Source organism: Nocardia sp. NPDC057272 (assembly GCF_042668615.1).
GTDB lineage: Bacteria > Actinomycetota > Actinomycetes > Mycobacteriales > Mycobacteriaceae > Nocardia.
On record NZ_JBHUYK010000003.1, the window covers coordinates 1 to 57,296 of the forward strand.

Below are 57,296 nucleotides of genomic sequence, written 5' to 3' on the forward strand. Positions count from 1 at the left end.
GTCTCGGAGATGTGTATAAGAGACAGGTCGTCGCCCTGCGCGGGCCGCAGTCCTACGTCATCGACGACGCCGGGCTCGATCTGCCCGGCGCGGTGCTGCAGGCGCTCGGGCCGGTCGAAGCGCTCGAGCTGTACGGGATGAACGCTCCCACCGAACAATTGGCGCCGATCTTCGGCGACACCGGCGACGCGGCCGCCACGACGAAACGCCTGGCCGAGGTGGGCAATCCGGCTACCGACGCACAGGTACTGGCCTCGGCACTGGTGGAGATCCACTCCTACGCCGAGATCGTCGGCGTGGCCTACGGCGACGGCACCCGCGATATCCAGGACAACCACATCGCCGTCTTCAACACGCGCGCAGGCAGATTCATCATCACCGCCAGCGTCGCCGACGACGGCGTGAAGTGGTCGTCCATCGCCAGCGGCACCAACGCCCGCCTCCGCACCGCGGTAGCCGACCTCATCGAGTCCCTCCCGGTCCGCACCGAATTCCCTACCGCGGCAGCCGCTAACCCGGCGTAAGCCCACCCCACCGCAACCGCCCCACCAAACGCCCCCACAACTCAGCCGTAAACCGTAGGCGCAGCCGGAGCGTTCAACCCATGGGGTCGTCGGCGGAGGAGTCGGCTTTGATGGTGAACGGTGGGGTGAATTTGCCCCAGCGTAGGCATTCCCAGCCGCCGTCTTCGGTGGGGAGCAGTTCGATGGTCTCGGTGTTGTCGAGATGGTTGTTCGTTGTGAACGGCGGCGCCACCCCGGCCAGCGCCTTGCCGACCAGGCGCATGGCGGCGCCGTGGTTCACCACCACCACGTCAGCGTCGGCGTCGGGGGTCAGGAATTCCTCGCGCAGGCCGTCGAGGACGGGCAGGATGCGGGCCAGCACTTCGTGGCCGGATTCGCCGCCGGGGGCTCTCACGTCGAGTTCGCCGAGGTGCCAGCCGCGATAGATCTGCTGGAAGAGTTCGTGCGCTTCCCGGTCGGAGCGGCCGTGCAGATCGCCCACCTGCACCTCGTACAGGCCGTCGAGGACGTAAGCCGGTGTGCCGGTGGCTTCTTCGATGTGGCTCGCGGTCTGTCGGGCGCGCAACGCGTCCGACGACACCAGTACCTGGGGCGCGCGCTCCAGGCCCGCGCCGAACGCTTTCGCTTGCGCCACACCACGTTCGGTCAGCGGCAGGCCGGGCACGGCGGTGTCGAGGATCTTCGCGACATTGCCCTCGGTCTCGCCGTGGCGCACCAGAATCAGTTTCGCGCGGGTAGTCATAGGTCCGCGACCCCCTTTCGCAATTGCGTCAACCATTCTGCCGCCGGTTCGTCCGACGGCGGAGGCGTGCCGACTGCCGCTGTCGCGGGCCATGATCCGAGGAAGCGGACATGGGTCGTGCGGTGCAGGGCCTTCAGAGTTTCCGCTACCGCCGGGTCGTCGATGTGTCCGACACAGTCGAGATAGAACCGGTAGGTGCCCATGCCGGTGCGGGTCGGGCGCGATTCGATGCGCGTGAGATCGACCCCGCGCGTGGCGAATTCGGCGAACGCGCGCATCAGCGAACCGGGCTCGTTGGGCAGTTCGAGAACGACGGAGGTTCGGTCGGCACCGGTGGCGGCGGGGGCGATGCCCGGCTGGGTGACCAGCACGAAGCGGGTGATGGCCTGGTCGTGGTCGGCCACGCCCGCGGCCAGGGTCTGCAGGCCGAGTCGTTCGCCCGCCAGCGCGGTCGAGATCGCGGCGTCCGCGGTGCCCGCGGCCACGTCTTCGGCGGCGGCCGCGTTGGACGCCGAGGTGAACGGGCGCGCCTGCGGCATGTTCCGGGCCACCCACTCCCTGACCTGCGCCGCCGCCACGGGATAAGCGGCGAGTGTACGCACATCCGCCAGCGAGGTGCCGGGTCGCGCCAGGATCGTGAAGGTGACCTCGAGCTCGGTTTCGGCCATGATCTGCAAGCGCGGCCCGATGGCGAGGGAATCCAGGGTCGCCGGGATCGAGCCCTCGACCGAACTCTCGATCGGCACCACCGCCCCGTCGACCTCGCCGGTCCGGATCAGGTCGAGCGCCGCCCCTTGACTGGGCGCGGCAATCCGCTCGACCGGCCCGTCGAAGGCCCCCGAGTTCTCGAACTTGACCAAAGCCATCTCGGTGAAGGTCCCGGACGGCCCGAAATACGCTATAGACGGCACACAGAAAGATTAGCTGGACTGCCGCCGTGGGCGGCCCGCCTCAGGAATCCAGGACGCGCAGGGCTTCGGCGACGGCCTGTTCGTCGGGGGTTTCGATGGCCAGCAGGACGGTGCGGGTGGCCTCGATGGCGGCGGGTTTCAGCGATTTGAGGAAGGGGAGGTCGGGGGTGATGAGGGCGGTGGGGATGTCTTCGCCGCAGAGGGCGGCCACGGTGCCCGCGACGATCGCCAGGGCCCGGGGGCCGCTGGTGGTGCGGGCGACGAAGCCGTGGTCGGCGTGGGCGATGCCGGCCAGGAAGGCGGTGAGGTCGGGGTCGGGGATGTCGACGTCGACGGGGGTGGGGGAACTGCCGTCGGGCCGGATCAGGTCGGCCACGAGGCTGCGGCGGGCGGGGGCCGACAGGTTCAGCAGGACGGGTTCGGCGGGGGCGGAATGGTCGTCGCCGTGGTCGTCGTGCGTCATCCGTCCACCGTATCGGCTCGATTCATCGGGGTGTCCTCTTGCGTGTCGGGCGTTTGTAACTTAGCTTAGGTTTACCTAATCAAACGTTCGCGGAGGTTGTCATGTCGAGCCCCACCACGATCCTCGCGCCGACCACCGCCGAGCGGGTGCGAAGTGCGTGCGCTCATGCCGAGACTGCGGTGCTCGCGCTCCCCGGTATCGACCCGGTTCCCACCACGCTGCATCACCTGCGCCGTTGCGGCGACGCGGTGATCGCGGTGCCCGGGTCCTCACTCGCGGCCGCGCTGGCCGCCACGGCCAACGAGACCTCGGCGGTCCTCGAACTCACCGATCACGCGCCCCTGCCGCTGCGCGAGCCGGTCAGGGCGCTGGTGTGGTTGCGCGGTTGGGTGCGCCAGGTACCGGAGCAGGCGCAGCGCGCGCTCGCCATCGAAATCGCCAAGGAGTACCCGCATCCAGGTCTGCTCGATGTCGGGCACGGCGTCACGCTGCTGCGGATCGTGGTGAACTCGGCGGTACTGGCCGACACCGCCGGCGCCGAATCCGTCGACCACGCCGACCTGCGCGCCGCCACGGCCGACCCGTTCTGCGAACTGGAAAGCGCCTGGCTGCAACACATGTCCGAGGATCACGCCGACGTGGTCGCCCAGCTGGCCCGCCACCTGCCGACTCGGCTCCGGGGCGGGCTGGTGCATCCACTGGCCATCGACCGCTACGGGCTCACGCTCCGGGTCGAGAGCAACGACGGCGACCACGATGTCCGGCTGCCCTTCCCCACCCCGGCCGACGACATCGAGTCGCTGAGCCGCGCGGTGCGCGTGCTGGCCGGCTGCCCGTTCTTGAATGGTCTGCGCCGCATCTGAGCTGTGATTTTGGAGCGCTGGCGCGCTCGAGCGGGGCCCTGGAGGCCCCTTTGGTAGAGACACATCAGGATCACCCGGCCCAGGCTGTGTGGGGTTCTGCGTTCGGGCTCGGGGTGGGGGTGCGTCTCACTTCGGGTTGCCGGGCTCGGCGGGAACCTGCTGCGACGCGTTCGCTGCTTACACTGCGCGCATGCGTGTCGATCCTCCCCAGGCCCCGCTGAGCGAACGGGACAGGTTCGGGCTGCGAGTCGAGATCGCGATCGTTCTGCTCGTGACCTTCGGGTTGAGTGGGATCAGTGCCGGTCTGTCCCTGCTCGATTCGGCGTTGTCGCCGGGTGGGGTCGGCGGGCGCACGGTCGCGTTGAACGCCTCGCGGTCGAACAACTCGTTCCTCGATCTGCTGTTCCAGCTCGTCGGGGTGACCCGGCTGTTGGCATGGGCCGCGCTGGGACTGTATCTGTTGTGGCGCAGCGGGATCGGGCCGAAAATGATCGGGCTGGCGCGGATCCGGCGCGGCGATGTCGTGGCGGGTCTGGCGCTGGCCGCGGTGATCGGGGTGCCGGGGCTCGCGCTGTATCTGATCGCGCACGCGATGGGGGTGAGCGTCACCATCGTGCCGAGTTCGCTGTCGGAGCACTGGTGGCGGCTGCCGGTGCTGGTCCTGTCGGCCTGTGCGAATTCCGTGGCCGAGGAAGTGCTGGTAGTGGGTTATCTGATCACCCGGCTGCGCAGGCTCGGCTGGTCGGAGAACTCGTCGCTGGCCGCCTCGGCGCTGTTGCGCGGCAGCTATCACCTGTACCAGGGGATCGGCGGCGGCCTCGGCAATATCGTGATGGGCCTGATCTTCGGCCGCTACTGGCAGCGGACCAACCGCCTGTGGCCGCTGATCCTGGCCCACGCGACGATCGACGCTGTCGCCTACCTCGGCTACAACGTGCTGCGCGGACGCGTCGGCTGGCTGCCGTGAGACGCACCGGCAACGTGCCCGTTCACTGATGCGGACGGCGTGTCGCGGCGAGTTTCACCACATCACCGCGTTTCGCGCTAACAGTGGCCCGCCGACGGGGTATCCCAGTAGTAACCGAGCGCGCAGAACCGACTCGCGCTCTCCACGATCAGTAGAGTTTGACGGTGATGAACGGCGACGATCCCCGCGAGGACCCCCGTAGACGCCGGGTGCCGCCGGCGTCCGGCCGCCCCGCGGTGCCCCCACCAGGTCGTCCTGTGCCGCCGCCCGGCCGCGCGATGCCGCCCGATCCGCGCTATAGCCGTCCGCCCGGCAACGATCGCCGCCCGAATCCCGAGGACGGGCCGACGGTGCGCTACAACCCGGCGCCCCGCCGCGGCGCATCGCACGTGGAACCCACCCAGGTGCTGCACCGCGGCAACTCCGGCGACCAGCCGCTGGCCTACTCGCAGATGCCGTACGAGCGCGAGAAGCCGGGTCAGCCACCACCACCGCCGCCACCACGTCGTGAGCAGGTCAGACACGCGCCGACCCAGCGGCCGGTCCCCCATCACGACGCGCTGCCACCCCGCCGCACTCCCCCGCCGATCGACGCGGGCAGGCAGCCGCGGCCGCCGCGGCGCAGGCGCAAACGTCATCCGTTCCGGTGGTTCACGCTGATCGTCGTGCTGCTGATCGCCGGCCTCATCGCCGCGGTCGTGCACCTGGACAACTCGCTGACCCGCATCACCGCGCTGCCCTCCTACAGCGACCGCGTCAGCAATACCCCGGGCACCAACTGGCTGCTCGTCGGCTCCGACGGCCGCGGTGACCTCTCGACCGAGCAGGAACAGGAACTCGCGACCGGCGGCGACACCGGGCCCGAACGCACCGACACGATCATGATGGTGCACATCCCCTCCTCCGGCCCGACCACGATGGTGAGCCTTCCGCGCGACTCCTACGTGAACATTCCCGGCCACGGCAAGGACAAGCTGAACGCGTCATTCGCGCTCGGCGGCGCTCCGCTGCTGGTCCAGACGGTGGAGGAAGCCACGGGAGTGCGAATCGACCACTACGCGCAGATCGGTTTCGGTGGTTTCGCGAGCGTGGTCGACGCGATCGGCGGGATCGAGATGTGCCTGGACGAGCCGATCGTCGACCCGCTGGCCGGGCTCGACCTGGCCGCGGGTTGTCAGAAACTGTCCGGCCCGCAGGCCCTCGGATTCGTGCGCACCCGCGCGACCCCGACCGCCGATGTCGACCGGATGAACCGCCAGCGGATGTTCATGGCGGCGCTGCTGAAGAAGGCGACGGGCATGGGCACCCTCGCCAATCCGTTCGCCTTGTGGCCGATGGCAACCGGGGTCGCGGGTTCGCTGAAGGTCGACGACGGTGACCACATCTGGAACCTGGCCGCACTCGGCTGGGCGATGCGCGGCGACACCGTCACCACCAGCGTCCCGATCGGCGGATTCGACGACACCGACGTGGGCAACGTGTTGCTCTGGGACAAGTCGAAGGCCTCCGGGTTCTTCGAGGCGCTCGCCACCGATCAGCAGATCCCGGAGGAGCTGCTGACGCGGTAACGTCGAGGTATGCCCGAGAACCTGTCGTTCACCGAACTCTTGCGCGACCAGGTCAGAGCCGGTCTGACCACGGCTCATCAGTATCTGGCCGCCGCCGTCTATTTCGACGCGCAGGATTTACCCGAGCTGGCCGGGCAGACCTACGCGCGTTCGACGGCCAACCACGGGCACGCGATGCGCATGGTGCAGTACCTCCTCGACCGGGACGTGCCGATCAGCATCGGCGGGCTCGACGAAGTGCGTTCGGAATTCGATTCCCCGCGCACCGCGATCGCCTTTCTGCTCGACCGTGAACGGGTCACCACCGCGCAGATCAGCGCGCTCGCAGCGTCCGCGCGTGACACCAATGATTTTCTCGGCGAGCAATTCATGCAGTGGTTCCTGGGCGAGCAAGTCGACGATGTCGCCGGAATGACCACGCTGCTCACTGTGCTCGACCGGCAGGACAACCTGTTCGACGTCGAGGAATTCATCCGCCGTGAACTGCGCGGCTCGGTCCGCGTCGACACCACGGCCCCCCGAATGGCAGGCGCGAGTAAGGCATAGCCTCGCCTACGCGGCCGGCCGTGCGCTGCCCAGAAATGGCTGCGCATCGGCGTTTATTAGGAAATACTTGGTTAGGGAATACTGCCCTCAATAAGGCTGCACTTGGATGACAACCCCCTATGACCAGCATTAATGTTGCCGCCATGTCGATTCATCCGGAAGCCCCGCGAAGCAAGTTCCATACTCTGCTCCAAGACCAGATCCGGCATGAGTTCAATGCCGAGCACCAGTACATCGCGATCGCGGTGTGGTTCGACAACAACGACCTGCCGCAGCTGGCCAAGCGTTTCTACGCACAGTCGGTGGAAGAACGAAATCACGCGATGATGATCGTGCAGTATTTCGTCGACCGCGACATCTCCGTGGAGATCTCGGGCATCGACGCGGCGAAGTCGAAGTTCGAGTCCGCGCGTGAGCCGATCGAACTGGCACTGGCCCAGGAGAAGACGGTCACCGACCAGATCGTGCAGCTGGCGAGCACCGCCCGTGAAGAGGGCGATTACCTCGGCGAGCAGTTCATGCAGTGGTTCCTGAAGGAACAGGTCGAGGAAGTGGCGCACATGACCACGCTGCTCAACATCGCCGATCGCGCCGGGTCGAACCTGTTCGATCTGGAGGCGTTCATGTGGCGGGAGCTGAGCACCCCGAAGGACGCGTCCGGCGCACCGTCGGTGGCCGGCGGCAGCGTCTAGCTCGAACGCGGAAGGATTCGGCTCGCGGGCAGCGAGCCGAATCCTTCGCGTGCGTTTACCAGCCGGAGCCGGAGCCGCCCGAGCCGGTGTTGGCCAGCACGGTGCCGATCAAGATCTGGGCGAGACCGGCGATAGATCCGAGAAATTCCACGATGCCTCTTACTTTCCTTGTCACCGATTGTCCGGTTCAGTCGTGAACCTAGCCGACCGGATCTGTGAAAGAGGCATGTTTCATTAAGTTCAGCGCAGGGTGACCTGACGCGACCGCAAACCGTCGCGCGAACGACGCTCTTCGCTGGTCATCGGCGCGTCGGAGGCCAGCGCCTCGGCCAGGCGAGCACCGAATTCACGTGCCGGGGCCTCCCATTCGGCCGGGTGCCGCTCGGGATCGAGGTCGAACACCGGCACCAGCAGACCGTGCGTGCGGAACGAACCGGCGAAGCGCGAACCCTCACCCAGGTGCAGACCACCGGTGGCGTGCACGCGAGCCAGCGCCAGCATCAGCGCGTCCTCGTCCTCGGGACGCACCCAGCGCACATGCGCCTTCTCGCCCGCGTCGACCCACCAGGCCGCGCCGACGGAATCCGGGCCGAGGTCCAGCCGCGCCGACGGCATGATGGCCTGCTTGGCCTGCTCGATCGTCGCCGCCACCTGCGGATCCGGGGTGACGCCCTCAGGCACCCACCAGTCGAAGTCCTGGTGCACGGTGAGCTCGAGATCGGCGCCGGGATCGATGACATCGGCCAGGCGCGGACCACCGTCGGCAGCCTCGGCGGAGTTCAGCGACTCACCGGGCTCGGCCGACTGGGTCCACAGGATCGCCGCCGCGATATCGGCCGACGGGTCCTCGCCACGGAACTGCATCTGCGTGCCGACGAAGCCGACCGGCTCGTCGCCCGCCCGCACGAGCGCGGCCACCGCGCCGGGCAGCACCGTCGCCAGGGTGACCTCACGCTGCGCGGCCACACCGGGCGCGAGCTTCAAGGTCGCGGTCGCCGACGGCACGAACTCCCGCAGCGCCACCAGATCACATTCGGCGGCAAGACCCTCGAACGGCCGTGTCACGGCCGCGGATGCCTGCTCCTGCGCCGCACGCCGCTGCGCGAGACGCTGAGCCCGATTACTGTCGGGCTTCGGACTGTTCCGCTTGCTTTTACCCACGCGTGGAGTTTATGGCCGAGCGGCAAGTTCGCTTACCGCGCCCCCTGCCCAGGCCGCGTCCGGTCAGACTCCGGCGAGTAGCGCCTTGGTACGACCGGGGTGGTTGGTCGCGACCCAGCTGACGCCCAGGTCGGCGCACAACGTCACGTCCTCGGGATCGTCGACGGTCCAGCAGTAGGTGGCCCGCCCCGCCGCGGCGGCCTTGTCGACGAGTTCGGGATGCTCACGCAGGGTTTTCACCGACGGCCCCACCGCGGTAGCGCCGACCGTCGTGGCCGCGCCACCGCCGAGGAACCGCGACGATTCGCCGAGCAGCACCGTCGGCAGAAGCGGCGCGGCGCGGCGGATCCGCCAGACCGCGGTCGCCGCGAACGACATCACCACCGCGCGGGAATGATCGGCCGAGGCGGGCGTGGCGATGCCGAAGCGCTGCAGTTCGGCGAGCACCTTGTTCTCCACCAGGGCGCCGTAGCGCACCGGGTGTTTGGTCTCGATGAACAGTTTCGTCGGGCGGGTGCGCCAGTCGAGGACGAGTCCGATCAGATCGCTGAGCGCGAGCACGCCCTGCGGTGCTTCGTCGGTGCCGAAGTTCATGTCGCGCAGCTCGTCCAGCGTCAGTTCGCTGACCAGGCCGGTGGCATCGGCGGTGCGGTCGACGGTGCGGTCGTGCACGCAGACCAGGTGGCCGTCGCGGGTGAGCCGGACATCGCATTCCACACCGTCGGCCCCCTCCTGCAGGGCTAGCTCGTACGCGGCGAGGGTGTGCTCGGGTCGTGCCGCCGACGCGCCACGATGCGCCACCACGAAGGGTGGGCGATTGTTCTGGCTCACTTGGCCACGACCTCCTCCTGCGTATTCTCGCCTGCCCGGACAGCATCCGCGCGTTCGACCTCATCGTGCCCGGCGTCGTCGCGCGCCGCGACAGCGCCCGGCTCGACGGGCGCGATGACGACCTGCGCGGGGTCGGCCGCCATCACCCAGCGGTGCGCGGACCTGATGTCGCCGCGCAGGTCGCGACCTTCCAGCGTGCGCACCATCCACAACGTGAGCATCGCGAACCCGGCAGCGCACAGGTTGGTGAAACCGGTGAACGAGACACCGTCGGCCTCGGCCTGCAGCGTCGACGCGTCGCGCCACAGCGTCGCCGCGATCAGCAGCAGCCCGCTGAACACCCAAGCGGCCCACCAGATCCGCACGGCCCGCCACGAGCGCGGATCGGGGTCGGCGCCGAGGAGTTCGGTGAGGAACACGCCCGGCCAGATCAGATTGACGCCCGGCACAAGGCATCCCGCGATCAGCGACCAGCGCTTGCGTGGGTCACGCTTGCCGTAGGCGGTGAACACGATCGTGCGCGCCTCGATCAGCCAGGCGACCAGCGCCACCGCGGTCACCAGCGCGTAGATCGGCGCGATGACGCCGAACACCAGCACTGTCGCGTCGGAGATCGACAGCAGCCAGCCGGGAATGAGCCGGGCGCGGTTCTGCAACAGGATCAGGTAGCGGCCGTACTCGGCCAGCCCGGCGAGCAGGAAGACGATCGTGGTACCGAGCAGCAGCCGGTCGCGGTGGGCGGCGATGCCGCGCAGCGGGCGTTCGGGCGTGCGAGCCGGGGACGGCGGCGGGTCGAGCAGGCCCCAGCGCGGGGTCTGGGTGTAGCGCGGGGTCGGCCCGAGCGGGGCCGAGGTGGTGGCGCCCGCCTTACGGGTGCGGTGGTCGGGTCGGCGCGCGACCCAGCGGTAGTTGCGCTGGGTGGCGGGCGCGTCGACCTTGCCGGGCGAGAGCAGCACCCCGCGGCAGCGCGGGCACCAGTGCATCGGCGCGCCCTGCACGGCCCACCGCGCACCACAGCGTGCACATGGTTGCACCACCGAACTCACCCGCGCACCCCGCTTCCGGACTAGTAGATCTTGGCTTCGTGGTCGCCGTCGGCGACCACCGGGCGGCCGGTCCGCTGCCAGGCCACCATGCCCCCCGCGACGTTGACCGCTTCGTACCCGATGTGGGCGAGATACCGGACGACCTCGATGGACCGGCCGCCCTGTCGGCACACGACGTAGAGCTCGGCGTCGATGTCGAGCTCGTCGAGGCGGGCGGGCACGTCGACCATCGGGATGTGGATCGCGCCCGGCGCGTGCCCGAGGTTCCATTCGTCGGGTTCGCGCACGTCGAGCAGCTGCGCACCCGGCGCGGGGTCCGCGTGGTCGAACGCGGCGGGTACCGCACCCACCGGCACGGCGGGGACATCGGAGCTCGTCACGCCTCGATCCTGCCATGCCGCGCGCGTTGCCGGGCGAGCCTGTGCGAGGACGAGGCGCCGCGCGGGCCTCAGCTATCGGTCAGCACACGGCCAACGGGAACCGGCTGCCGACAACGCCGACAGCCGGGTGGAACCAGCCGGGAACGACCGATCCGGGACTCCCCTCCATGTCATCCCGGAGCGGTCGTTCGCCGCTGACGTCGGGATTCGTGGAGTGTGTTCTGTCCCGACATCTACTTGGACGCAAGCGGGGCCGATTCGGTTCCATAAAAACGAGAACACTAGAGAAAATCTTAAATCCTGGGATCTGGGCGGCCAGATCGGTAGCCTGGGCGCATGAACGTGAGCAGGGGGCTACTCGACAGTTTCGACATCAACGGCTTGAATACCGCTTTGTCCGAATCCACGTGTCTAGGGGTAGAAGTGGATGCCGCGGCGGGCCGGCTGCAACTCGCTCTGGAGGTGCTGACGCTACCCACGGATGGACCCGCGCCGATCGACACGAAAGTTCTGCTCACCTTCACCGGAGTCACCCGGGTCGCGGCCTCCCTGCGCATCCAGCGCTGGGACGATGTCGACGCCCGTGTGCTTCCCCTGAGCCTCGACCAGCTCGACGAGGCCATCGAGAGCTTCGGCGGCGGCGGGTTGCACGGCTGGGAATTCATCGACCTCGACGACAGCGGCTGGACGCTGTGGAGCGAGTTGCTCAGCTTCGACACGGTCCTCGATCAGCGGATCGCCGCGCACGTCATCGAGTTCTCCCAGGAAGAAGGCATCGACCCGCGCGAACTCGACGTCCGCGTGTGGTTCGACAAGATCTCCGTCACCGACACCGCGGGGCGCGAGATTCCGATGAACGAGTTCATCGACGGTGGGCGGCGCTGGTGGGACGCGCACGCCACCGGCGACGCCAGGACCACCAAAGCCGACATCGCACCGCCGCTGTAATTTTGAGCGCTGGCGCGCTCGAGCGGGGCCCTTCGGGCCCCTGATCTTCCCTCCCTCCGGGTACTCCTTCGTCGCACCCTCCACTCAGTCCAGATCAGGGCGGGCCCCTTCAGAGACATCCGGGCCTCAGGGAATCGGGGGCACGGTTCGCGGGTTGCACGGGGCGGGTGTACGAATGATGGTTGGTGTTGTCGTCCGAACTGGGCGCACACAGCCCGACACACGGAAAGGGACATCGTGGCCGTCTACACGCTGCCGGAACTGGATTACGACTTCGGCGCACTGGAGCCTCACATCTCCGGTGAGATCAACGAGATCCACTACACCAAGCACCACGCCGCCTACGTCGCAGGCGCGAACAAGGCACTCGAGCAGCTCGAGGAAGCCCGTGAGTCCGGCGACCTGGCTGCCATCCTGCTGCTGGAGAAGAACCTGGCCTTCCACCTCGGTGGCCACTACAACCACTCCGTCTGGTGGAAGAACCTCTCCCCCAACGGCGGCGACCAGCCGGACGGCGACCTGGCCGCGGCCATCGCCGACCAGTTCGGTTCGTTCGACAAGTTCCGCGCGCAGTTCACCGCTGCCGCCAACGGGCTGCAGGGCTCCGGCTGGGCCGTCCTGGGTTACGACACCCTGGGCCAGAAGCTGCTGACCTTCCAGCTGTACGACCAGCAGGCCAACGTGCCCACCGGCATCATCCCGCTGCTGCAGGTGGACATGTGGGAGCACGCGTTCTACCTGCAGTACAAGAACGTCAAGGCCGATTACGTGACCGCGTTCTGGAACGTCGTCAACTGGGCCGACGTGCAGGACCGCTTCGCCCGGGCCGTCGGCCAGGGCAAGGGCCTCATCTTCGGCTAGTCCGCCTCAGGTGTAGCGCGAAAGACCTCCCAGTCATTGGCTGGGAGGTCTTTTGCGTAGATTGCCCGTTCTGGCACTCACTGGTACTTGTGTGCCAGACGGGTTTGGGGTTATTCCTGTCATACGGGCACAGTCGCCCCCGTTAGTCGGGAGGCCATCATGAATACACAGGGTCCGATCGGGATCACGCCGTTTCAGGCGCGGGGACGATTGAGCGGGTTCGTGGTGTCGGGGCGGTGGCCGGATACCACCAAGGAATGGGCACAGGTGCTGGTGCTGGCCGTGCGGGTGGCGTCGATGCCAGGCTTGCTGGTGACCAGCACGGTATTCGGGGTGCGCGAGGAGCTACCCGACGACCCGGAACCGGGCACGGTGGGCCTGGTGATGGCCGAGGGGCCGGTACTGGGCGATCAAGCGATCGAACCCGGCCGGTTCGCCGCGCACACCCCGCCGGCGCTGCTGATGCTGCACCCACCGTCGGAGACCCGTCCGTCGCTGCCCGAATGCGCGGGCGCGGCCTCGGGCTGCGTGTTGCTGCCCGGCGTGCCGCACCTCGGTTTGGAGCATCGCGCGGCATGGGCCGAGGCCGAACTCGACGGCACGATCACCTCGCTGGTGAGCCGGGTCGGGATGGATCTGATCAGCGATCCCGATACCGCCGTGCTCGCAATGCTGCTGGCGGCCTGAGTCTTTCGCCCGCGACGGGCGGGCGAATGTCTGGCAACGGGTCTGCGTGCCACTGAAATCAGGGAAACCGAACTATCACCGCCGCACACCCAAACTTATTGTGCCCATTGAGATTTGGATTACCAGGACTTGGCATACCGGGAGCAACCGGACTAGAGTGGTGGACAGCGAAGGGGAGTAGCCCGCAATCGCCCAGTCGACATACTGATCGCCGCCGAATTCGGCGCGGTCCGGCTGCGTGAACCGGTGACCACCGGTGGGCGAGACCTTCGGCCACGAACCGATCCGTCGACCGGTGTGGCTGAAGGCGCACCCGTCTTTCAGCCGCAGGCCGGAGTATTTTCCTGGGAGCTGACTTCATGATCGCCACGATCCTGCTGAGCTTCGGCGTGCTCTTCCTCGCCGAACTCGGCGACAAATCCCAACTCATGGCGCTGACCTTCTCGCTGCGCTACCGCTGGTGGGTGGTGCTGGCAGGCATCAGCGTCGCCAGCGTCGCCGTGAACCTCATCGCCGCGGGCGTCGGGCACTTCCTCGGCACCGCCCTGCCCGCGAACGCCATCGCCGTCGTCACCGCGCTCACCCTGCTGGTGGTCGGCCTCTGGACCCTGCGCGACGCGCTGAGCAGCGATAACGACTCCGAAGAAGCCCCGGAGCCGCCGAGCGCCCGCAACGCCTTCCTGGTGGTCATCTCGGCCTTCACCCTCGCCGAACTCGGCGACCGCACCATGTTCGCCGCCGCCGCCCTCGCCTCCAGCAACAACTGGCTGGCCGTCTGGATCGGCTCGGTCGCCGGCATGGTCGCCGCGGGCGGACTGGCGATCCTGGTCGGCAAGTTCGCGGGCAAGCACCTCCCCGAACGCGGCATCGCCACCGCCTCGGGCCTGCTGTTCCTGTTCTTCGCGGGCAAAACCGTCCTCGACGCGTTCGTGCCCGCGCTCAGCGGTTGGGGTTCGGCGGGCCTCGCCCTGATCGTGCCCGCGGTACTCGGCCTCGGCGTCCTGGTGTGGCGCAAGCGCGGGCTGTCCGCGGCGCGGGCGAGCGAGCCGGCCGGCGTCCGGAGCCGAGTTCTCGAAAAGGGCGTCCTCGAAAAGGGCTAGGCGAAGGCGTTGCCGTAGAGGGTGCCGGAGCGGCGGGCCAGGGCGATCAGCTGGTCCTTGATGCCACGCAGGCTTTCCGGGTCGTCGGCGGCGATGCGGCCGGTGACCATGGCGCCGATGGCGGCGGCCAGGGTCGCGCAGGCGAATCGCTGGTCCTCGGATTCGGCGCCGAGCATGGTGGAGACCACCTCGACGAATCGATGCTGCAGGGCCATCCGCGCCTCGATGGCCGATGGGCCGACCGCGTAGACCTCCACGAGGAACAGCCGGGCCGAGGCCGGGTCGTCGATCATGTGGTCGAAGTAGGCGGTGAGGATGCGGTCCATTCTGGTGAGCGCGTCGGTGTCGGCGCAGTCGGCGATCACCGTCTGGAGCTTCTCGGCCAGTGCGCTCGACACCCGGTCGAAGGCCGCGTTGAAGCAGTCCTCCTTCGACCGGAACAGCTCGTAGAACGTTTCCCGTGAAACCCCGGCGCGCTTGAGCACGGCCGCCACCGGCGTGCCGACATAGCCGCCCACGGTCATCGCCTCCCCCATCGCGACGAGAATGCGCTCACGCTGAGAGGCGATCACTTCTTCGCGCGACAGATGGTGGCGTCCACGCGGAAGTTGTTGCCGCAGGGTCGAATCGCTCATGACTGCCGTTCCATTCTGCGGGGCCGGGCCGGCTGTTCGGTGGTGAAGGGGACGTCCTCGGTGCGGGCGATGTCGATGGCGCGGGCCAGGCGGTCGCCCTGCACGCGCTGCACGACCAGTTGGGCCAGCAGCCGGAACGGCCGGACCAACGCTACCCACCAGGGAGAGACCACGGTCTTGCGTCGTCGGGCGATGGCGCGTTCCAGCGCTTCGACAGCGGGTCCGACGGGTGAGCTCCCGGTGAGGCTGGTCTCCCCCAGCACGGTGTGCGCGGCGGCCGTACCGAATCCACGCGCCGTCATGTCGGTGTCGATCCCGGCGAAATAGCTGACCCCCACCTTGGCCCCGGTCGACCGGAGTTCCGCGCGCAGCGTGGCGCCGAGCGAGGCGACCGCCGCGGCCGAGGCGCTGTAGGCCCCGCCGAGCGGCAACTGTACGGCGGTGGAGATCGACGACATCATCAGCACATACCCGCCCGAATGCGAAAGATGCGCGCCCGCCGCCGACACCGTGTAGGCGACCCCGAGCACGTTCACCGCGAGGGTTTCCTCCAGCACCGACGGATCTCCGCCGATCATCGCCATCTGCTTGGCGACTCCCGCGTTGGCCACCAGCACATCGAGTCCGCCGAGTTCGGCGACCAGCACCTCGACCACCCGCTCGACCTGCCCCCGGTCGGCCACATCGCAATACCGCCACGGCACATCGCCGCATTCCGCGGCCACTTCGGCCAGCAGTTCCGGCTCCAGCCCGAGCAAGGCGACGTGGGCCCCGCGCGCGGCCAGCCTGCGGGCGAGCGCGGCACCGATCCCACGAGCGGCCCCGGTGATCAGGACCCTGCGTCCGGCTACCGACGGACCGGCGAACGATCTCATGACGGCACGCTACCACCGGTAAACACCGGTGTTCACGACGATTTCCCCAGCACTCCGGATGCGTGTTCCAGACCACACCTGGTTCACGCTAGGGTGCCACTATTGGCAAGCGGCACAATAAGCCGCCATTCAATACAGGAGGATTTGTCGTGGAGATTTCGGGTTCCGCTGCCATCGTTACGGGAGGCGCGTCCGGTCTCGGTGCCGCCACCGCCAAGCGCCTCGCCGACGCGGGCGCCACTGTGTTCGGGCTTGACGTTCCCGCGTCCATCGAGCGCGCGGGCGACAACGTGCCCGCCGGCGTCACCTTGATCGCGGCCGACGTGACCAGCGGTGACGAGGTCGCCGCCGCGATCGCCCAGATCACCGAGGGCCCGGCGCCGCTGCGCATCGTGGTGAACTGTGCCGGTGTCGGCTGGGCGGGTCGCATCCTGTCCAAGAACGGCCCGCACGACCTGGAGCTGTTCCGCACCGTCATCACCGTGAACCTGCTCGGCACGTTCAACGTGATGCGCCTGGCCGCCGACGCCATCGCCAAGACCGAACCGGTCGACGAGTACGGCCAGCGCGGCGTGGTGATCAACACCGCCTCGGTCGCGGCGTTCGAGGGCCAGGTCGGCCAGATCGCCTACTCCGCGTCCAAGGGTGGCGTGCACGGCATGACCGTCCCCGCCGCGCGCGACCTCGCCCAGTTCGGCATCCGCGTCAACACCATCGCCCCCGGCATCATCGACACCCCGATGCTCGCCGGCGTCACTCCCGAATACCGCGCGGGCCTCGAAGCCGGCGTCCCGTTCCCGTCGCGTCTCGGCCGTCCCGACGAGTACGCCCAGCTGGTGGAGTACATCGCGGCCCACGACTACCTCAACGGCGAGACCATCCGCATGGATGGTGCGCTGCGTATGGCCCCGCGCTAGTTCCTGCTGACAACCCGGCGTGATCGTGCAATCGGGGCTCCGATTGCACGATCACGCCGGTCTTTGATAGTTCAGGCGCCGTTCGCGCTTCGTAGGGCAGCACCGACGCAGCGTTGGCCCGCGCTCACCGTATCCGGGCGCTGAACTGCGTCGCGGGGTTGAATTGATTGCGTGACTGCATCTTCGGGGGACCCGCAGCGTTCCAGCGTTGGCGGCGAGGCGGATTCGGGCAGCCCGCGACTACGTCTTCGACCATTGGGTAAGCCGCTCGTCGGGCACGCCGATGTTCTGTGGCGGGGCACGTGGGGCACAGTCGACGGAAAGTCACTGCTCGCCGTCGGACGCCAGGACAACTCCGTCCAGCTCTGGGACGCCGCCACAGGCGAACCGCACGGCACGCCACTCGGACACGCCGACTCAGTGACCTGGGGCGTCTGGGGCTATCTCGACGATCAACCACTCTTCGCGACCGGCAGCACCGACGGTGCCGTGCGGCTCTGGGACGCGCGGACCTGCCAACCACACGGACGACCGATGACCGGCCATGTCGGCCCGGTGGAATGGGGCGAGTGGGGTCGTGTCGCGGATCTGATGCTGCTGGCCACCGGCGGCCGCGACGGCACCGTCCGGCTCTGGGATCCGGTGACGGGTCGGCAGCACGGCGAGGCGTTGACCGGGCACACCGGGACGGTGGTCTGGGGCGCGTGGGGTGTCTTCGACGGACAACCGACGCTCGCGACCGGCGGCACGGATCACCTTGTCCAGCTCTGGGATCCGGCCACGGGCACACCACGCATCGACTTCGTCGGCCATTCCGGAACTGTGCAGTGGGGCGCGTGGGGCAGCATCGACGGCCGATCCGTACTCGCGACCGGTGATCATGTCGGGACGACCGGCCGCACCAAGCCGGAGGACCGAAGCGTTTGGCTGTGGGGTTCCACCTCGGGGCCCTTCGGGATGTGGTTGGAGGATCAGAGCGGGTTCGCCCGAGCGACCAGCTGGGGGGCATGGAGCACGGTCGACGGACAGTCTGTCCTCGCCACCGGCCACTTCGACGGCATCGTTCGGATATGGGGGATCGCGGGTGATCGAGTACGGCGGATACGGGAGCTCGACGCCTCAATTGCCCGGTGGGGTGCGTGGTGCGATGCGGCGGGACGGGCACTGCTCGCCACCGGCGGTGACGATGGCACCATCCGGCTGTTCGATCCCGCCACCGGGGAGTGGATCGAGCACATCACCGACCACACCGGCGGACTGCGTTGGGGTGCATGGGGAGTCGTGAACGGGCGCCCGGTGCTGGCGACCGGCAGCTCCGACAACACCATCTGTCTGTCGGAGCTCTTCACCGAACAGGTGGTCCAGCTCCTCCCCCCGAAGCCCGACAGCGCCGACACCCCGGACCACCTCGCCCGCGCCGATGACGCGACCGCACTCGCCGACATCATCACCTCGAGATCGACCTCCCTACCCATGGCCATCGGCGTCTTCGGCGAGTGGGGCGAGGGCAAGAGCCATTTCCTCGGCTTGGTCCGAGATCGAGTCGCCGGGGCGACACCCGATCCGTCCGTCCATGTGAACATCCGCCAGATCCGTTTCAACGCCTGGCATTACGCCGAGACCGACCTGTGGGCCAGCTTGGTCGCCGAACTGTTCGCCCAGCTCACCCAGGCCGACAGCCCCGCCGATACCGCGACCGCGCAACGTGGGATGTCCCGGCTCGAAGCCGAGCTCGTGGCCAGGCGCGGGCTGAACGAGCGGATCGCCGCCGAACGTGGCCGGCTGCGGGAGCTGGAAAAGACCAGGGCCCGCATATATTCGCCGATGACTTCGCTCGGTCTCTGGATCAAAGCCTTCGCCGAGAACAATGTCGCTGACACGCAGACCGAGAAGGACATCGATCGGATCGCTGGATGGCGAGAAGAGGGCGGCCGTGCCGGTTGGCTGACCTTCTTCGGTCTACTCGTCCTCGTCGGAGCCGGGGTCGCGGTGACGATCTGGCTGTCGGCATGGCTGCGGACCGCCGCACAGATCCTCACCGGCGGGGTCGGTGTGCTGCTGCTCGGTAGCAATTGGGGACGGATCAGCGCATTTCTCGACCGGTTCGATACCGAACTACGCGCGCTGACCGACGCAAGAAGGGCCGAGGAGGACAAGCTCGACACCGCGATCGCGGTGAGCAAGGCCAATATCGCCGAGCTGAGGCAAGACAGACAGAACCTCACTGCCGCGGGGCAGTTGGCGGGGTTCGTCGCCGATCGGGCGGGGTCGGGCGACTATCGAAGCAATCTCGGGATCATGACCCGCATCCGCGAGGACTTCGAGCACATGGCAGAACTGTTGCGGCGCAATGCCGAACGCGGCGCACCGCTCGAGGCGGAGTCTCCGCAGACCGAGGTCGACGAGCTGCCGCAGATCGATCGGATCGTCCTCTACATCGACGATCTGGATCGCTGCCCGCCCGACCGAGTCGTGCAACTGCTCGAGGCGATCCACCTGCTGCTCGCCGTGCGTCTGTTCGTCGTTGTCGTCGCGGTGGACCCACGCTGGTTGCTGCGGTCGATCTCGGTGCACTACCGCGAGATGCTGACCGCCGACCACGGCAACCAGACCCTGTTCACCGCAACAGAAGTCGATCCCGACGACGGCCACGCGTCGACCCCAGCGCAGTACCTGGAGAAGATCTTTCAGCTGGTGTACACGCTGCCGCCGCTGGACCGGGTCGGCTACACCTCGCTGATCGACGAAGTGGTTGGAGCACGGGCCGACTCAGTGCCCGGCGAGCGAACGACCACCCTCAGCGATACCACCGCGCCCTCCTCACAGCCGAACACCATCGCGCCGCGGACATACACACCCACCCCCGCTCTGGCACCCCCCTCGAACTCCGCAACGCGGGCCCCAGTGTTCAATCCAGCGCCCGTCGCTCTCCCCCGCCCCGAACTACACCGCCGGATCGCGCCGTTCGCCCTCACACAGGACGAACTCCACCTCATCCGCCTACTCGGCCCCCCGCTGATCACTACCGCTCGCTCGGTAAAACGCCTGGCCAACAGCTACAGCCTGCTCTCTGCCATCGAACGCCAGAAGGGAAACGCGAGCACCGAACAGGATCGGCTACCCGCAATGGTCTTGCTCGCCGCGCTCGTCGGCCTTCCCGAGCTCGGCCCGGTCCTGCTCACCCACTTGTATCGGACCGCACCCGAAACCATGTGGGCCGACTTCCTCACCGGCCTGCGCCCCGAACAGAATGGACCCGAACTGGACGACGGCTGGCGAAACAAGGCAGACGCACGCCTCACTGTCCACGAAGTGGAATCGTGGCACATTCTCGCCGACGCCCTGCAACAAATCACGACAGCCGCCGCCGCGCTGGGCATCGTTCTACCAGCGGCTATTTCGGAGTGGCAGCACTGGATCCAACCCGTTGGACGCCTCTCCTTCCCTGCGGGCCGGGTCGTCGCGGAACTCGGCAGGACGCGGAAATCCAGGCGAGAAAGTTCTCTCCCAATAGATGAAAGCCCCCTGTCGAACACTGCGTAATGGGTTGCGCATTGCTCCGGGCTGGTCACGGCACACCCACACGGCGCTCTGCCCACCCCGGGCAGGGCGCCGTCGGCGTCTCAGGGTGCGGTGCCGATGCCGAAGAGGGCGGTGGTGCGCAGCGGGGTGTTCGGGCGGTAGGTGACGGTGAGGTGGGCGATGGCCGCTTCGCTGCGGCGCTGCCATTCCTGCTCGCCCACTTCGTCTCTCACGACAGCCAGCGGCGCGCTGCTGCGGGACACCGATTCCCACAAGGCGGCGGCGTCCGGGTAGCGGAGTTCGGCGGTGTGCTGCTGGATCTGCACGTCGAGCAGGCCCGCCGCGCGCATCTCCGCGTCGAACACTCTGGGATTCTGGAGGCTGCGCGAATCCGGCTGCGGGAGTGTGGCCGTCGGGTCCGCCGCGGTCAGCGCGCCGAACAACGCTCGCATCAGGGAGGATTCGGCCGCGGGCGCCCAGGCGGCGACCACCGCGGTGCCGCCGGGACGCAGGACCCGGCACAGCTCGGCGAAGCCCGCGGGCCGGTCGGGGAAGAACATCAGCCCGAACAGGGAGAAGCCCGCGTCGAATCGGTTGTCTTCGTAGGGCAGGGCCTGTCCGTCGCCGACCTGCGCGGTGATCGTGGGGTGGTCGGCGGCCGCCGCGACCAGCTGGTCGATCATCGACGGCGAGAGATCGATGGCCTGCACCCGGGCGCCGAGCTCGGCCGCGGCGATGCTCAGCAACCCGGTACCCGCCGCGACGTCGACGATCTCCGATTCCGAGCTGAGAGTGACGTATTCGAGTGCGTGCGCGGCGAAGGGCGCGAGCACGGTCGCACCGGTCTCTGCGTATCCCTCGGCGACGAGGTCCCACGGACGAACATCGGAGGACAACTGTTCTGACATAACAACATTCATACCGGGCGGGAGAAGGTGATCAAGGCACGGCCGGGGCCGTTGTAGTCCGGGACGGGACCGGCGACCGCGAAACCGAGGCTGCGGTGGAAGTCGATCGAGGTGTAATTGGCGGGCGAGGTTATCGCGGTGACGGTGGTGCGGTTGTCGGAGCGGGCGATGGTGAAGAACGCTTCGTAGAGGGTTCTGCCCAGGCCTGCCTTGCGGGCGTCCGGGCGGACGGCGACGAAGTGGATGTAGGCGGTGTAGGGGTCGGAGGGTGAGCCGAAACCCACCAGGAAACCGGAGATTCCGTTGTCGTCGGAGGCGATCAGGCTGGTGCGATGGAAGTGGTCGAGGAACATGCGGGGAAGGTTGTGAACTGCCGCTCTCCCCCACCAGTTGTCGACCACGCCGATGATGCTGTCGTAGTCGTCGGGTCTTGCGCGACGAATCTCGTGCCCCACCATCACTCCATGGTGACCCTGATGTGCCCGCTCAGCACCAGAATTGCCGGTGAACAAAACTGCCCGCCACCGAAACGGCAGCGGGCAGTTCAGGATTTTCGCAGATCAGACGGTGCGGGTCAGGCGTTCGGTCAGCAGCTGGGCGAAGCGGGCGGGGTCTTTGAGTTCGCCGCCCTCGGCGAGAACCGCCGTGCCGTAGAGGAGCTCGGCGGTTTCGGCGAGTTCGGGGACCTTGCCCTCGTCCGCGTCGGACTTGCGGGCGTCGTAGGCATCGCGCAGGCCCGTCACCAGGGGGTGGGTCGGGTTGAGCTCGAGGATGCGCTTGGACTCCGGCAGGGCCTGGCCCGAGGCGCGGTACATGCGCTCGAGCATGGGGGTGAAGTCGTAGACGTCACCGACCAGGCAGGCGGGCGAGGTGGTGAGACGGTTGGTGAGGCGGACTTCCTTGGCGACGTCGGTCAGCGTGCTGCCGAGCCAGGTGAGCAGGTCACCGAAGTCCTTGTCCTGCTGTTCGCGCAGGGCTTCGGTTTCCTTCTTCTCGTCCTCGGTTTCCAGGTCGACTTCGCCCTTGGCGATGGACTGGAACGTCTTGCCCTGGAATTCCGGTACCGAACCGACCCACATCTCGTCGACCGGATCGGTGAGGATCAGCACCTCGCGGCCCTTGGCCGTGAAGGCTTCCAGGTGCGGCGAATTCTCCACCTGCGCACGGCTTTCACCGGTCATGTAGTAGATCGAGTCCTGCCCGTCCTTCATCCGCTCCACGTACTGCGCGAGCGTGGTGAGCTCGGACTCGGAGGCGGTGGAGGCGAAAGACGAGACGGTGAGCAGGGTTTCGCGGTTGTCGGTATCGGAGAGCAAACCCTCCTTGAGGACTCGGCCGAACTGCGCCCAGAACGTCTGGTACTTGGTCTGATCCTCGGCGCCCTGCATGTCCTTGACCGTGGACAGAACCTTCTTCACCAGGCGCTTGCGGATCATCTGGATCTGGCGGTCCTGCTGCAGGATCTCGCGGGAGACATTGAGCGAGAGGTCCTGGGCGTCGACGACGCCCTTGACGAAACGCAGGTACTCCGGCATCAGTTCTTCGCAGTTGTCCATGATGAACACGCGACGCACGTAGAGCTGCACACCGCGCTTGTGCTCACGGGTGAACAGGTCGAACGGCGCGATCGACGGAATGAACAGCAGCGCTTGGTATTCGAAGGTGCCTTCGGCCTTCATCGGGATGATCTCGAGCGGCTCATCCCAGGCGTGGCTGACGTGGTGGTAGAACTCCTTGTACTCCTCGTCGCTCACCTCGCTGCGCGGCCGCGTCCACAACGCCTTCTGCGAGTTGAGGATCTGGTCCTCGACGATGGTCTTCTCGACCTTGTCCTCGCCTTCGCCCTCGGTCACCGTGCGCTCGACCTGCATGCGGATCGGCCAGGCGATGAAGTCGGAGTACTTGCGGACGATCTCGCGCAGCTTCCATTCCTGCGTGTAATCGAACAGGTGATCGTCTTCGTCTGCGGGTTTGAGCTCGAGGGTCACCGAGGTGCCCTGCGGTGCGTCGGCGACGGTGTCGATGGAGTAGGTGGAGCTGCCCGCGGCGGCTTCCCAGCGGGTGCCTTCGGTCTCGCCTGCCTTGCGGGTGGTGAGGACGACCTTGTCGGCGACCATGAAGGTGGAGTAGAAGCCGATACCGAACTGGCCGATCAGCTCCTCGGCGGCGGCGTCGGACTTGGCCTCGGTGAGCTTGCGGCGCAGGTCGGCGGTGCCGGATTTGGCGAGGGTACCGATCAGGTCGATCACTTCGGCGCGGGACATGCCGATGCCGTTGTCGCGGACGGTCAGGACTCGCTTGTCCTGGTCGACCTCCAGCTCGATGTGCAGGTCGGAGGTGTCTGCGCCCAGGTCTTTGTCCTGGTAAGCGGCAAGTTTGAGCTTGTCCAGCGCATCGGAAGCGTTCGAGATCAGCTCCCGCAGGAAGGTGTCTTTGTTGGAGTAGACCGAGTGGATCATCAGCTCGAGGAGCTGGTGGGTCTCGGCCTGGAACTCGAGGGTTTCGACGTGCTGCTCAGTCACACCCCCGATGGTATTACCGTCCGAAATCGGCCAGTGAGGGAACCTCGTCTACGGCCCGCGTCGACATCCAATCGCGCAGCACCTGGGTGGCGCGGACATCGTCTTCGTTGTAGACGAACAGCCGGGTGCGCTGCGACATGTCGATGGCGTCGTCGTAGCCGACGGCACGGCGGTACCAGCCCATCGATGCCTCGCCGCCCGCTTCCGGATCACGCCAGCCGAACCCGGCGACCGGCGCGATCTTCTTGAGCCCCTTGCCGTTCGGGCAGATGAACTGCTCGGTGACGGCCTGGAACATGTCGACCCATTCCTTGGAGTCGACGAACGCGCGCACTTCCTCGTGGGTCGGCACGCCGGGGCGGCCGGCGAACCGGCGGGCCGATTCGTAGAGCCACTTGTCCTCGGCGGTTCGCGAATAGCAGTAGGCCGCAAATGTTTTGCCCTGGGCGTGGGCGTCGGCGCGCCGCTCCATCAGCCAGGTCCAGAACTCACCGAACGAGCGGCCCTCGTCCTCGGTGGGCAGCGGATCCCAGGTGACGAACGGGCGGTAGACGCCGTCGAGCAGAGTGCCCCAGAGGTAGGCGCCGTCTTCCTGGTAACTCTCCAGGTCGACGTCGATCTCCACATCGGCCCGACGCACGCTGACCTGCTCGAACCGGCGCACCAGCGGGGCGCCGTCGATCCAGGCGCGGGCAGTGACGACGGTTTCGGCGAACGGTCCGTGCTGCCAGTCGTCGGGATCGTCGCCCTCCCAGGCGGCCAGTTCGTCGACCGTTTCGATCCCGTGCAGGCGTAGCACATCGGCCCGCGAACCCGGCGCGACCAGGCTCACATCCCGCATCTGCGCCAGCGTGGCCTCACAACTGGGTTCAGCTGTGCCTGACTGCTGCGGGTCGGGCCCGCGCAACCACCACGGGCACTGCCTGCACTCGGGCACCTTCGACGGTTGGGTCGGCAGTTCGCCGCGCACCACCGCGATCCGGTCGGCGTAGCGCTGGTCGTAATCGGCCAGCACGTTCGTCAGATCGTGCACCAGGATGCGGTCACTGACCAGGCCGATCGCGCCGCCGATCAGGGCGGGGCTGGCCATTCCGTAGCGCTGCAACATGCGGTACAGGTGGGCGAGGCGCTGCTGGTCGCGCGGCTGCGGGCGCAGTTTCACGTGTTTGTCGCGGCGGGGCTGCCAGCGGAACAGGTCCGAGGTCAGCGGGTGGAAATCGGCCGGGTCGGGCCTGCGCGGGTCGGTGACCTTGTGGTTGACCACGATGATCGGGATATAGCCGCCACGGTCGTCGTCGCGCAGCAGGATCTCGACACCGCCGCGTCGCCCGGTATCGGCTTCCTGGGGCAGCAGCCCGCCCCAGATGCGCGGGGCGCCCGCCTCGATCGCGGCCATCGTCGCCGCGGCCTTGGCGGCGCCACGCAGGTCCGGGTCGATCACCACCCAGTCGGCGGGGGCGGCCGCGACCAGTTCGTCGCGGACCTTGATGCGATGGGCGGTGGCGGCGTCGCGCCGCTGCTGCACGCCCGGATCCTCGCGGACCTCGGCGAGCACGCCCGGATTCTCGGCATCGAGGCGCAGGCGATGCCTGCATCCGATCAGTGAACGCGCGTCCAGGAAGGCGGTGCGGAAATCCGCAGCGGAAGCGGGGACCGGGCTACGCACCGGCCCGCCGTCGAAGTCGTCCTCGGCTGCACGCACGCAAGCAGTATGGGCCTTACCCCCGACACAATGCCCAATCGCTACCCTGATCCCACTACGCTACGAAGAACGGCAGGCCGCTCGCAGGCGGTCCTGCCTCATGACTTGGCGAGCATGACGGAGGGCCTGATCCCATGGGGTTGTTCAGCAAGCGGAAGCGGCGGCCGAGCCGACGCGCTGAGGCGAAAGCACTCAAGCACAAAGCCGCGGTGGAGGCGAAGCTGAGCGCCAAGAACGAGCGCAAGGCGGCCAAGGCGGGCGAGCGCGTCACCCGGCGCGCGGCCAAGGCTCAGGCACGCACGGCCGACAAGGTGGCCAAGGCACAGATCGCGACCCTGCAGGCCGAGGAGAAGGCCGCGCAGAAGGCGGCCGCGAAGGCCGATCGCGAACTGTTCAGCGCGAGCCAGATCCGCAAGTACATCGGCGTGGCCCGGGTGCTGATCCCCGTACTCGCCCCGCTGGCCTATCGCGGCGCGACGATGGTGCGCGGGCAGCTCGACGCGCGCAAGGCCCAGCAGCTCGGTATCGGCATGGACCAGCTGAGCGAGTTCAGCGGCCACGGTGCGCGCCTGCAGGCCCGCATCACCAATACCGAGGAAGCCCTCGACAAGATCGCCGCCGACAAGGCAGGCGATGCCGACACCACGAAGTTCGTCGAAGCGGCCCGCTCGCGCATGGCCGATCTGAACGTGGCCGTGCGCACGGCCGAGCAGATGCCGGCCGCGCGTCGCAAGGCCGTGCACGCGTCGATCTCGGCCGAGCTGTCCGTGCTGGAGAACGACGTGCTCGCCCGCCTCGGCGTCCGCTGATTCTGTCGTGACAACGCCGCAGCTCACCTCCCGCTTGCGCGGTGGTGGCTGCGGCGTACTCGTGGGCGGGCTGGCGGTGGCCGCCCACGGGACAGGCGGCGGCGGGGTGCCACGGTCGTCGGAAATCGCACTGCTGCTGCTGGTTTCGCTGGCGGCCGGGATGTTCGCCCATGGCACCGGGCCACGCGGGCACTCGTCCCGATTCGCGCAGGCCGCGACGATGCGCACGGCCGCCGCGTTGATCGGTGGTCAGTGGGCCGGGCACTTCGCGCTGTCGGCGACACTCGACCATCACGGGCTACTGCATCTGCCGAGCCTGTCGATGATCGCCGCGCACCTGGTGGCAGCGTGTGCCTGTGCCGCCCTGATTCTCGTCGCCGAGCGGCTGTATCTGGTTGCGTCGAGCGTGATTCGGGCGGTACTCGGCAGTCCCTTCGCTGTTGTCCACCCGGCCGTTCGCTGGTTCGGCCCGCTCGCCGTCGCGCGCGGGGCTCGTCCGAGGGGTGCGCGATGTCCGCGCGCACCGCCGTTGTTCGCCTGATTCGCGACCACCTCAGAATTCTTCGGACGACAAGGCATTCCATGCACAACTTCATCACCCGCGGCACCGGCACCGTCGCTCTCGCGGCGGGCCTGGTCCTCGCTGCCTGCGGTTCGGCGGCCGCGCACGTCACCGTCGACGCTCCGGGCGCCGCCCAGGGCAAGTACACCGTCGCCACCTTCAAGGTGCCGACCGAATCCGATACCGCGTCCACCACCGCGCTGCGCGTCACCGTGCCGAACCTGAAAAGTGTTCGGACCGAGCCGATGCCGGGCTGGACGTCGAAGGTCGAGCGCAACGACAAGGGCGAGACGGTCGCCGTGGCGTGGTCCGCCGATCCGGGTAATCCCGGTATCGGACCCGGCCAGTTCCAGCGGTTCGTGCTCTCGCTCGGCCCGCTGCCGACGCAGGACACTGTGAACTTCCCGACCCAGCAGACCTACAGCGACGGCAAGGTCGTGGCCTGGGACCAGCCGAGCACCGGCGGCGCCGAGCCCGAGCACCCCGCGCCGACGATCACGCTGACCGCGAAGGGCGGCGCCGAGGGCGGCGATCACCAGGTCGCCTCCGGCGAATCGACCCAGTCGGAGACCGACGATGTCGCCCGCTGGATGGGTGGCATCGGCCTGGCTCTCGGCCTGTTCGCCGCCGCGCTCGGCCTCGGCCTCGTCTTTCGCTCCCGGCGGTCGTCGTGATGCGCAAGATGCTCGTAGGCCTGCTCGCAGTGCTGTTCGCCTGCGCTTTCGCGGCGGCAGGCACGGCGAGTGCACATTCCGGCGCGGTGAGCAGCGTGCCCGAGAACGGTTCGACGGTCGAGGTCGGACCGGCACGGGCCAGCGTCACCTTCAACGAGGAACTGCAGCAGAACTTTCCGTCGCTGACCGTGGTCGGGCCGGATGGCAGGCTGTGGTCGAAGGGCAAGGCGCTGGTCGAAGGACGCAGTGTGAGTGTGGAACTGGGTGACCTGGGGCCGGTCGGCGAGTACACGATCGCGTTCCGGGTCACCTCGGCCGACGGTCATCCCGTGAGCGGCACGAGGACTTTCACGCTGAGCAAGGCCGGCGCCGGCACGCCGGGCGCCCGTCCGGGTGAGGACACGGCCGAAGACGGCGGCGACGGCGGTGTGCCCGTGTGGATGTTCATCGCCGGTGGCGTGGTGCTGTTCGGCGCCGGCCTCGCGGTGGCGTTGCTCGGCGGCCGGTCCGGCCGCAAGAAGTAGTCGACGATGACGACCGGTCGCCGGGTGCCTGGTGCCGTGCTGCGGCAGTGGCGTGTCCTGGTGCCGGTCGTGGTCGCCGCGCTGCTCGGGGTGGTGCTGGCCTGGATATTGCGCAGCTCCGGCGGGTTCGCGTGGGTGGCGTTCGCGCGCGTGCTCGCCGATGGCGTGGGGGCGGCCGTGATCGGCCTCGCCGCGCTGCCCCGGCTCAACGACCGGCTGGCGGTCACCTGGCGACCGCTGGCCGCGCTGGCCGGTGTCTGGTTCGCCGCCGAGTTCACCGTGCTGGTGTGTGAGGCCGCCGAGATCGTCGGCGTGCCCGTGACCCAGCTCGACGCGGGCGATTTCATCACCTTCCTCGGCAGGCTCAGCGGCGGCCAGATCGGGATCGCGATCCTGTTCTGCACCGGCGCGATCGCCTGCTACTCGGCACTGGCCTTCCGCAGACCCGACACCGCGTCGGCGGATCTGGTGCTCGTGTTCGCGGCGGTCGCGCTGTCGCTGCGGCCGATCACCGGGCACATGTCCCAGCAGATGTTCGGCTCGGTCCTCGCCGCGGTCCACGCACTCGCCGCCGCCTTGTGGCTCGGCCTGCTGCTCGCGATGGTCCTGGTGCTGCGCACCCGGGGCGAATGGGCCGCGACGCTGCCGCACTACTCGCGGCTCGCCGCGCCCCTGGTCGTTGTCGTCGCGGTCACCGGCCTGATCAACGGCCTGGTCCGCCTCGGCGGCATCACCTCGCTGCTGACCAGCGGCTACGGACGGATTCTGCTGGCGAAGCTCATCATCCTGTGTGCGCTCGTCGCGCTGGGCTGGTGGTGGCGTCGATCCTGGGTCCGCAAGGCCGCCGACCACCGCGTCACCGCCGAGGTCTCCCTGCGCAACGCGGCGACCGAGGTACTGGTGATGGCGGTGGCATTCGGCCTGGCAGCGACGCTGGCGGTGACCGGGTAGTCACCTCGATCACGTTCGGCGCCGAGTGCCGTTCGACGCCGATTCCACCGATTAGAGTGGCCGGTATGACCGAAGTGAGGATTGCCGAAGATTGCGCCGCGCCCGCCGAAGCGGCGTTCGCGTTCATGAACGACTACCGCAATCTGCCGAAGTTCTGGTACGGCATCGAATCCTTCACACCCCTCACCGCGCAGACCGACGGCCTCGGCGCGACGTTCGACGGGAAGATGAAGCTGGGCCCCGCGTCGCTGACCTCGCGTGTCGAGGTCGTCGGCTGGGAAGAGGGCCGCTTGATCGCCACCAAGTCGATCAAGGGCATCGAGATCGTCGCGACCTTCAGGTTCATCCCCAAGGGTGACATCGCGTGCACAGTGGACGCGGACATCGATTTCTCCGTCGGCGGCGGCATCACGGGCAAGATGCTCAGCAAGACGATCGAGCCGTTCGTGAAGATCGCGGTTCAGCACACCACCGACGCGCTCATTCGCGAGATCGAGAAATCACACAGCGAGCAGGTCTGAGAGCCTACGAATGGCGCGGCCGAGCGGGCCTGACACAATCTGATCCATGACCGAATCAGCGAATGTTGTGGCCACCGCCGATCTGGCCGACGAGATCGGCCCCGAGATCCGTAGCTGCGATACGCAGTTCATCCAGTTCGGCGGCCGCGCCGAATTCTCGGGCCGGATCACCACGATCCGCTGCTTCCAGGACAACCTGCTGGTCAAGCAGACGCTGAGCGGGCCGGGCGAGGGCAAGGTGCTCGTCGTCGACGGCGGCGCGAGCGTGCACACCGCGCTGGTGGGCGACATCATCGCCGGCCGTGGCGTGGACAACGGCTGGGCGGGCGTGATCGTGAACGGCGCCGTGCGCGACTCCGCGATCCTGCGCACCCTCGACATCGGGGTGAAGGCGCTGGGCACCAATCCGCGCAAGAGCACCCAGACCGGCAGCGGCGAGCAGGACGTGCCCGTCGAGTTCGGCGGCATCACCTTCGTGCCCGGCGAGATGCTCTACAGCGACTCCGACGGCGTGGTCGTTCGCGCCGAGGACTGAGGGCGACGCGGGTGTTCGAGGGTCAGCCCTCGGACACCCGTACCTTGTTTCCGGCGAGGATCACGATGTCGCCGATCTGCAGTTGCCTGCCGCGGCGTAGCTCCACTTCGTCGTTGACGCGCACCAAGCCCTGCGCGATCACCGTCTTGGCCTCGGAACCCGAATCGATCAGGTTGGCCAGTTTCAGGAATTGCCCGAGCCGGATGACAACGTCATCGATCGGCACATCAACTGGTTCCGACATGCGCTAATACTTACCCGGTCGCGCGAAACCGGTCGCCACCGGCCCCGGCGTTGCGGGCGGTGACGAACACGCCGCAGCCACCGCCACCCGGATCCGGCTCGATTGGACGCACACTGGATCGGTGACTCCCACGCAGGCCGAGCAGCACCCCATCGTCGAGGACCGCACGCCGGTGCCCCATCGCGCGCACGGCAAGTTGTCCGAGGTACCGCACATCGCCGGATTGGTCCTCGGTGTGTTCGCGGTGCTGCTGTTCTTGTGGAGTGTTTCGCCCAGCCTGCGAATCCTCACGCAGGTGCCGCGGCACTACGTGGACACCTACTATTTCGATGCCCCCGACACCAGCCTCGTGTGGGCGTTGATCGTCGGCCTGCTCGCCGGGGCGACCGCGGCCCGCAAGCGGATCGCCTGGTGGCTGCTGGTCGTGTACCTGCTGCTGTACGCGATAGCGAACATCCTGGACTTCTTCGCCGACGACGATGTGGACGCGCTGGTCGCCTTCATCGTGCACATGGCGGTCATCGCGATACTGCTGGCCGCGCGTAAGGAGTTCTACACCCGGGTTCGGCCCGGCGCGCTGTGGAAGGCGCTGGGCGTGCTGGTGTTCGGGCTCGCGCTCGGCTGCCTGCTCGGCTGGGGCCTGGTCGAACTGTTCCCCGGTTCGTTGCCCGCGGGTGTGCAGCGTCCGCTGTGGGCGGTGTATCGAGTCACCGCCGCCGTGCTGGTGAACAACGAGCATTTCGACGGGCATCCGCGGGCCTGGGTGAACTTCCTGCTCGGCCTGTTCGGCGCGCTCGCGCTGCTGGCCGCGGTGGTCGTGCTGTTGCGTTCGCAGCGCGCCGACAACGCGATGACCGCGCTGGACGAGTCGGCGATCCGCGGCCTGCTCGCGAGCAGCGATGTCGAGGACTCACTCGGCTACTTCGCGACCCGTCGCGACAAGGCGGTGGTGTTCGCGCCGAACGGCAAGGCGGCGATCACCTATCGCGTCGAGCTGGGTGTGTGCCTGGCCAGCGGTGATCCGATCGGCCCGAAACAGGCGTGGCCACAGGCGATTCAGGCGTGGCTCGAGCAGGCCGACCGGTTCGGCTGGCAGCCGGCGGTGATGGGCGCCGGCGAACTCGGCGCCACCGCGTACCGCAAGGCGGGCCTGTCGGCGCTGCGGCTGGGTGACGAGGCGATCCTCGACACCCGCACGTTCTCGCTGGCGGGCCCGGAGATGAAGCAGGTGCGTCAGGCCGCGAACCGGTTGCGCAAGAACGGCCTCGAGGTGCGGATCCGCAGGCACCGCGATATCCCCGCCGCCGAGTTCGCCGAGATCGTCGCGCGGGCGGACGCCTGGCGCGATACCGAGACCGAGCGCGGCTTCTCGATGGCGCTGGGCCGCCTCGGCGACCCACTCGACGGCGACTGCCTGCTGGTCGAAGCGGTGGACCACGACGACCGCGTGCACGGCATGCTCTCGCTGGTCCCGTGGGGGCGCACCGGCGTCTCGCTGGAACTGATGCGGCGCGACCCGCAGAGCCCGAACGGCGTGATGGAGCTGATGATCTCGCAGCTCGCCCTGAACTCCGACCAGTACGGCATCACCAAGGTGTCGCTGAACTTCGCGGTGTTCCGATCGGTGTTCGAAGAAGGCGGCCGGATCGGCGCCGGTCCGATCCTGCGGGCCTGGCGCGGGGTGCTGCTGTTCTTCTCGCGCTGGTGGCAGCTCGAGGCGCTGTACCGGTCGAACGTGAAATATCACCCGCGCTGGGTGCCACGGTTCTTCCTGTTCGAGGAACGCAGGCAGTTGCCGCGGGTGGCCACGGCGAGCGGGCTGGCCGAAGGGTTCCTGCCGCGCATCGGCAAGGCGCCCGACGCGGGCGTGCACACCGGCACGAAGGCCGCGGTCCCCGCGACGGTCACCGGCCTGCACGCCGACGGCAGCGCACCGGACGCACCGGAGGGCGCCGACGCCGAACAGGGGCCACGCAGGCCCGAACAGGTGCGGGTGCGCCTGGACAAACTCGACCGGCTCACCGCTTCGGGCATCGATGCCTATCCGGTCGCCTACCCGCCGACCCACGACATCGCCGAGGCCAGACGCTGCCCCAAGGGCACCACCGTGCGTATCGCGGGCAGGCTCTTGCGAATTCGCGACTACGGCGGCGTGATCTTCGCGCTGGTCCGCGATTGGACCGGGGAGATCCAGCTGGTGATCGATCGCGAACGGGTGGGCGCCGATCGCAGCGACGAGTTCACCGAATTCTTCGACCTGGGCGATCTCATCGAGGTGAGCGGGCAGATCGGCGCCAGCCGCAACGGTGAGCTGTCACTGCTCGCGCAGGACTGGCGGATGAACGGCAAATGCCTGCATCCGCTGCCTGACAAGTGGCGTGGGCTGGCCGATCAGGAAGCCAAGGTCCGGCAGCGCTATGTGGACATGGCGATCAACCCCGAGGCCCGCGAGGTGATGGCCAAGCGCAGCGCGGTCCTGCACTCGCTGCGCGATTCGCTCCATGTCTGGGGCTTTCTCGAGGTGGAGACGCCGATCCTGCAACAGGTGCACGGCGGCGCCAACGCCACTCCGTTCCGCACCCACATCAACGCCTACGACCTCGACCTGTACCTGCGCATCGCCCCCGAGCTCTACCTCAAGCGGCTGTGCGTCGGTGGCATGGAGAAGGTGTTCGAGATCGGCCGCACCTTCCGCAACGAAGGCGTCGACTTCAGCCACAATCCCGAGTTCACGATCCTGGAAGCCTATGAGGCGCACAGCGATTATCAGCAGATGATGCACCTGTGCCGCAGGCTGATCCAGCATGCGGCGATGGCCGCCAACGGTGCCGAGGTGGCGTTGCGGCCCAACGACGACGGCGGCTTCGACACTGTCGACATCTCCGGCGAGTGGCGGGTGAAGACCGTGCACGGCGCGGTCTCCGAGGCGATCGGCACCGAGGTGACCGCGCGTACCGAGCTGGCCCGGCTGCGCGAGCTGTGCGACGAAGCGGGCGTGGCCTACCAACACGGTTGGGACGCGGGCCAAGTGGTGCTGGAGATGTACGAGCACCTGGTGGAATCGCAGACCACCTACCCCACCTTCTACCTGGACTTCCCCACCTCGGTCTCCCCGCTCACCCGCTCGCACCGCAGCATCGAGGGGGTGGCCGAGCGCTGGGATCTGGTGGCCTGGGGCGTCGAGCTGGGCACGGCCTACAGCGAACTCACCGACCCGGTGGACCAGCGGCGCAGGCTCACCGAGCAGTCGATGCTGGCCGCCGGTGGCGATCCCGAGGCGATGGAACTCGACGAGGACTTCCTGACCGCGCTCGAACACGCGATGCCGCCCACCGGCGGACTCGGGATGGGCGTCGACCGGGTGGTCATGCTGATCACCGGACGCAGCATCCGTGAGACGCTGCCCTTCCCCTTGGTGAAACCACGGTGAAATCGGGTACAGGTGTATACGGATCGCGACGCGTTCGCGATCAACACATGCTCTGTGTGGCGCTTGCGAGGCTTTCTAACCGAAAGCCACAGTGAGACCGTTACTCTCGGAGTTCCGGCACCGGGAGGATGTCGGGCCACCAACACATCGGGATGGGATTTCATGTATCTGGACTTGCTGACCACAGCCGCACTCGTCGATCCGCACATGCTCACCAGCAGCTTCGACACCCTGGCGAGTTCGGACGCAGTCAACACCGCGATGGAACTCGCGGCCAAGAAGAAAAAGAAAAACAGCTCCGGCCTGATCATCGGCGGCATCTGCTGCCTGATCATCGTGGTGCTCATCGTCGGCGGCATCTTCCTGCTCAAGAACAAGAAGAAGGGCGACCAGCCGCCGTACAACGGTGGTCAGCCGCCGTACAACGGCCCGCAGGGTGGTCAGCCCCCCTACGGCCAGCCGCCCTACGGCCAGTCCTGACCTGACCGGAGGACTCGCGGCGACACCCTCGGTCGATGACGAGGGTTCCCCGCGAGTCCTCGAACGACCACCCGTTCGCCAAGGGCTCTCCGCCACGGGATGACATCGCCGGCCGCGAGGAGATCGACCCGCAGCCCTGGTCCCCGGCGGATAGGGCAGAGTGTTGATCGTGCAGCTGATACTCGTGCGTCATGCCCAACCCGAACGCGTAGTCGGCGACACCATCGCCGCCGACCCCGGCCTCACCGACATCGGCAAGCTCCAAGCCGAACGCGTCCCCGCCGCGCTCGCACCCCACGACATCGTTCGCATCGTCAGCAGCCCGCAGCGCCGCGCCCGCGACACCGCGCTCCCCACCGCGACCGCCCGCGACCTACCGGTCGACGTCATCGACGACCTCGCCGAATACGACCGCGACCTGCCCGCCTACATCCCGATCGAAGACGCGAAAACCGAATTCGCCGACGCCTACGCCCGCATCAAGGCGGGCCACCTCCCCGACCAGATCGACGGCCCCGCCTTCACCACGCGAGTCCTCACCGCCGTCGAAACCCTGGTCGCCACCACAGCTCCCGGCGACACCGTCGTAGCCTTCGCCCACGGCGGCGTCATCAACGTCCTCCTGGCCGACATCCTCGCCCTCCCCCGCCCCCTCACCTTCCCGATCGACTACTGCTCGATCACCCGAATCCTCTACTCCCGCACCGGCACCCGCACCGCGGCAACCATCAACGAAAACGGCCACGTCTGGAACCTGCTCCCCAGGGCCCTGTCGCGAACCACACCCTGATCCGCGGTCGCGGACATACGAAAGAGCCCGGCACCGCCGAAGCGATACCGGGCTCTGCGCGAACGACTCAGGCCTGCTGAGCGATCCAGTTGTGCATCCAGGTGATAGCGGTCTGCCCGCCACCCACCGAGTAGCTGCCGTACAGCGTGTGCGCCTGCGAGCGGTAGAACTGCTCCAGGTCCTTGGCCCGCTTCTGGTTGGCCGCGTCCGTCAGCTGCGCCCCCAGCGTCGGGATGCCGCCGAACGACATGAGGTCGCTCACGATCGCCCCGGCCTCGAGCTGGTAGCGCCACAGGTTGGCCGGGTTCGCGTCCGAGCTCTGGGCGAGGAAGCCGGCGAACCGCGTCACGAAGTCGTCGGTAGCGGTCGCGCAGTACAGATCGTCGACCGCGCAGATCGTGCGGGTGCGGTCGCTCAGCCAACCGAAACCACCCGGCCGAGCGCCACCGGCACCGGCGCCCGCGGCGTGCGGGCCGACCTGGATATCGGTCGGCGAACGACGGGGATCGGAGATGAGGCCGACAGCGGCGACCCGGTCCTGCGGGATCGGGCTGATGCCCGTGCCGATCTCGGCGGCCAGATCGCCTGCGGCGTCGGCACCCTGGCTGTAGCCGACGATCGCGGCCTTGGTGTTGCCGCAGGAGGCCAGCTTCTCGCTGATCAGCCCGCGGGCGGCGTCGACCGCCTGCTTCTTGGAGTTGCCGTAGACATCGCCCTCCCAGGGGAACGCGGTCGCGGCGTAGGTGACGTAGTCGACGTCGGTGTTTCTCGGTAGGCCGTTGGTGACGCCGGCGAGCATGCCGGGGCCGGGGGCCTTCTCGTGGCCGGTTTCCCAGGTGCCGGGAATGGCGACGACATAAAGACTCGGGCAGGCGGGCGCCGCGCTCGCGCTCGTGCTGCCGACAACAATTCCGGACATCATCGCCGCGGACGCTCCCAGAGCCGCGACAACCTTCTTCAACTGCATACCGCTCCAGTTCACCCTTGCTCGTCGATGTGAGAGCAAACCCCGAATACTGACGTTGTGGCCCCAGACCTCGCCGCGAATCACAATAGGCGTACGAGCCATCCCGTGCCACACGACCTCTCGATTTTATGGCCGGAAACACCGGCGGATCGAGCAGGGCCACGCACCGGAGTGATGGGATGCCGGCGGCACGTCACCGCCGACACGCCCCCCGTTCACGAAACTCACACCTCCAGGTCTTCTTCGATGCCCTTGAGCTTGTGCCGCGCCAGCGCCAGATTGGCCCGGCCGCGATCGAGGGCGAGGTAGAGGAACAGCCCTTTGGACTTGCGCCCCGTCATCGGGCGGATCAGGTGGTACTGCGTGCCCAGGGTGATGAGGATGTCCTCGATCTCCTCGTTGAGGCCGAGCTGCTCGATGGTGCGCATCTTTGCCCGCACCACCTCGGTGTTGCCCGCAGCGGCGACCTGCAGGTCGAGCGACTTGGTGCTGCTGAGCATTCCGAGGGCCATGCCACTGCTGTAGTCGACGATCGCGGCGCCGATCGCACCCTCGATCACCATCATGTCCTTCAGAGCCAGATCCATATTCGACATGTTGTGCCTTTCAATCGTTGTGCGCCGCCGCCAGATGGCCGGCGATCGCGCGAGCTACCGGTCGCGACTCCAGGTGGAGCCGGCCGACATTCACTTCGGGTCCGGCGAGCACGGTCAGCGAGGTGCGCCCGGCGGCGTAGATCACCACCTGCCCCTCGGTGCCGTGCACGACGACCTCGCTGAACCCGCCGCCGTGCGCGGTGTTCGCCAGCCGGTACGACAGCGACAACTGCGCGGCCGACAGCGCGGCCAGGCCGGCGGGTTCGAGATGGGCGGGGAGGTCGTGCTCGATGAGCAGCCCGTCGCTGGAGGCCACCAGCGACCCGGTGAGCTGAGGTAGCCGTTCGCGCAATGACTGCAGTTCGGCCTGCACAGCCGGGTAGTTCTGGGGCGCTGTGTGTTCGGGCACCCTGGGTTCGGGCGTGGTCATCGCCACCTTGGTCAACCTTCCCCTCCATTCACCGAGCAGCTTCTTCCGCACGGTCACGCAAGCTCCTCCAACGCCGCCCTGAGCCGGATGAGTGTTTCGCGGTCGACCTGCTGCCAGCGTTCGGGTTCCGCTGCGCCGGCCGGTTTTCCGCGGTGTCGGGCGGTCGCGGTCGCTTCCTCGTCGATCGCGTGCCTGCCCTGTCGTGCACCCGTCTCCTGCTGGGGGCGGGTCGGTCCCGCGCTGCCCGGAACACGTCGGGGCAGCGTGGGCACGGTTGTTGGCGACCGAGTCGAGCTCCGGTGGTCGGCCGGGTCCGGTGCGAGGGCGAGGTGGCGCCCGCGCTGTGGTTGTTCGATCGAGACGGGTTCCGGCGCTTCGATCAGGCCCGCTGTGGTCAGATCGCGGACCGCGACGAGGCAGCCGTAGGTGGTGCGGCCCAGGTCGCGGGCGATGTCGGCGATGCTGCGGCGGGTGTCGGCGGCGGCGAGGACTTCGGCCTGACTTCCGGTGAGTACCACCTGGTTCCGCTTGATCCGGCGGGCCGGGACCACCGGAACCAGGGTGACGAGGTCGGCGGTCCACGGGCCGTACTCGTTGTCGGTGCGGCGTTCGCATTCGTGAACAAGCGCGCGGGGTGCGATGTGGCAGACGGGCGCCAGCCAGTGTTCGGTGGTCGGACGGAATTCCGGCTCACCCGCGGAGGCCAGCAAAAAATAGGCGGCGTCGAACACCGACAGCAGCGCGAGGGTTTCCAGTTGTGGCTGGTCCAGCAGCGGACCCGGGTCGCCCGCACCGGCGCGACGCCAATCCTCCGCCGTTGCTACGCCCGCTTCGACTACCAATCTGTCGAGGCCGATGGTTCGCCCGCAGCCGACCGAGGCGATAGTTCCACGCACCAAGTGGAATTCGCCGTCGCCTGCGCGCAATACTCCGGTCGAGCCTTCTTCGCCGAGCCGATGCAATTCATCGGCGAGCGCGACACTCATCGATCCCCGCCCGTCAATTCTTCCAGTGCCGACCTGAGCTGATAGCGGGCCATCCCGAGATTGCCGGTGTCGCCGTCGAAGACGACATGCATGAACAACCTGCCGTCGAAATCGCCGTCGACCAGATGGAGGAGGTGAAATCCCCTGGTCCGGCACACCACGATCTCGGTGAGGTCGTCGTCGGAGCTCCCCAGGGCCGGACACGCGAGCGCGGCCCGCACCACATCGGTGGTCCCCGCCGCGTCCTCGTGCTCGTCGACGCCTCGGCGCTCGCCCGCGCCGGCGACGGCCAACCCGCTCGCCCCGTCCACCAGCGTCACACTGCGCGCCCCGGGAATATCCATGATGCGTTTCAGACACCCATCAAGAGAATTCACCGAGCCCCCGAACCGTCATCGACTATTGATCGAGACGAGACGTTATACCCCTCCGCTATTCCTCGCATCTCGAACGCCGGAAAATTGCTGCCGCACAATATGTTTGCTGATGGTTGCTGGAAAACCGCTCGGTATCAATACTTTTGAGTAACTTCGGCGCCCATTCGCTGCGGACCGCTATAACCGGTGATCACTCGCCTATTCCATCCGCCAGCGATCTTCGCGTAAACATCGAAAATTGTGTCTTCGCAGACCTCGCCGACCTACCCGCACACCGGTCCCCCAACGATGTGCTCGAAGTGTGCGATCAGCCGGCGGCGCGGCGGTACCAGGTTTCCGCTTCGCGGTGGGCGCCTTGGGATTCCAGCAGGGCGGCGAGGTTGGCCATGGCTCGGGGGTGGCCGAGATCGGCCGCGCGACGGAAGCAGCGACGGGCCTCGGTGGTGGCGCCACGGTGGCACAGCAGGATGCCGAGGTTGTTCACGGCGTCGATGTCGCCGTGGTCGGCGGCCTCGCCGAACCAGGCTTCGGCGTCGTCGAGGCGGTCCTGATCCTCGAAGAGGCGCGCGAGGTTGTACATGGCGTCGACATGGCCCGCCATCGCGGCGTGGTGGTACCAGGTTTCGGCGTCCCGGCGGTCACCGCACTGGTAGAGCATGGTGGCCAGATTGAACATGGCGTTGGCATTGCCCGCGGCAGCCGCACGGCGGTACCAGGACTCGGCCTCGTCGAGTTCACCGAACTGGTCGAGTAACACGGCCAGGTTGTTCATCGAGCGCGTGTGCCCCGCGGCAGCGGCGCGCCGGAACCAGTACTCGGCGGCTTCGAAATCGCTGTGGTCGTGGTAGAAGTGAGCGAGATTGTGCATGGCGGTACCGTCACCACGCTCTGCGGCGCGGCGAAGGTTCGCCAACGCTTCCGGCGGCAACGGCACAGCTCCCCCTCGGATCTCCCGTACACCTCGACACGGAAAGTCTATGTGCTGCAGGGAAGATCAGCCACGTCGTTTGCTCGCCTACCGAACCCCTTGCACCCCTTCCACGTTCACCCCCCTACGCACATTCCCCGCAAACCCGCAGGTATCCGGCAAGGCGCCCGGATTCGCCGGGACACCTGCCTCGTGTGGGGGGAATGACAAAAAAAGACGCCCGCGGGCTCGAAAGCCTGCGGGCGCCTTGCTGGTTCAGCGGCTAGCGCTGGGCGACAGCCGTCGGGGGGATCGGCGCGGGCAGCGCGGTCTCGCCCTCGAGGAACTTGTCGACGGCCGACGCGGCAGCGCGGCCCTCGGCGATGGCCCAGACGATCAGCGACTGGCCACGGCCCATGTCACCGGCCACGAAGACGCCGGGGATGTTGGTGGCCCAGCTCTTGTCGCGCTGGACGTTGCCGCGACCGTCGTAGCCGACACCGAGATCGGTGAGCAGGCCCGGCTTCTGGGGACCGACGAAGCCCATGGCCAGCAGGACCAGGTCGGCTTCGAGGGTGAAGTCGGTGCCCTCGACCTTTTCGAAACGACCGTTGACCATCTTGACCTCGTGCGCGTCGAGACCGGTGACCTTGCCGTCCTTGCCGACGAAACGCTCGGTGTTCACCGAGAACAGACGTTCGCCGCCCTCTTCGTGTGCCGAGGCGACCCGGTACATCAGCGGGTAGGTCGGCCACGGGGTCGAGCCCGCGCGCTCCTCGGGGGGACGCGGCATGATCTCGAACTGGTGCACCGACTCGGCGCCGTGACGGTGCGAGGTGCCGAGGCAGTCGGCGCCGGTGTCGCCACCGCCGATGATGATGACCTTCTTGCCCTTGGCGTGGATCGGCGGCAGGCCGTCCTCGTCGGCGATGTCGTCACCGAGCTGCACCCGGTTGGACAGCGGCAGGAACTCCATCGCCTGGTGGATGCCGTCGAGCTCGCGGCCCGGGATCGGCAGATCGCGGGCGATGGTGGCGCCACCGGCCAGCACGATCGCGTCGAAACGCTCACGCAGCTGCTCGGCGGTGATGTCGACACCCACGTTGACGCCCGCCTTGAAGATGGTGCCTTCGGCTTCCATCTGGGCCAGACGACGGTCGATGACCGACTTCTCCATCTTGAATTCCGGGATGCCGTAGCGCATCAGGCCGCCGATGCGGTCGTCACGCTCGAACACGGTCACGGTGTGACCGGCGCGAGTGAGCTGCTGGGCGGCGGCCAGACCGGCCGGGCCCGAGCCGACGACGGCGATCTTCTTGCCGGTGAGACGGGTCGGGTACACCGGGGTGACCCAGCCCTCGTCGAAGGCGTTCTCGATGAGCTCGACCTCGACCTGCTTGATCGTGACCGGCTCCTGGTTGATGCCGAGCACGCAGGACGCCTCACACGGAGCCGGGCACAGGCGGCCGGTGAACTCCGGGAAGTTGTTGGTGGCGTGCAGGCGATCGATGCCTTCGCGCCACGCACCCTTGTAGACCAGGTCGTTCCATTCGGGAATCAGGTTCCCGAGCGGACAGCCGTTGTGACAGAAGGGGATACCGCAGTCCATGCAGCGGCTGGCCTGGGTCTTCAAGGTGTCCTGGGAGAACTTCTTCTCCTCGTAGACCTCTTTCCAGTCGAGCAGACGCAGCTCGACCGGACGACGGGCCGGGGTTTCCCTCGAGGTGTGCTTCAAAAATCCCTGTGGGTCAGCCACGAGCCGCCTCCATGATCGCGGTGTCGACATCCTTGCCGGCCTTCTCGGCCTCGGAGATGGCGAGCAGAACCTTCTTGTATTCGCGGGGCATGACCTTCACGAAGTGGTTCACCTGCTGGGACCAGTCGCTCAGGATGCGTTCGGCCACAGCCGATCCCGTTTCGTCGCGGTGGATCGCGATGATGTCGCGCAGCCAGGTGAAGTCGTCACCGGAGAGCTGCTCGATCGCGTCGACCTGATCCGGGTTGACCCGGCCGGGCAGCTTGCCCTCGGGGTCGTAGAAGTAGGCGACACCACCGGACATACCGGCACCGAGGTTGCGGCCGGTGTCACCGAGGATGACCACGCGGCCACCGGTCATGTACTCGAGCGCGTGGTCGCCCACACCCTCGACGACCGCGGTGGCGCCGGAGTTACGCACGCCGAAGCGCTCGCCCGCGACACCGTTGATCAGGATGCGACCGCTGGTGGCGCCGAACATGATCACGTTGCCCGCGATGATGTTGTCTTCGGCGACGAAGGCTTCCGGAGCCGAAGCCGACGGGCGGACCACGATGCGGCCACCCGACAGACCCTTGCCGACGTAGTCGTTGGCGTCACCGAAGACCCGCAGCGTGATGCCGGCCGGGACGAACGCGCCGAAGCTGTTGCCCGCCGAACCGGTGAAGGTGATGTCGATGGTGTCGTCGGGCAGGCCCGCGCCACCGTAGAGCTTGGTCACCTCGTGGCCGAGCATGGTGCCGACCGTGCGGTTCACGTTGGTGATCTTGGTTTCGATCTTGACCGCCTGGCCACGCTCGAGCGCGGGAGCGCTCTGCGCGATCAGCTCGTTGTCCAGCGCCTTGTCCAGACCGTGGTCCTGGGTACCGGTGCACCGGGTGTTCTGGTTCATGAACGCCGTTTCCGGCATGTCCAGGATCGGCGACAGGTCCAGCTTGGCGGCCTTGTAGTGCTGCTTGGCCTTGGCGGTGTCGAGCAGGTCGACCCGGCCGACGGCCTCGTCGAGCGTGCGGAAGCCCAGCTCGGCGAGCAGCTCACGCACCTCCTCGGCGATGAACATCATGAAGTTCTCGACGAATTCCGGCTTGCCGGTGAAGCGCTCGCGCAGCACCGGGTTCTGGGTGGCGATGCCGACCGGACAGGTGTCGAGGTGACACACGCGCATCATGACGCAACCCGAGACCACCAGGGGCGCGGTCGCGAAACCGAACTCCTCGGCGCCGAGCAGGGCGGCGATCATCACGTCGCGGCCGGTCTTCATCTGACCGTCGACCTGGACGACGATGCGGTCACGCAGGCCGTTGAGCAGCAGGGTCTGCTGGGTCTCGGCCAGGCCGAGCTCCCAGGGTCCACCCGCGTGCTTGAGCGAGGTCAGCGGCGACGCGCCGGTGCCGCCGTCGTGGCCCGAGATGAGCACGACGTCGGCGTGTGCCTTGGATACACCGGTGGCGACGGTGCCGACACCCGGCTCCGCGACAAGTTTCACGTGAATCCGAGCCTGCGGGTTCGCGTTCTTCAGATCGTGGATCAGCTGCGCCAGATCCTCGATCGAGTAGATGTCGTGGTGCGGCGGCGGCGAGATCAGGCCGACGCCCGGCGTGGAGTGACGCACCTCGGCGACCCACGGGTACACCTTGTGCGCGGGCAGCTGGCCGCCCTCGCCCGGCTTGGCGCCCTGGGCCATCTTGATCTGGATGTCGGTGGCGTTGGTCAGGTAGTGCGCGGTGACGCCGAAGCGACCCGACGCGACCTGCTTGATCGCCGAACGACGCCAGTCGCCGTTCTCCTCGACCTCGAAGCGAGCGGGGCTCTCGCCGCCCTCACCGGAGTTCGAGCGGGCGCCGATGCGGTTCATCGCGATGGCGAGTGCCTCGTGCGCCTCGGCGGAGATGGAGCCGTAGCTCATCGCACCGGTCGAGAAACGCTTCACGATCTCGCTCGCGGGCTCGACCTCGTCGATGGAGATCGACGCGCGCTGGTTCGACTTGAACTTGAACAGACCACGCAGCGCGGCCAAGCGCTCGGACTGATCGTCGACCAGCTTGGTGTACTCCTTGAAGATCGAGTACTGGCCGGTGCGGGTCGCGTGCTGGAGCTTGAACACCGTGTCCGGGTTGAACAGGTGGTACTCGCCCTCACGACGCCACTGGTACTCGCCGCCGACCTCGAGCTCGCGGTGCGCGCGCTCGTTGCGGTTCTCCAGGAACGCGACGCGGTGGCGGATGGCCACCTCTTCGGCGATCTCGTCGAGACCGATGCCGCCCAGCGGGGAGCGCAGGCCGGTGAAGTACTCGTCGACCAGGTCCTGGGCCAGGCCGATGACCTGGTACAGCTGGGCGCCGTTGTAGGAGGCCAGGGTGGAGATGCCCATCTTCGACATCACCTTGAGCACGCCGTTGCTGGCCGCGGTGCAGTAGTTCGCGACGGCCTTGCGGAAGTCGGCGCCCAGATCGCCGGTGCTGCCCGGAATCTGCAGCGAGCCGCGCTCGAGCATGTCCTCGATGGTCTCGAAGGCCATGTACGGGTTGATCGCGGCGGCGCCGAAACCGATCAGCAGGGCCATGTGGTGCACCTCGCGGGCGTCACCGGCCTCCACGACCAGGCCGACCATGGTGCGGGTCCGCTCGCGCACCAGATGGTGGTGCACCGACGAGGTGAGCAGCAGCGAAGGAATCGGCGCCAGCTTCTCGTTGGACTCACGGTCCGACAGCACGATGATGCGCGCACCACCGTCGATGGCGGCCGAGACCTGGGTGTTGATGGCTTCCAGCGCCCGGCGCAGACCCTCGCCGCCCTCGGCGACCGGGTACAGACCGCGCACGACCACCGAGCGCAGGCCCGGCTGGCTGCCGTCGTCGTTGATATGAACGAGCTTGGCCAGCTCGTCGTTGTCCAGAATGGGCTGTTCGAGCGCGATCATGCGACAGGAGTCGGGGCCCGGATGCAGCAGATCGGCCTCGGGGCCGAGGTTGCGCTTGAGGCTGGTGACGACCTTCTCGCGGATCGCGTCGAGCGGCGGGTTGGTAACCTGCGCGAACAGCTGCGAGAAGTAGTCGAACAGCAGACGCGACCGGTTCGACAGCACCGCGATCGGCGTATCGGTACCCATCGAGCCCAGTGCCTCGCCGCCGGTCTTGGCCATCGGCGTGATCAGCAGGTTCAGGTCCTCGGTGGTGTAACCGAAGATCTGCTGACGGATCAGCACGCGGTCGTGCGACATGTGCACGTGCGGGCGGTCGGGCAGGTCGGCCAGGCGGCTGACGCCTTCGTCGAGCCACTGCTGGTACGGCTGCGCCGCGGCCAGCTCCGACTTGACCTCTTCGTCGGTGACGATGCGGCCCTTCTCGGTGTCGACCAGGAACATCTTGCCCGGCTGCAGGCGGATCTTCTGGACCACGGTGGCGGGGTCGATGTCGAGCACGCCGACCTCGGAGGCGAGCACGACGAGGCCGTCCTCGGTGACCCAGATGCGGCCGGGGCGCAGACCGTTGCGGTCGAGCACGGCGCCGATCTTGGTGCCGTCGGAGAAGCACACCGCCGCCGGGCCGTCCCACGGCTCCATCAGCATCGAGTGGTACTCGTAGAACGCGCGCCGGTCGGGGTCGAGGTTCTCGTTACGCTCCCACGCCTCGGGAATCATCATCATGATGGCGTGGTGCAGTTCGCGACCGCCCAGGTGCAGCAGTTCGAGCACCTCGTCGAAACGCGCGGTGTCGGAGGCGCCGGGGGTGCAGACGGGGAAGATCTTCTGCAGCCGGTCCTTGCCCGCTTCGTCCTTGCCGAACACGTCGCTGCGCAGCAGCGCCTCACGGGCGCGCATCCAGTTCTCGTTACCGGTGACGGTGTTGATCTCACCGTTGTGGGCGACCCGGCGGAACGGGTGCGCCAGCGGCCACGAGGGGAAGGTGTTGGTGGAGAAGCGCGAGTGCACGATGCCGATGGCCGACTCGACGCGCTCGTCCTGCAGGTCCAGGTAGAACGCACGCAGCTGGGGCGTGGTGAACATACCCTTGTAGATGAAGGTCTGGCCGGACAGGCTCGGGAAGTACACCGATTCCTTGCCGACGGTGCCCTCGCCGGGGCCTGCCTTGCCGAGCTCGTGCTCGATCCGCTTGCGGATCACGTAGGCGCGACGCTCCAGGTCCATGCCCGAGAGCTGCTCGGCGGAGTTCTTCGGCGAGCCGATGAAGATCTGCCGGAAGGTCGGCATGGCATCGCGGGCCAGCGCGCCGAGCGAGGACTCGTCGATCGGCACCTCGCGCCAGCCGAGCACGGCCAGGCCCTCTTCGGTGACGATCTTCTCGACGCCGTAGGCGGCCCGCGCGGCTTCGCGGCGGGCCTGCGGCAGGAAGGCGATACCGGAGGCGTAGGAGCCTTCCGGGGGCAACTCGAAAGCGGCACCTTCTTCGGCGAGGATCGCACGGAAGAACTTGTCCGGGAGCTGCAGCAGGACGCCCGCGCCGTCGCCGGAGTTCGGCTCGGCACCCGCAGCACCGCGGTGCTCCAGGTTCAGGAGGGCCGTGATGGCCTTGTCGACGATGTCTCGACTGCGTCGTCCATGCATGTCGGCAACGAACGCGACGCCGCAGGCGTCGTGTTCGAATGCCGGATCGTAGAGCCCGGTGACTCCGGGTGACCTGTGGCCAGGAAGTTGCGTCATGCCTCTGCCTTCAAGAAAGTCGGCTGTCGATGTCGGCCACCCAGCAAGCTGAGCGTGGGCCCTTCGTCGTTTCGCCTCCGTCAAGACTGCGTCCGTACGATCCGAAACCAGCGACGGTGGTGGTTTGCGGCGTTGACGTAGTTGGGGTGCTCAGAGGTAACGGGATGCTTACTTCTCCCTTACCTCTGCGCGGGGTTTCACCCGCTACTCTTGGCCCGGTTTCACCGGACCTCGAACAGGTGGTTGTGCCGAACTGGGTGCGTTCGGCGTAAGAGCAAACGATAAGTCAGACCGCAGACCCAACCAACTAAGGTTGTGCTAAGTAACCCGTCTAGCTGGGGTTTGTAACGGCTGCTTGCATCGTCGCGCGCGTCGTCCAGTGTAAAGCAGACCGGGGACCGGATCGATCCCGGACAACCCCCGCCTACCTGCGTGAACACTGCCGACGAGCAGACTCGGTTCCACCGTCGGCCGGGGGCCGAAAGCTGAACTCACCTGCACCGCAGCAGATTTCCCTGCAGATGCCCTGGTCAAACCTCCCACCTCCGCTAACCGGGGGTGGGGACTGTGAGATATTCCCGACACGGGCCCCCACAAGCGCTCCAGTCAGCCGACCGTACGGTCTGTATTGCGAAATGTGCGCCACAGCACACCGCTGGCAAACTTCTGGCAGTGTCGTTCGACACAAATCGGGCACGGAAGGCGGTGCGGCCCGGCTCGCCGCGCACGACACGCCGAGGTCGGCACAGAAATGTTCCGGTCAGCGCGATGAATGGACCTATTCGACTGTGAGGCTGACCACAAGCAGTACCTCGGCACTCGGTGTGTCGGTCTCCGGCCTGTCACGCTGACACAACGAATCCATGCCAGTTTCGCCTTACCTACCAGTTTCGCCATGCCCAGTGGAGCGCACGACCCGGGGAGAACTCATGACCGGCTTACTCACCTGGCTCGGCGGAGGCCTCGCCTCGCCACGGCGCCGGAACCACGAATCGGGCGCCGACCTGGCTTTCAGCCATGAACAGGGCCGCTATCTCGTCACCGGTGCCGCCGTGACGCTGTTCGCCGTGATCGCCGGTCTCGTCGCGTTGTCCGCACTGCTCGCCGCCGACGCGGGCGTGCTCGCCGCGGTGCTGTTCGCGCTGGTCATCGCCGTCGCCGCGGGTGCCCTCGGCCGGGCGCTGGCGACCACACGGCCCGGTGGTGACGAGGATCGGTTCGGTATCGCGGCCCGGATCGGGGTCGGGGTGCTGGCCGGGGTCTTCGTCGCCGAACTCGCCGCCACCGTGCTGCTCGGCGGGACCGTCGACCGGGAACTGGATGTGCGCGCCCAGGCGAGCGCCGAGAACGCGCCGGCCGTGGTCGCCGCCCGCACCTCGTTCGACCTCGCCACCGCCGACCGTGCCGCGCTCGATCTGAGCATCGCCAAGTCGCAGGCCGACATCGACCGCGCGCTGGTGATCGCCCGCTGCGAGTACAACCCCACCGCGGAATGCCCGCAGACCAGAATCACCGGGGTACCGGGTCGCGGTCCGGAAACGCAGACCGCCAACGACATGCTCGACGACGCCCGCAAACAGCTCGCCACGGCGCAGGGCCGCATCGAGGGCCTCGACCAGCGGGTCCGCACCGAATCCGCCGCGCTCGCCACCGCGCGGACCAGCGCGTTCGCCGACGGCGACCGTGGCTTGGGCGCCCGCTGGCTGGCCATGAACAGCTACACCGCGTCACACGCGGGCGCCGCCGCGCTGCGCCTGCTCATCCTGCTCGCGGGCGTCGTCGTGGCCCTGCTGCCGCTGCTGCTGCGCTGGTGGCGCGGGGAGACCTCGCTCGACCGCCGGGTCGACGCGGCGGAGGTGGCCGATCGGGCCCAGCGCGAGGCCGACGCCGCCATCGCGGTGAAACGCGCCGAAGTGCGCACCGAGACGGCCGCCTTGCGCGCCGAACACGAGCTCACCGCCGCGCAACTGGCCATCGAAGCCGATACCGTGATCGATCGAGAACGTCAGCGCACCAGGATCATCGCCGCGATCGGCGGTTTCGAGCTCGGGTTCACCGAGCCGCATCGAAAGGACGACTCCGTGTCTCTGGAGCCGAACGTCACATCGCAGCTGCCCGCGGGGTACGTCCAGCACGCGCTGCCCGCCGGCACCGCCGGGGCTCTCGTTCCCGCCCACCAGGCGCCCACGCAGCAGCCGCCCGCGCAGGCGCCGACCGGCGGTGGCGGTTTGGAGTTGCCGATCATCGGGACGGTGCCGTTCACCGACACCGCCGCCCGCTGGATCCGTCCGCTGGTACCGGCTTTCGTGGCCAATGCCTTCGACTCGGCCACCCACCCGATGCGGACCGCACGGCAGGCGTTCGAAGAGGTCGAAGAGGTGACGTTCACCCTGCGCCGCACGCGCAAGGTCACCGTCGACACGCAGGATTCCGCGCAGCAACAGCAGGTCCCCGCCGGATATCAGTTGCAGGGTCAGCCCGCGCAGGGTTTCCTGCCGCCCGGCGCCTACCCGCAGCAGCAGTACCAGCAGCCGTACCAGCCCTACGCCCAGCAGATCGCCTCGAATGTGGTCGACGCGCCGTCGAGCCGCTTCCACCCGGACCCGCGTCAGTACCCCTCGGCGCCGAACTACACCGCGCTGCCCGCCGGTCAGGGCAACGGCCTGCCCGAGGCCGGCGGCCACGGCGAGCTCGCAGGCGGCAACGCCAACGAGCTCCCCGGCAACCGGCGTCAGCTGCCGCCCGCCCGCTGATCGCGCGAGGTGGCCGACAGCCCGCTGTCGGCCACCTCCGGCTCAGCCGCGCGTGGTCTTCGTCCGTACCGCGCTGTAGGCCGCGAACAACAGCACCGCGACGATGCCGAGCACCGTCAGATGGATGCCGCTGACGAACGCCTGGTTCGCCGACGACAGGAACTCCTCCGCCACCGCGGCGGGCAGCTCACCGGCCACCTCGACGGCGCCGCTGAGCGAACCCGACGCCGCCGCCACCGCGTCGTCCGGCAGCAAGGACACGTCCAGACCACGCCGGAAGATCGCCATCACGGTGCTGCCGAGCAGGGCGACACCCAGGGCAAGACCCGTTTCGTAGGCGGTCTCCGAGATCGCCGCGGCCGCACCGGCGCGTTCCTCCGGCGCCGATCCGACGACCAGGTCGGCGGCCACGGTCATGGCCACACCGGCACCGAGACCGATGCCGACGAAACCGAGCACGAACGCCTCCGCGCCGCTCACCGCGTCGACCGCGAGGAAGGCCGCCGCGCCGATCGCGGTGACGACCAGCGCACCGGCCAGCACCAGCGCCGCGCGCCAGCGCCGCACGAGCCAGGCCGCCGCCAGCGAACCGAACACGCTCGCCGCGAGCCCCGGCAGCATCAGCAGACCCGCCTCCAAGGGCGTACGGCCGAGCACCAGCTGCAGATACTGCGAGCCGAAGAACAGCACGCCCGCCAGCGCGAACACCGCGAGCAGGTTGGTGAACACCGCCACCCGGAACCTCGGCAGCTCGAACAGCCGCAGGTCGAGCATCGGATCGGTCAGGCGACGCTGCCTGCGCACGAACAGCACGGCCGAGACCACACCAACCAGGCCGACCAGCAGCGCGCCCACCGCCGGACCGTGCGCGGCGGTTTCCTTCACCGCGTAAACCACCGGCACCAGCGCCAGCATCGACAGCAGCGCGCTCAGCGCGTCGAACCGGCCCGGGTTCGGGTCACGTGATTCGGGGATGAGCAGCGGAGCGAGGGCGAGCAGCACCAGCATCACCGGCAGGTTCACCAGGAACACCGAGCCCCACCAGAAGTGCTCGAGCAGCCAGCCGCCGACCAGCGGACCGGCCGCGGCGCCACCACCGGCCATCGCACTCCACACGCCGATCGCCACGGTGCGCTGACGCGGGTCCTGGAACATCGATCGGATCAGGCCCAGCGTGGCGGGCATCAGCGTGGCGCCCGCGACGCCCTGCAGGACGCGCGCCGCGATCAGCATCTCCGGCGACACCGCCCAGGCGGCCAGCACCGAGGCGATGCCGAAGCCGACCGCACCGATCAGCAGGAGCTTGCGCCTGCCGATCCGGTCGCCGAGATTGCCCATCACCACCAGCAGACCGGCGAGCACGAACGAGTACACGTCGATGATCCAGAGCAGCTGTGGCGTGCTCGGGGCGAGGTCGGCGCTGATCGCGGGCACGGCCAGGTCCAGCACGGTCGCGTCCACCGCGAGCAGCAGCAGGGCGAGGGCGAGTACGCCGAGGCCCGCCCACTCGCGCGGGGTGGCGCGCGCCGGGGTGAGTGCTGTGGGGGTGTTCATGGGTCTCTCGTCTTTCGGGTTGGTAAACCGTCCAGACGGTACAGTAACAAGAAAACCGTCCAGACGGTACAGTGATTGCCGTGAGCTCTGACACCCGCGATCGCATCCTCGACGCCCTGGAGACCCTGCTGCTCGAACGCGGCGCGGCGCAGATGACCCTCGACAACGTCGCCGCCGCGGCGGGCGTATCGAAGGGCGGGCTCCTCTACCACTTCAAGAGCAAAGACGCCCTGCTCGTCGGCCTGGTGCAGCGGCTCGGTGAGCGTGCCCGCACCCAACTCGACGACGCCAGAGCGAGCGGGAGCTCGATCGCCGAGTGGTACCTGCAGACACCCGACCCCACCGCGCAGGACGACGCCGTCGAACTCGCCCTGTACCGCTCACTACTGGCGACCATGCGCACGATCGACGCCTCGGCGGGCAGCGAGCCCGACCAGGTCCAGCGCGCGCTCGACGCGGTGATGGCGGCCTGGTCGGACAACCTGGAGACCGAGGTGGACGACCCCGTCCGCGCCGACACCATCCGGCTGGTGGGCGACGGGGTCTACCTGCGCGCGCTGCTCGGTCTGCCGCAGATCGAACCCGCGCGCTACCGCGCCGTCGTCGACAACCTGCTCCACGGTTGAGTGCACATCTGTACACCGAACGGTGCCGTGGACAACAGCACGGTCGACAGACCGGTGGACGGTCACAAAACTGGGTGCGACCAGTTGGTATAGCCACCCGACTGATGCAGTGACCTGCGCAACTCTGTGGCCGACACCGGGTTCACCGGTTTACAGTTCAGTAGTGATCAACCGCGATGGACCGGCGGGCGCGGCAAGATCAGCGCCATGGGGCTCGCCGCTGCTCGGGCCAGTCGACGAGGCATCGAAGATCCGTCGAGTTCGGGTGCAGTTGCTGCTCACCGTGCCGCTGCTCATCGCCAATCTGATCGGCATCGCCATGGTGGTGGTGCTCGCGGGCTTCGTGCTGCCCGGGCCCACCGTGTTCACGCGGGAACTCCTCCTGGTCAACAGCGTTTTCACGCCGCTGTGCGCCGCGCTCGCGCTGGCGGGCGGCACCGTGTGGGGCACCGTGGCCGGGGTGCGCTCGATGGGCTGGGCCACCGATCCCGAGCACGTACCGACGCCGGCCGAACAGCAGGTCACCGTGTCGGCGCCGCGCTGGATGGTGCTGCAGCAGGCCATCCTCTGGACGCTGACGTTGACGGTGCTCACCATCGTCTACGGCGTGCTCGAGCCGGCGCTGATCCCCAAGGTCATCCTCTCCACCGGCGCCGCCGCGATCGTCGTGTGCGCCAACAGCTACCTGATCATCGAATTCGCGCTGCGCCCGGTGACCGCGCGCGTGCTGGCCGCCGACCCACACCGCCGCCGTGGCATCGGCGTGTTCGGCCGGACCATGCTGTCGTGGTTCGTCGGGGTCGGCGTACCGGTGGCGCTCACGATGACGGTAGCGGTGTGGGCGCTGGCCGACCCCGCGGTGAGCAAAGCCAGGCTGGCGGTGTGCATGCTCAGCCTCGGCGGCTCCGCGCTGGTATTCGGGTTGATCCTGATGGCCCAGGTCGTCGCGGCGACGGTGGCCCCGATCAAGGGGGTGCGGCAGGCGCTGCGCCGCGTGGAGAACGGCGACCTCGACGCCGAGATCGCCCTCTACGACGGCACCGAGCTGGGCGAACTGCAGAGCGGCTTCAACACGATGGTGCACGGGCTGCGCGAGCGGGCGATGATCGAGGACCTGTTCGGCAAGCATGTCGGCCACGATGTCGCGATGGCGGCGATCGCCTCCCGGCCGGTGCTCGGCGGCACCGAAACCGAGGCAGCGGCCCTGTTCATCGACATCATCGGCTCCACCACGATGGCAGCCACCCTGCCCGCACCCGAGATCGTCGGCATTCTCAACCGGTTCTTCGACATCGTCGTCGACGAGGTGGAACGGCACGGCGGGCTGCTCAACAAGTTCGAGGGCGACGCGGCGCTGGCGGTGTTCGGCACGCCGGCTCCGCTCGACGACCTGGCGGGTGCGGCGCTGTCGTGCGGGCGTGCGATCCAGCGTCGACTGCATGCTGCTTCCGATCTCGACGCGGGTATCGGTGTCGCGGCGGGACGGGTGGTCGCGGGCAACGTCGGTACGCACAACCGGTACGAATTCACGGTGATCGGCGATGCGGTCAACGAGGCCGCTCGGCTGTGCGAGCTGTCCAAGCAGCACGACGAACGTTTGCTCACGTCGGCGACCACGCTTGCCGCTGCGGCCGACTCGGAATCCGCGCAGTGGATTCTCGGTGAGACGGTCACGCTGCGTGGGCGTTTGAAGCCCACGCAGGTTGCGCTGCCGAGGCTGTCCGAGCGGGCCGACGAGGGCGCCTCCGCCGGGCGTGGAGCTGCGGACGTTCGGTAGGGACACCTCGGGGATCACCCGGCCCGGCCTGCGAGGCGAGGGCGGGTCGAGTCCCCGGGCGGTTCGGCTGGGATTGACTACACTCGGGCCCGTGCGTCCCGCCGTCGAAACGGTTGGCGCCGTCGGGGCGGGAGTCGATCCGGCACGGGCGCCTGCGCCGGGGCCGCCAATACCGCCCACGGTGCCGATCCGCCCCCTGCGTTTCCGCGAATTGCTCGATGAGCCGTTCGCCCTGATCCAGGCCCATATCCGGACCTTCGCGGTGCTCGGCGGCAGTGCGCTCGTGCTCGGTGTGCTCGTCACGCTCGGGGTGACGGGGCTGGTATCCCACCTCACCGACGGCTCCGACGCGGGCACCGCGTGGGCGGCGATCCTGGCGACCGCGGCCTGCGTGTGGCTGGTTCGCCTGGTCCTGCGCGGCGCGACCATCGCGATCGCACTCGCCGACTTCCACGGGGTGCGCTACGGCGTGCTCGACGGGTTGCGGGCCGCGGGCAGGCAGGCGACGCCGCTGGTGCTCGCGCAGATCATGTTCACGCTCACCGGGATCGGAGTGCTGCTGCTCGGCAGCATTCTGGTGATCACCTATCCGCTCGCGCTGATCTGGCTTTCGTATGTACGGGCGCGGCGGTTCGTCACCGAGCCGGCGATCGTGGCCGAGCACGCGGGTTTCGGTGTGGGCGTTACCCGTTCGAAGGAGCTCGTGCAGGGTGCGGACTGGTCGACCGCGGGTCTGTGGCTCACCCAGCGGTGCATCTTCGCGGTCCTCGCGGTGCCCGCGTTCGGTATCCCGTTCTTCCTCTCCGACTTCTCCGGCACTCATCGCTGGGCTTTCATCACCCTGCTCGTCGGCGGGTTCGTTCTGGTGGTGACCGTGAGCGAGATCGTCGAGGCGACCAGCCGCGTGCTGTGCTACATCAGCCGGCGGTGTGTGCGCGAAGGCATGGACATTCGAATTCCCGGTGATCGCCGGTGACCGAATTTCCTGACGGCGTCCCACCGCAGCCCCGTCTCGGCGCCGCCGCCGAACATCGCGCCGCCGCCGAGAACGCCGCGGGCCGCCGCGATTACGACCGCGCGCTGCGCGAACGCTTCCGCGCCGTCCTGCGCGGCCTCGAACAGGACGGCAGCCTGCCGGTGCGCCGCTCGCGCACCGCGCAGGAGACCGCCGACGACGCGACCACGGCACTGCCGCTGGAACAGGCCACCGAATTACATCCGGCGGCACGGAGTTTCGACGAGGTCGTCTACGGCGGACGTAGCGCCACCGAGGACGAGTACCGTCGCCTCGAATACGCCGACCGGTACTCCCAGTCCGCACCACCCCCCGTTCTCGATCCGCTCGAGGTCGAGGTCGTCGAGCGAGAGCCCAAGCAGCGCAGGAAGCTTCCGCCCCTGCCCCCGATCCTGCGCAGCCCCCGCTTCTGGGCGGTGCTCGCGGCGGGACTCGCCATCGCCCTGCTTGTCTACGCCACCATGCAATCGTGCGGCGCCCCCAACGCACCCCACCCTCCCGATCTGCCCAACCCACCAGACCCGCCCGAGCCACCCCCTGATGACAACGACCTCGATTTCGGCAGTGGCAAGGACTCGATCTTCACCCGCCTGCCCGGCTGGCTGGCGTTCGGCGGCCTGCAGTTCCTGCTCGCCTTCGTGGCGCTGATCTGGTGGCGGGCGCGCAGGCGTGGCGCGCTGGTCGGCGAGCCGCGCCCGGTCGAGGTCGCCGCGAACGAGCTGCTCGCGGGGCAGGCGGGCCTGTATCGCCGCTCCGGCGACGTGGCCCATGTCGCCCAGGTCCTGCGCGCGGCGACACTGCGCCGGATCACGCCGCGGCTGGGTGGCGAACTCACCGGCGATCAACTCGTCGAAGCCGTGTCCAGCCGTCTCGGCGTACCCGGTCAGCAGATCGGCACTGTCCTGTTCGGCGATGTGCCGGACGAGACAACCCTCCATTACATTGCCGCACACCTCGAATGGATCGAGACGGAGCTCGGATGACAAATATTTCCAAGGACGCTGTGCTGCTCGAGACGCCGAGCGCGCAGGAGGCCGCGGCGGCACTGGCCGCACTGCGCACCGAGATCGGCAAGGCGGTGGTCGGCAACGACCAGGCCGTGCTGTACCTCGTGCTCGCCCTGCTGTGCCGCGGTCACGTGCTGCTCGAAGGTGTTCCCGGCGTGGCGAAGACGCTGCTGGTGCGCGCGCTGGCCACCTCGCTGGCGCTCGAGCACGCACGCGTGCAGTTCACCCCGGACCTGATGCCGGGCGATGTCACCGGATCCCAGATCTACGACCCGCATTCGGCCGAGTTCACCTTCCGCAAGGGTCCGGTCTTCACCAACCTGCTGCTGGCCGACGAGATCAACCGCACCCCACCGAAAACCCAGTCCTCACTGCTGGAATCGATGGAGGAGCGCCAGGTTTCGGTGGACGGTCAGCCGCGTCCACTGCCCGACCCGTTCGTGGTGGTCGCCACCCAGAACCCGATCGAGCAGGAGGGCACCTATCCGCTGCCCGAGGCGCAACTCGACCGGTTCCTGTTCAAGGTCGATATCCGGCTGCCCGACCGCGACGACGAGTTCCGCATCCTGCAACGCCACGCGAGCGGCTTCGATCCGCGCGACCTCGGCGCCGCCGGACTGCGCCCGGTCGCCGGACCCGAACACATCGCGGCCGCGCGCGCCGCGGTGGGCCAGGTGACGGTGAGTCCGGAGGTGCTGGCCTACATCGTCGATCTGTGCCGTGCCACCCGGTCCTCCCCCGCCGTCGCGCACGGCGCGTCCACCCGTGGCGCGACCGCGCTGCTGGCCGCCGCCCGCGCCTTCGCCTGGCTCAACGGCCGCGCGTACGTGACGCCCGACGACGTGAAAACCGTGGCGATGGCGGTACTTCGGCATCGCTTGCAGTTGCGGCCGGAGGCCGAGCTGGACGGGGTGAGCACCGAGGGCGTGCTCTCGTCGTTGCTGGTCTCGGTGCCGGTTCCGGTCTAGCGACGTGGTGGTCACAGGCCGGTTCGCGCTGCTCGCCACGGCTGCGGCGGCGGTGGTGATGTTCGTGGTGCCCACGTGGGCCGGCGTGCTCGGCGCCTGCGCGGTGCTGGTGGCGCTGCTGCTGACCGATATCGCGCTCACCGCGCGAGCGGATGCGCTGTCGCTGACCCGTGATCCGCTGACGGTGGTGCGGCTCGGTCGCGGGACCGAGGTGGAGCTGGCTGTCACCAATACCGGCACGGCCACGGTGCGCGGGATGCTGTGGGACGCCTGGCCCGACAGCGCGCGTGCGGACATCCGCGAACACCGTCTGGATCTGGCCCCGCACACCCGAATCCGCTTGCGCACCAGCCTGACTCCCACCTATCGCGGTGATCGGGTCGCGGGCCCGGTGACGGTGCGGCTGCTCGGACCGCTGGGGCTGGCCGGACGGCAGAGCCGGGTCGAGGTGCCTGCCAGGGTGCGCGCGCTGCCCGCGTTTCGCAGTGAGCGGCTGCTGCGTTCGAAGGTGAAGCGGCTGCATCATCTCGAGGGGCGCAATGTCGCCAATACGCGCGGGCAGGGCACCGAGTTCGATTCGTTCCGCGAGTACGTAGCGGGCGACGACGTGCGCAGCATCGACTGGCGGGCCACCGCGCGCGCGAACGACGTGCTGGTGCGGACGTGGCGGCCGGAACGCAACCGGCACATGCTGATGGTCCTGGACACCGGGCGGGCCAGTGCGGGCCGGGTCGGTGAGGGAACGCGGCTCGACAGTGCGATCGAAGCGGCGCTGCTGCTCGGTGGTCTGGCCGCCGCCGCGGGCGACACGGTCGACCTGCTGGCCTACGACCGCCGAGTCCGCGCGGAAGTGAGTGGCGTAGGCGGCAATCAGCTGCCTTTGAAACTTATGCACACCCTCGCCGGGGTTACTCCACAGCTCGTGGACACCGACACCGAGGGGCTGGTACGCACCGTGATCTCGCGGGTTCGGCGGCGGGCATTGATCGTGTGGTTCACCAGTCTCGACGGGCCGACCGTCACCGAGCACCTGTTGCCCGCGCTGCCGACGCTCACGCGGCGTCATCGGGTGCTGATCGTCTCCGTGATCGATCCCGACATCGCCGCCGCGGCGAGTGACAGTTCGCAGGTCTACATGGCGGCCGCCGCCGAAACTGTGCTGGCCGAACGCGCGCTCGTACAGGAATCGCTGCGGCGGCGCGGGGTGGCCGTGGTGGCCGCCGCACCCGATCGACTGCCCGAGGCGCTGGCCGACGAATACCTAGAGCTCAAGCAGTCCGGCTCGCTGTGATCGGTGGACATCGCGAATTGTGCACAACCGCACGTGGTTGTGGATAACCGCAGTTTCCACCGGTACTCACAGTTCATCCACCGACTCGCCAACAGATTCATCCACAGGCGGGTTTGTGCACAGGTGGGTTCCCGCGCACCCTGATTCGTGCACAGGCGATTCATCCACAGGCTGTTGAGCTAGACCCGTGAAAGCTGCTGTCGCCGAGCGAGAATCGCGCCGAGCACGTGAAAGGGCGGGTAGCCGACGGGCACCGGGCAGCGCAGTGCGGCGCACATGGCCTCGACGAGCTGCGTGCCCAGATAGTGCTGTGTGGGCGGCGTCAGCGTGGGCAGCCTGGTCAGATACCGCCGTGCCGCCGCAGCCAGTTCATCGGAGATCCCGCTCGGATCCAGCTGCGCCGACCAGCCTGTCAACCAGGGCGGGGCGACCGCCAGCGACGGCACCGGCATGGTCTGGCGGGTGTGCACAACGACCGTCCCGGCGAGCACGTCACCCACCCGTCTGCCCTCGCGCGAACACAGCGACGTGACGACCGCGACCGCACCGAACGCACCGAGCATCCAGAAATCCACAATCGCGCCCGCGAGGCCGCGGGTGAGCGCGTGCCGGAAGTCGATCGGCCCGGCGTCGGCGCGCACCACACGCAAGCCGAAGGCCAGCTTGCCCAGCGACCGGCCGCGCGAGACGGTTTCGCTGACCACCGGATAGGCGATCAGCACGGCCACCAGCGTG

General features: G+C 68.1%; 53 protein-coding genes (1 of these 53 running past the window's edge). 29 read left to right on the plus strand and 24 right to left on the minus strand.

Annotated elements, in window-relative coordinates; genetic code table 11:
- On the plus strand, positions 1–524 hold a 524-nt coding region (locus tag ACFULV_RS05295), incomplete at its 5' end, for an ESX secretion-associated protein EspG (protein WP_378653420.1).
- Positions 525–597: 73 nt separating this feature from the next.
- On the opposite strand, the gene ACFULV_RS05300 is transcribed toward ACFULV_RS05295, so the two are convergent.
- Genes ACFULV_RS05300 through ACFULV_RS05310 form a run of 3 tightly spaced genes read right to left on the minus strand, consistent with a single transcriptional unit; the run spans position 598 to position 2,640 of the window.
- Positions 598–1,266 (minus strand): histidine phosphatase family protein, encoded by a 669-nt coding sequence (locus ACFULV_RS05300; RefSeq protein ID WP_378637859.1) that lies wholly within the window; start codon positions 1,264–1,266, stop codon positions 598–600.
- Positions 1,263–2,177 carry a prephenate dehydratase gene (gene pheA, locus ACFULV_RS05305; RefSeq protein ID WP_378653423.1) on the minus strand — a complete coding sequence of 305 codons (915 nt, stop codon included), beginning with the start codon at positions 2,175–2,177 and terminating at the stop codon, positions 1,263–1,265. Before pheA ends, ACFULV_RS05300 begins: the two co-directional genes overlap by 4 nt.
- 40 nt (positions 2,178–2,217) lie before the next feature.
- A complete protein-coding gene (locus tag ACFULV_RS05310) occupies positions 2,218–2,640 on the minus strand; it encodes a hypothetical protein (protein ID WP_378653425.1) in 423 nt (140 codons plus the stop codon).
- Between the two features lie 101 nt (positions 2,641–2,741).
- Here ACFULV_RS05310 and ACFULV_RS05315 point away from each other — a divergent pair, with 101 nt between their 5' ends.
- The 5 genes from ACFULV_RS05315 (at position 2,742) to ACFULV_RS05335 (ending at position 7,276) form a co-directional block, all read left to right on the plus strand.
- Positions 2,742–3,503 (plus strand): DUF2470 domain-containing protein, encoded by a 762-nt coding sequence (locus ACFULV_RS05315; RefSeq protein ID WP_378637853.1) that lies wholly within the window; start codon positions 2,742–2,744, stop codon positions 3,501–3,503.
- Positions 3,504–3,693: 190 nt separating this feature from the next.
- Entirely contained in the window at positions 3,694–4,470 is a 777-nt protein-coding gene (locus tag ACFULV_RS05320) for a type II CAAX prenyl endopeptidase Rce1 family protein (RefSeq protein WP_378653427.1), read from the plus strand.
- A 167-nt stretch (positions 4,471–4,637) separates the two neighbouring features.
- A complete protein-coding gene (locus ACFULV_RS05325) occupies positions 4,638–6,038 on the plus strand; it encodes an LCP family protein (protein ID WP_378653986.1) in 1,401 nt (466 codons plus the stop codon).
- A 9-nt stretch (positions 6,039–6,047) separates the two neighbouring features.
- A complete protein-coding gene (locus ACFULV_RS05330) occupies positions 6,048–6,584 on the plus strand; it encodes a ferritin (protein ID WP_378653429.1) in 537 nt (178 codons plus the stop codon).
- A gap of 143 nt (positions 6,585–6,727) precedes the next feature.
- Positions 6,728–7,276: a ferritin gene (locus ACFULV_RS05335; protein WP_378637846.1), complete on the plus strand. Its 549-nt coding sequence runs from the start codon at positions 6,728–6,730 to the stop codon at positions 7,274–7,276.
- Between the two features lie 240 nt (positions 7,277–7,516).
- Here the strand turns inward: ACFULV_RS05335 and ACFULV_RS05340 are convergent, their stop codons facing one another.
- The 4 genes from ACFULV_RS05340 to ACFULV_RS05355 all read right to left on the minus strand — a co-directional run bounded on the left by ACFULV_RS05340 (position 7,517) and on the right by ACFULV_RS05355 (position 10,694).
- Positions 7,517–8,437, minus strand: a complete 921-nt coding sequence (locus ACFULV_RS05340) for a DUF5926 family protein (protein ID WP_378637844.1) — start codon at positions 8,435–8,437, stop codon at positions 7,517–7,519.
- A 63-nt stretch (positions 8,438–8,500) separates the two neighbouring features.
- Positions 8,501–9,268, minus strand: a complete 768-nt coding sequence (locus ACFULV_RS05345; protein ID WP_101464998.1) for a glycerophosphodiester phosphodiesterase — start codon at positions 9,266–9,268, stop codon at positions 8,501–8,503.
- Positions 9,265–10,305, minus strand: a complete 1,041-nt coding sequence (locus ACFULV_RS05350) for a DUF4328 domain-containing protein (protein WP_378653431.1) — start codon at positions 10,303–10,305, stop codon at positions 9,265–9,267. Before ACFULV_RS05350 ends, ACFULV_RS05345 begins: the two co-directional genes overlap by 4 nt.
- Before the next feature lie 29 nt (positions 10,306–10,334).
- Positions 10,335–10,694, minus strand: coding sequence for a rhodanese-like domain-containing protein (locus ACFULV_RS05355; protein ID WP_378637839.1), 360 nt, complete (start codon positions 10,692–10,694; stop codon positions 10,335–10,337).
- Positions 10,695–11,030: 336 nt separating this feature from the next.
- Between ACFULV_RS05355 and ACFULV_RS05360 the strand changes: the two genes are divergently transcribed.
- The 4 genes from ACFULV_RS05360 (at position 11,031) to ACFULV_RS05375 (ending at position 14,290) form a co-directional block, all read left to right on the plus strand.
- Positions 11,031–11,642, plus strand: a complete 612-nt coding sequence (locus tag ACFULV_RS05360) for a hypothetical protein (RefSeq protein ID WP_301904288.1) — start codon at positions 11,031–11,033, stop codon at positions 11,640–11,642.
- Between the two features lie 237 nt (positions 11,643–11,879).
- Positions 11,880–12,503, plus strand: coding sequence for a superoxide dismutase (locus ACFULV_RS05365; protein WP_194825332.1), 624 nt, complete (start codon positions 11,880–11,882; stop codon positions 12,501–12,503).
- A 159-nt stretch (positions 12,504–12,662) separates the two neighbouring features.
- Positions 12,663–13,190, plus strand: coding sequence for a peptidase (locus tag ACFULV_RS05370; protein WP_378637836.1), 528 nt, complete (start codon positions 12,663–12,665; stop codon positions 13,188–13,190).
- Between the two features lie 359 nt (positions 13,191–13,549).
- Positions 13,550–14,290 (plus strand): TMEM165/GDT1 family protein, encoded by a 741-nt coding sequence (locus tag ACFULV_RS05375; protein WP_378653434.1) that lies wholly within the window; start codon positions 13,550–13,552, stop codon positions 14,288–14,290.
- Here ACFULV_RS05375 and ACFULV_RS05380 read toward each other — a convergent pair.
- Entirely contained in the window at positions 14,287–14,925 is a 639-nt protein-coding gene (locus tag ACFULV_RS05380) for a TetR/AcrR family transcriptional regulator (RefSeq protein WP_378637831.1), read from the minus strand. The genes ACFULV_RS05375 and ACFULV_RS05380 overlap by 4 nt on opposite strands.
- Complete coding sequence (locus ACFULV_RS05385; RefSeq protein WP_378653436.1) at positions 14,922–15,800, minus strand: SDR family NAD(P)-dependent oxidoreductase; 879 nt, start codon at positions 15,798–15,800, stop codon at positions 14,922–14,924. Before ACFULV_RS05385 ends, ACFULV_RS05380 begins: the two co-directional genes overlap by 4 nt.
- A gap of 149 nt (positions 15,801–15,949) precedes the next feature.
- Between ACFULV_RS05385 and ACFULV_RS05390 the strand changes: the two genes are divergently transcribed.
- Positions 15,950–16,717: an SDR family NAD(P)-dependent oxidoreductase gene (locus ACFULV_RS05390; RefSeq protein WP_358066424.1), complete on the plus strand. Its 768-nt coding sequence runs from the start codon at positions 15,950–15,952 to the stop codon at positions 16,715–16,717.
- A 171-nt stretch (positions 16,718–16,888) separates the two neighbouring features.
- Complete coding sequence (locus ACFULV_RS05395; RefSeq protein ID WP_378653438.1) at positions 16,889–20,260, plus strand: P-loop NTPase fold protein; 3,372 nt, start codon at positions 16,889–16,891, stop codon at positions 20,258–20,260.
- A gap of 80 nt (positions 20,261–20,340) precedes the next feature.
- Here the strand turns inward: ACFULV_RS05395 and ACFULV_RS05400 are convergent, their stop codons facing one another.
- The 4 genes from ACFULV_RS05400 to ACFULV_RS05415 form a co-directional block, all read right to left on the minus strand.
- Positions 20,341–21,147 (minus strand): class I SAM-dependent methyltransferase, encoded by an 807-nt coding sequence (locus ACFULV_RS05400; RefSeq protein ID WP_378653441.1) that lies wholly within the window; start codon positions 21,145–21,147, stop codon positions 20,341–20,343.
- Between the two features lie 8 nt (positions 21,148–21,155).
- The gene (locus tag ACFULV_RS05405; RefSeq protein WP_378637822.1) at positions 21,156–21,605 is read right to left on the minus strand and encodes a GNAT family N-acetyltransferase; all 450 of its coding nucleotides are present in this window, start codon (positions 21,603–21,605) and stop codon (positions 21,156–21,158) included.
- A gap of 102 nt (positions 21,606–21,707) precedes the next feature.
- The gene (htpG, locus tag ACFULV_RS05410) at positions 21,708–23,669 is read right to left on the minus strand and encodes a molecular chaperone HtpG (protein WP_378653443.1); all 1,962 of its coding nucleotides are present in this window, start codon (positions 23,667–23,669) and stop codon (positions 21,708–21,710) included.
- A 13-nt stretch (positions 23,670–23,682) separates the two neighbouring features.
- Positions 23,683–25,335 carry a TM0106 family RecB-like putative nuclease gene (locus ACFULV_RS05415; RefSeq protein WP_378653989.1) on the minus strand — a complete coding sequence of 551 codons (1,653 nt, stop codon included), beginning with the start codon at positions 25,333–25,335 and terminating at the stop codon, positions 23,683–23,685.
- Positions 25,336–25,505: 170 nt separating this feature from the next.
- Here ACFULV_RS05415 and ACFULV_RS05420 point away from each other — a divergent pair, with 170 nt between their 5' ends.
- The 7 genes from ACFULV_RS05420 (at position 25,506) to rraA (ending at position 29,947) form a co-directional block, all read left to right on the plus strand.
- Positions 25,506–26,180 carry a DUF6474 family protein gene (locus tag ACFULV_RS05420; RefSeq protein WP_378653445.1) on the plus strand — a complete coding sequence of 225 codons (675 nt, stop codon included), beginning with the start codon at positions 25,506–25,508 and terminating at the stop codon, positions 26,178–26,180.
- A 7-nt stretch (positions 26,181–26,187) separates the two neighbouring features.
- Positions 26,188–26,721: a hypothetical protein gene (locus ACFULV_RS05425; protein ID WP_378653447.1), complete on the plus strand. Its 534-nt coding sequence runs from the start codon at positions 26,188–26,190 to the stop codon at positions 26,719–26,721.
- A gap of 41 nt (positions 26,722–26,762) precedes the next feature.
- Positions 26,763–27,416, plus strand: a complete 654-nt coding sequence (locus ACFULV_RS05430; protein ID WP_378653450.1) for a YcnI family protein — start codon at positions 26,763–26,765, stop codon at positions 27,414–27,416.
- Complete coding sequence (locus ACFULV_RS05435; RefSeq protein WP_378653451.1) at positions 27,416–27,940, plus strand: copper resistance protein CopC; 525 nt, start codon at positions 27,416–27,418, stop codon at positions 27,938–27,940. The genes ACFULV_RS05430 and ACFULV_RS05435 overlap by 1 nt, the downstream gene beginning before the upstream one ends.
- 6 nt (positions 27,941–27,946) lie before the next feature.
- A complete protein-coding gene (locus tag ACFULV_RS05440; protein ID WP_378653453.1) occupies positions 27,947–28,891 on the plus strand; it encodes a CopD family protein in 945 nt (314 codons plus the stop codon).
- Between the two features lie 65 nt (positions 28,892–28,956).
- Positions 28,957–29,412 carry an SRPBCC family protein gene (locus ACFULV_RS05445; RefSeq protein ID WP_378637803.1) on the plus strand — a complete coding sequence of 152 codons (456 nt, stop codon included), beginning with the start codon at positions 28,957–28,959 and terminating at the stop codon, positions 29,410–29,412.
- A gap of 46 nt (positions 29,413–29,458) precedes the next feature.
- Complete coding sequence (gene rraA / locus ACFULV_RS05450; RefSeq protein ID WP_378637800.1) at positions 29,459–29,947, plus strand: ribonuclease E activity regulator RraA; 489 nt, start codon at positions 29,459–29,461, stop codon at positions 29,945–29,947.
- A gap of 22 nt (positions 29,948–29,969) precedes the next feature.
- Here the strand turns inward: rraA and ACFULV_RS05455 are convergent, their stop codons facing one another.
- Positions 29,970–30,191, minus strand: coding sequence for an RNA-binding S4 domain-containing protein (locus tag ACFULV_RS05455; RefSeq protein ID WP_378637798.1), 222 nt, complete (start codon positions 30,189–30,191; stop codon positions 29,970–29,972).
- Positions 30,192–30,342: 151 nt separating this feature from the next.
- On the opposite strand from ACFULV_RS05455, the gene lysX reads away from it, so the two are divergent.
- The 3 genes from lysX (at position 30,343) to ACFULV_RS05470 (ending at position 34,891) form a co-directional block, all read left to right on the plus strand.
- A complete protein-coding gene (lysX, locus tag ACFULV_RS05460) occupies positions 30,343–33,621 on the plus strand; it encodes a bifunctional lysylphosphatidylglycerol synthetase/lysine--tRNA ligase LysX (protein ID WP_378653991.1) in 3,279 nt (1,092 codons plus the stop codon).
- A gap of 162 nt (positions 33,622–33,783) precedes the next feature.
- Positions 33,784–34,101: a hypothetical protein gene (locus tag ACFULV_RS05465; RefSeq protein WP_378653455.1), complete on the plus strand. Its 318-nt coding sequence runs from the start codon at positions 33,784–33,786 to the stop codon at positions 34,099–34,101.
- Between the two features lie 169 nt (positions 34,102–34,270).
- Entirely contained in the window at positions 34,271–34,891 is a 621-nt protein-coding gene (locus tag ACFULV_RS05470) for a histidine phosphatase family protein (protein ID WP_378653457.1), read from the plus strand.
- Positions 34,892–34,958: 67 nt separating this feature from the next.
- Here the strand turns inward: ACFULV_RS05470 and ACFULV_RS05475 are convergent, their stop codons facing one another.
- The 8 genes from ACFULV_RS05475 to gltB form a co-directional block, all read right to left on the minus strand.
- Positions 34,959–35,858 (minus strand): cutinase family protein, encoded by a 900-nt coding sequence (locus ACFULV_RS05475; RefSeq protein ID WP_378637789.1) that lies wholly within the window; start codon positions 35,856–35,858, stop codon positions 34,959–34,961.
- 224 nt (positions 35,859–36,082) lie between these two features.
- A complete protein-coding gene (locus tag ACFULV_RS05480) occupies positions 36,083–36,454 on the minus strand; it encodes a hypothetical protein (protein ID WP_378653460.1) in 372 nt (123 codons plus the stop codon).
- A gap of 10 nt (positions 36,455–36,464) precedes the next feature.
- Complete coding sequence (locus ACFULV_RS05485; RefSeq protein WP_378637783.1) at positions 36,465–36,941, minus strand: roadblock/LC7 domain-containing protein; 477 nt, start codon at positions 36,939–36,941, stop codon at positions 36,465–36,467.
- Positions 36,938–37,870 (minus strand): hypothetical protein, encoded by a 933-nt coding sequence (locus ACFULV_RS05490; protein WP_378653463.1) that lies wholly within the window; start codon positions 37,868–37,870, stop codon positions 36,938–36,940. The genes ACFULV_RS05485 and ACFULV_RS05490 overlap by 4 nt, the downstream gene beginning before the upstream one ends.
- A complete protein-coding gene (locus ACFULV_RS05495; protein ID WP_378637778.1) occupies positions 37,867–38,214 on the minus strand; it encodes a hypothetical protein in 348 nt (115 codons plus the stop codon). Before ACFULV_RS05495 ends, ACFULV_RS05490 begins: the two co-directional genes overlap by 4 nt.
- Positions 38,215–38,554: 340 nt before the next feature.
- On the minus strand, positions 38,555–39,115 hold the full coding sequence (locus ACFULV_RS05500) for a tetratricopeptide repeat protein (protein ID WP_378637775.1): 561 nt from the start codon (positions 39,113–39,115) through the stop codon (positions 38,555–38,557).
- A 322-nt stretch (positions 39,116–39,437) separates the two neighbouring features.
- Positions 39,438–40,910 (minus strand): glutamate synthase subunit beta, encoded by a 1,473-nt coding sequence (locus tag ACFULV_RS05505; protein ID WP_378637773.1) that lies wholly within the window; start codon positions 40,908–40,910, stop codon positions 39,438–39,440.
- Positions 40,903–45,570: a glutamate synthase large subunit gene (gene gltB, locus ACFULV_RS05510; protein WP_378637770.1), complete on the minus strand. Its 4,668-nt coding sequence runs from the start codon at positions 45,568–45,570 to the stop codon at positions 40,903–40,905. The genes ACFULV_RS05505 and gltB overlap by 8 nt, the downstream gene beginning before the upstream one ends.
- Positions 45,571–46,499: 929 nt before the next feature.
- Here gltB and ACFULV_RS05515 point away from each other — a divergent pair.
- Positions 46,500–48,323: a DUF4407 domain-containing protein gene (locus ACFULV_RS05515; RefSeq protein WP_378653466.1), complete on the plus strand. Its 1,824-nt coding sequence runs from the start codon at positions 46,500–46,502 to the stop codon at positions 48,321–48,323.
- Positions 48,324–48,365: 42 nt separating this feature from the next.
- On the opposite strand, the gene ACFULV_RS05520 is transcribed toward ACFULV_RS05515, so the two are convergent.
- A complete protein-coding gene (locus ACFULV_RS05520) occupies positions 48,366–49,877 on the minus strand; it encodes an MFS transporter (RefSeq protein WP_378653468.1) in 1,512 nt (503 codons plus the stop codon).
- An 80-nt stretch (positions 49,878–49,957) separates the two neighbouring features.
- Here ACFULV_RS05520 and ACFULV_RS05525 point away from each other — a divergent pair, with 80 nt between their 5' ends.
- The 6 genes from ACFULV_RS05525 (at position 49,958) to ACFULV_RS05550 (ending at position 56,561) form a co-directional block, all read left to right on the plus strand.
- On the plus strand, positions 49,958–50,503 hold the full coding sequence (locus ACFULV_RS05525; RefSeq protein ID WP_378653471.1) for a TetR/AcrR family transcriptional regulator: 546 nt from the start codon (positions 49,958–49,960) through the stop codon (positions 50,501–50,503).
- A gap of 163 nt (positions 50,504–50,666) precedes the next feature.
- Positions 50,667–52,280 (plus strand): adenylate/guanylate cyclase domain-containing protein, encoded by a 1,614-nt coding sequence (locus ACFULV_RS05530; RefSeq protein WP_378653473.1) that lies wholly within the window; start codon positions 50,667–50,669, stop codon positions 52,278–52,280.
- Between the two features lie 181 nt (positions 52,281–52,461).
- Complete coding sequence (locus ACFULV_RS05535; RefSeq protein WP_378653476.1) at positions 52,462–53,256, plus strand: hypothetical protein; 795 nt, start codon at positions 52,462–52,464, stop codon at positions 53,254–53,256.
- A complete protein-coding gene (locus ACFULV_RS05540; protein ID WP_378653478.1) occupies positions 53,253–54,278 on the plus strand; it encodes a DUF4129 domain-containing protein in 1,026 nt (341 codons plus the stop codon). Before ACFULV_RS05535 ends, ACFULV_RS05540 begins: the two co-directional genes overlap by 4 nt.
- Entirely contained in the window at positions 54,275–55,270 is a 996-nt protein-coding gene (locus tag ACFULV_RS05545; protein WP_378634537.1) for an AAA family ATPase, read from the plus strand. The genes ACFULV_RS05540 and ACFULV_RS05545 overlap by 4 nt, the downstream gene beginning before the upstream one ends.
- Before the next feature lie 4 nt (positions 55,271–55,274).
- The gene (locus tag ACFULV_RS05550) at positions 55,275–56,561 is read left to right on the plus strand and encodes a DUF58 domain-containing protein (protein WP_378653481.1); all 1,287 of its coding nucleotides are present in this window, start codon (positions 55,275–55,277) and stop codon (positions 56,559–56,561) included.
- A 179-nt stretch (positions 56,562–56,740) separates the two neighbouring features.
- Here the strand turns inward: ACFULV_RS05550 and ACFULV_RS05555 are convergent, their stop codons facing one another.
- Positions 56,741–57,296: the 3' portion of an RDD family protein gene (locus ACFULV_RS05555; protein ID WP_378653484.1), read on the minus strand. It continues 191 nt past the right edge of the window; the window shows 556 of its 747 coding nt (coding positions 192–747); its start codon lies beyond the right edge, outside the window — the gene reads right to left on this strand; the stop codon is at positions 56,741–56,743.

What these genes read in the sequence shown, in the direction of transcription:
- ACFULV_RS05300 (WP_378637859.1), bottom strand. Translation starts at nt 1,266, where the DNA reads ATGACTACCCGCGCGAAACTGATTCTGGTGCGCCACGGCGAGACCGAG.
- ACFULV_RS05310 (WP_378653425.1), bottom strand. Translation starts at nt 2,640, where the DNA reads ATGACGCACGACGACCACGGCGACGACCATTCCGCCCCCGCCGAACCC.
- ACFULV_RS05315 (WP_378637853.1), top strand. Translation starts at nt 2,742, where the DNA reads ATGTCGAGCCCCACCACGATCCTCGCGCCGACCACCGCCGAGCGGGTG.
- ACFULV_RS05320 (WP_378653427.1), top strand. Translation starts at nt 3,694, where the DNA reads ATGCGTGTCGATCCTCCCCAGGCCCCGCTGAGCGAACGGGACAGGTTC.
- ACFULV_RS05325 (WP_378653986.1), top strand. Translation starts at nt 4,638, where the DNA reads ATGAACGGCGACGATCCCCGCGAGGACCCCCGTAGACGCCGGGTGCCG.
- ACFULV_RS05330 (WP_378653429.1), top strand. Translation starts at nt 6,048, where the DNA reads ATGCCCGAGAACCTGTCGTTCACCGAACTCTTGCGCGACCAGGTCAGA.
- ACFULV_RS05335 (WP_378637846.1), top strand. Translation starts at nt 6,728, where the DNA reads ATGTCGATTCATCCGGAAGCCCCGCGAAGCAAGTTCCATACTCTGCTC.
- ACFULV_RS05360 (WP_301904288.1), top strand. Translation starts at nt 11,031, where the DNA reads ATGAACGTGAGCAGGGGGCTACTCGACAGTTTCGACATCAACGGCTTG.
- ACFULV_RS05370 (WP_378637836.1), top strand. Translation starts at nt 12,663, where the DNA reads ATGAATACACAGGGTCCGATCGGGATCACGCCGTTTCAGGCGCGGGGA.
- ACFULV_RS05375 (WP_378653434.1), top strand. Translation starts at nt 13,550, where the DNA reads ATGATCGCCACGATCCTGCTGAGCTTCGGCGTGCTCTTCCTCGCCGAA.
- ACFULV_RS05380 (WP_378637831.1), bottom strand. Translation starts at nt 14,925, where the DNA reads ATGAGCGATTCGACCCTGCGGCAACAACTTCCGCGTGGACGCCACCAT.
- ACFULV_RS05385 (WP_378653436.1), bottom strand. Translation starts at nt 15,800, where the DNA reads ATGAGATCGTTCGCCGGTCCGTCGGTAGCCGGACGCAGGGTCCTGATC.
- ACFULV_RS05400 (WP_378653441.1), bottom strand. Translation starts at nt 21,147, where the DNA reads ATGTCAGAACAGTTGTCCTCCGATGTTCGTCCGTGGGACCTCGTCGCC.
- ACFULV_RS05405 (WP_378637822.1), bottom strand. Translation starts at nt 21,605, where the DNA reads ATGGTGGGGCACGAGATTCGTCGCGCAAGACCCGACGACTACGACAGC.
- ACFULV_RS05420 (WP_378653445.1), top strand. Translation starts at nt 25,506, where the DNA reads ATGGGGTTGTTCAGCAAGCGGAAGCGGCGGCCGAGCCGACGCGCTGAG.
- ACFULV_RS05430 (WP_378653450.1), top strand. Translation starts at nt 26,763, where the DNA reads ATGCACAACTTCATCACCCGCGGCACCGGCACCGTCGCTCTCGCGGCG.
- ACFULV_RS05435 (WP_378653451.1), top strand. Translation starts at nt 27,416, where the DNA reads ATGCGCAAGATGCTCGTAGGCCTGCTCGCAGTGCTGTTCGCCTGCGCT.
- ACFULV_RS05440 (WP_378653453.1), top strand. Translation starts at nt 27,947, where the DNA reads ATGACGACCGGTCGCCGGGTGCCTGGTGCCGTGCTGCGGCAGTGGCGT.
- ACFULV_RS05445 (WP_378637803.1), top strand. Translation starts at nt 28,957, where the DNA reads ATGACCGAAGTGAGGATTGCCGAAGATTGCGCCGCGCCCGCCGAAGCG.
- rraA (WP_378637800.1), top strand. Translation starts at nt 29,459, where the DNA reads ATGACCGAATCAGCGAATGTTGTGGCCACCGCCGATCTGGCCGACGAG.
- ACFULV_RS05455 (WP_378637798.1), bottom strand. Translation starts at nt 30,191, where the DNA reads ATGTCGGAACCAGTTGATGTGCCGATCGATGACGTTGTCATCCGGCTC.
- ACFULV_RS05465 (WP_378653455.1), top strand. Translation starts at nt 33,784, where the DNA reads ATGTATCTGGACTTGCTGACCACAGCCGCACTCGTCGATCCGCACATG.
- ACFULV_RS05475 (WP_378637789.1), bottom strand. Translation starts at nt 35,858, where the DNA reads ATGCAGTTGAAGAAGGTTGTCGCGGCTCTGGGAGCGTCCGCGGCGATG.
- ACFULV_RS05480 (WP_378653460.1), bottom strand. Translation starts at nt 36,454, where the DNA reads ATGTCGAATATGGATCTGGCTCTGAAGGACATGATGGTGATCGAGGGT.
- ACFULV_RS05490 (WP_378653463.1), bottom strand. Translation starts at nt 37,870, where the DNA reads ATGAGTGTCGCGCTCGCCGATGAATTGCATCGGCTCGGCGAAGAAGGC.
- ACFULV_RS05495 (WP_378637778.1), bottom strand. Translation starts at nt 38,214, where the DNA reads ATGGATATTCCCGGGGCGCGCAGTGTGACGCTGGTGGACGGGGCGAGC.
- ACFULV_RS05500 (WP_378637775.1), bottom strand. Translation starts at nt 39,115, where the DNA reads ATGCACAATCTCGCTCACTTCTACCACGACCACAGCGATTTCGAAGCC.
- gltB (WP_378637770.1), bottom strand. Translation starts at nt 45,570, where the DNA reads ATGACGCAACTTCCTGGCCACAGGTCACCCGGAGTCACCGGGCTCTAC.
- ACFULV_RS05515 (WP_378653466.1), top strand. Translation starts at nt 46,500, where the DNA reads ATGACCGGCTTACTCACCTGGCTCGGCGGAGGCCTCGCCTCGCCACGG.
- ACFULV_RS05520 (WP_378653468.1), bottom strand. Translation starts at nt 49,877, where the DNA reads ATGAACACCCCCACAGCACTCACCCCGGCGCGCGCCACCCCGCGCGAG.
- ACFULV_RS05545 (WP_378634537.1), top strand. Translation starts at nt 54,275, where the DNA reads ATGACAAATATTTCCAAGGACGCTGTGCTGCTCGAGACGCCGAGCGCG.